Origin of the sequence: Streptomyces lasiicapitis (assembly GCF_014646335.1) — a bacterium.
Lineage (GTDB): Bacteria > Actinomycetota > Actinomycetes > Streptomycetales > Streptomycetaceae > Streptomyces > Streptomyces lasiicapitis.
The window spans coordinates 1-40,925 of record NZ_BMNG01000023.1 but is presented as its reverse complement, the minus strand read 5'-3'; the positions used below and the strand labels follow the sequence as shown (position 1 = coordinate 40,925).

The following is a 40,925-nucleotide window of genomic DNA, read 5'->3' as shown; positions in this document are numbered from 1 at the left end:
CTCGGCGGGCACAATGGACCGGTGAACGACGAGCCCGCCGACCGAGCCACCCCCGACGCCGAGCCGATACCCGTCACCCGGACCGTCGACCACGGCACCGCCAAGCTGCTCCCCGACGTGGACCGGCCGCGGGCCTGGCTGCTCACGGTCGACGGGGCGCCGCAGTCGTACGTCGATCTGGACGCGCCCACGCACCTGGAGTTCGAGTACGCCCGCAGGCTCGCGCACGTACTGGACACCGCCGCCGCACCGGACCGGCCGCTGGACATCGTCCACCTCGGCGGCGGCGCGCTCACGCTGCCCCGCTATGTCACCGCGACGCGGCCCGGCTCCCGGCAGGACGTGGTGGAGGCCGACCGGGGCCTGCTCGAACTCGTCCTGGAGCACCTGCCGCTGCCCTCCGGCTCCGGGATCACCACGCACGGCGCCGACGCCCGGACCTGGGTGGAGGCGGCGCCCGAGGCGAGCGCCGACGTGCTCGTGGGCGATGTGTTCGGCGGCTCGCGGGTGCCCGCGCACCTGACGTCGGACGCGTACGCCCGCGCGGTGCGCCGCGTACTGCGCGCAGACGGCTGCTACGCCGCGAACCTCGCCGACGGCGCCGGCAGCGGGTCCGGCGCGCGCTTCGCCTTCCTCCGCTCCCAACTGGCCACCTTCGCCGAGGTCTTCGACGAGCTGGCGCTCATCGCCGAGCCCGCCGTCCTGCGCGGCCGCCGCTTCGGCAACGCCGTGCTGCTCGCCTCGCACGCCCCGCTCGACGTGGCCGCGCTCGCCCGCCGCACGGCCGCGGACGCGTTTCCCGCGCGAGTGGTGCACGGGGACGCGCTGCGGAGCTTCATCGGTGACGCCCGTGCCGTACGGGACGCGGACGCGGTGGCGTCGCCGGAGCCGCCGGACGGGGCGTTCAGCGTCGGCTGAGCGGCCGGACGGGGCGTTCAGCGTCGGCTGAGCGGCCGGACGGGGCGTTCAGCGTCGGCTGAGCGGCCGGACGGGGCGTTCAGCGTCGGCTGAGCGGCCACCGCCTCAGGCGGAGGGCTTCTCCAGGGACACCGTCTCCTGGACACTCGCAGCTTGCGGCCCCGGCGAGGTCGGCCCCTGGGCGGTCGGCCCTTGCGACGCCGCGACCTCCTTCGTACGCCGAGTGAGATTCCGTACGTCCGGAACGAACAGCACCGCCGCCGTCACCACGACCACCAGCACGGCGCAGCCCCACAGCGAGGGCGACCGGCCGAAGGCCTGCTCGGCGGGGCCCGCGAGCGCCGTCGCGAGCGGCACCATCGCGATGGACCCGAACCAGTCGTACGCCGCGACGCGCGACAGCTTCTCCTCCGGGATCTCCTGATGCATCGCCGTCATCCAGGAGACGCCGAACACCTCGATCGCGACGCCGCTGACGAACATCACCGCGGCGAGCCCGGCCACCGGCAGCGGCACCGCCAGGGCCGCGGACGGCGCGGCGAGCGGGAAGACGCACAACGTACCGGCGAACAGGAGCCGCCGCGGCTTCCAGCGCGTCATCAGCAGCGCCCCGCAGACCGTGCCCGCGCCGAACGCCCCGAGCGCGAGGCCCCACGGCCCCGCGCCGCCCAGCTCGTCCTCGGCGACCAGCGGCCCGAACACGGACTCGGCCGCGCCGACGACCGCCACCACCACCGAGAACTGCGCCACGATCGACCACAGCCAGGGCCGTCCGGTGAACTCCCGCCAGCCGTCCCGCAGATCGGCGAGGAGGCCCCCGCCGGGCGCGCGCGGCGGTATGTGGCTGACGTCGAGGAAGGCGCGCAGCGCGCCCGCGGCGGCGAACGCGACCGCGTCCACGGCGAGGACCCAGCCGGGCCCGATCATCGCGACCATCAGGCCGCCGAGCGCAGCGCCGCCGAGGCCCGCGCCCTGCATGGCCATGCGGTACAGCGCGAAGGCGCGGCCCGCCTGCTCGCCGCTGACGGACGAGAGCAGCATGCCTTCGGAGGCGGGACCGAAGAACGCCTGGCCGGTGCCGCCGAGCGCGGCGAGCAGCAGCATCTGCCACAGCTGCGGATCCCCGGCGAGGACGACGACCGCGAAAGCGGCCTGGGACACGCAGTTCAGGGAGTTGGCGGCGACCATGACGCGGTGGCGCGGCAGCCGGTCGGCCACCGCGCCGCCGATGAGCAGGAACAGTACGAGCGGCAGCGTGCGGGCCGCCGCGACGAGCCCCACGTCACCGCCGTCCCCGCCCGCGTCGAGCACCGCGAACGCCGCCGCGATCAGCGCACCGTGGCCGCCCAGGTTCGTGATGATCGCGGCGGCGGTGAGCAGCGTGTAGTTGCGGCCGGCCCAGGAGGAGCGGCGGGAGGCGGCGGGAGAGGTCACCACGGGACTATCCCCGTGGGAGAACGACCTTGCCAAATGGTTTCCCCGGCCGCCGCGGGGCGACCGGGGGGACTGGAGAGACCGGGGACCAGGGGGCGCCCGGGTGGCGGCTCAGGACTCCTCGGGGTCCCCGTTGAGCCGCACCGTCGCGAGGATCTTCTTCATCTGGGCGTCGGAGACCTCTTCCTTCACGCCCTTGGCGCCGTACAGCGTCCACGCCACGTAGTCGCCCGCCGCGTTCTTGAACGCGAACGTCGTCGCCTTGCCCTCGGAGTCGCACTTGTCCGAACCGGCGGCACCGGACGTCGTGGACGTCGTGACGCTGCCCTTGATGCCGGACTTGGTGGTGTACGACTCGGTCTTGCCGATCTTGATCTTCTTCTTGTCGGCCTTCTTCTGGCCGGTGTAGCCGCCGAAGACCCACCACGCCGAGTCGTTGCGGGAGACGTCCTTGGTGTTCTTGGCGCCGTTCTGGCCCTTGGTGCCGACGGCGGCGAGCGAGGTGTCGTCCATCCGCCCGTCCTTGTCGTCGTCGGACGTGCACCACTTCTCTTTGAGGATGGCGGGCGCGGACATGACGATGAGCGGTTTGGTGCCGTCGCCCTTGTTGTCCTCGAAGCCCATGATCGTGTCCGGGGACTTCACGACCCAGTCCGCCGGTACGTCGAAGGCCGTGCCCCACTTGGGGTTCACGACGACCTGCCAGCCGGGGACGGTCGGCTTGGGGTCGCCGCCGGTGCCGCGCGGGTTGTCGTCGTCGGGCTTCGCCGTGGGGCTCGGCTTCTTGGAGACGGACTTGGACGGCTTGGAGCCGGCCTGGTCGGACTTGCCGTCCTTGTCGTCGCCGTCACCGCCGAGGACCAGGAAGCCGGTGACGCCCGCGGCCACGACGACCGCGGCCGCCGCGATGATGGCCGTGAGCTTCGTCCTGTTGCCGCCGCCGTCGCCGCCGCCGCTCGGGCCGGGCCCGGCGGCCTGGGGCGTACCCATCGGGAACGTGGGCGCGCCCCACTGCGGCTGCCCGCCCGTCGGCTGCCCCGGCTGGCCCACGGGGGGCTGCCCGGCGGGCGGCTGCTGGTAGGGGTTGGGCTGCTGGTATCCCGGCTGCTGCTGGTACCCGGGCTGCTGATACGGATTCGGCTGCTGGTACCCGGGCTGCTGGTACGGGTTCGCACCCTGGTCCTGCGGGTTCTGCTCGCCCCCGGGCGGCTGCTGTTCTGGCCACATGGCCAGTAACCATAGATGGGCGGGGGCCCCGGTGCCACGCCCGGCCACCTGCCGGACCGGGTCCGGGGCAGGGGGCGGACGCAGCGGTGACGAAGTGGTGAAGAAGTGGGGTGGGTGGTGGGTGGGATGCCCGTTTTGGTGAGGGGTGCCGACCTCGCAGCCCGGCGGCGCCACCCCCGTCGGCCGGGGAGCGCCGCCTCCGTCAGCCCGTGGGCTCGCCGTACAGCCGCACCGTGGCGAGGATCTTCATGATCGTCGCGTCCGGGACCTCTTCCTTGACGCCCCTCGCGCCGTACAGGCTCCAGGACACGAAGTCGCCCTCGGAGTTCTTGAAGCCGAAGGAGATGGCCTTGCCGTCCGAGGCGCACTTGCCCTTCTGCGGCGTGTTCGTCGAACGGCCCCAGGCGATGCTGCCCTTGATGCCCGACTTGGTGGTGTAGGGCTTCGCCTTCTCGTCGTACGTCATCGTCTTCTTGTCCGGCTGTGTGTAGGCGCCGTAGATCCACCAGCCGACGGTGTTCACCGCGACCTCGTCGGTGTTCTTGCCGCCCCGGCCGCCCTTGGTGCCCGCCGCGCTCAGCTCGACGTCCTCGGACCGGCCGTCCTTGTCCTCGTCGGAGGTGCACCACTTCGGCTTGAGGACCGCGGGGGAGCCCATCGTCGCGATCGGCTTGCCCGTCTTGTGTTCCTCGAAGTTGATGGCCCTGTTCGGCCCCTCCACCTGCCAGTCGGGCGGTACGTCGAAGGCGGTGCCCCACTTGGGGTTCACGACGGCCTGCCAGCCCGGGACGGTCGCCTTCGGCCCGCCGTCCGTGCCCCGCTCGTCGTCGTCACCGTCCGCCGGGGCCGAGGGCTTCTCGGACGCCTGCTCCGAGGAACCCTGCTTGTCGCCGTTGCCCGCCTTGCCCGCCTCGTCGTCCTTGTCGCCGCCGAGCAGCAGGAAGCCGGTGACGCCCGCGGCCACGACCACGGCGGCCGCGGCGACGATGGCTATGACCTTGGTCCTGTTCCCTCCGCCACCGCCGCTACCCGTCGGCGGCTGCGGCGCGCCCAAGGGCGTCGGGGCGCCACTCCACTGCCCGTGCTGCCCGACGGGCTGCTGGTAGGGACCGGGCTGCGGGTGCCCGGGCTGCTGCGGGTGCCCGGCCTGCTGATACCCCGGCTGCTGATACGGATTCGGCTGCTGATAGCCGGGCTGCTGGTACGGGTTGGCGCCCTGGTCCTGCGGGTTCTGCTCGCCCCCGGGCTGCTGCTGTCCTGGCCACATGGCGGACAACCATACGGGTGTTGCCTTTGGGTGATCGCAACGCCCCTCTGGGGGCGCTCAGTTCTCGTCCGACGCCTTGTACGCGCGCACTGTGCTGAGGATTTTCCGGACCGTTGTGTCCGGGATTTCCTCCTTCACGTCCTTGGCGCCGTGAAAGGCCCACGAGACGAATTCGCCCCCGGCGTCCTTGAATGCGAAGACCGTCGCTTTGCCGTCCGTGTCGCACTTCTCCCGCTTGGTGACACCGGACGACTCGGCCGTCGCGAGGCTGCCCTTGATGCCGGACTTGGTGGTGTAGGACTCCACCGCGCCGGCCTTGATCTTTCTTCTTTCCGGTTGTGCATACGCGCCGTACACCCACGCGGTCGAATTGTCCCGCGCGACGTCCTCGGTGGTTTTGGAGCCCCTGTTGATCCTGGTGCCCGCGCCCGCGAGGGCCATGTATTCGTTGGTGCCGTCCTTGTTCTCGTCGAAGGCGCACCACTGCTCCTTGAGATAGGCGGGCGCGGCCATCGCGGCGAGTCGGTTGTCCTCGGGACCGGCGTCGTCCGAGACCCAGGAGATCCAGTCGACGGACTTCAGCGACCACTGTGCGGGGACGTCGAAAGCGATGCCTCTCTTGGGATTCACCACGGTCTTCCAACCCGGGACCGTGGGCTTCGGACCGCCGTCCTTGCCGCGCCGGTCCGCGTCGGTCGGGGCCGGTGACGAGCTCGACCGCGCCGGATCGGGCTTCGCGGAGTCGTCCTTGTCGCCGCCCAGCAGCAGGAAGCCGGTGACGCCCGCGGCCACGACGACCGCGGCCGCCGTGATCACGGCGATGAGCGCGGTCCTGTTGCCACCGCTTCCATCCCCGTCGGGCGGCTGCGGTGCGCCCGCGGGTGCCGTCCCGGCTGCCCACTGCCCCTGCTGGCCGGCCACCGGCTGCTGCTGGTATCCCGGCTGCTGATAGGGGTTGGGCTGCTGGTATCCCGGCTGCTGGTAAGGATTCCGATCCTGCGGGTTCATGGCGGACCACAGTACGGCTGGGGTGTACGGGCATTCGAAAGTGCCCCGGGCCGGGGCTGGCAGCGGAGGCTACTCGCGGGTAACCTCCTGCTATGAGCGCAGACCAGATGTCGATCGGCGAGATGCTCGCCGCCACCGTTCCGATGGCCCGGACCCTGAATCTTGAGTTCGTGGAGACCACGCCCGAGCGGGCCGTGGTCGTGCTGCCCGATCAGGGGGACTACCACAATCACGTGGGCGGGCCGCATGCCGGAGCCATGTTCACGTTGGGGGAGTCCGCGAGTGGCGCCATCGTGCTCGCGGCCTTCGGGGCGGAGCTCTCGCGGGCCGTGCCGCTCGCGGTGCGTGCCGACATCGCGTACAAGAAGCTCGCGATGGGGACGGTGAAGGCCACCGCCACGATCGGCCGGCCCGTCGCCGATGTCGTCGCCGAGCTCGACGCGGGGCAGCGTCCGGAGTTCCCCGTCGCCATCGCCATCACGCGTGAGGACGGCGCCGTGACCGGTGAGATGACCGTCGTGTGGACCCTGCGGCCCAACGACCCGAAGTAGTCCGACGGTTCACCGGGGTCCGGCGGCCCGCCGGGGTGCTGCGGGCGAATGAGTAGGCGTACTCAGGTGGCGTGACGCCGCCGTGGTGAGTATGGCGGCATGAGTGGTCTGCCGTCCGCGCCTCCCGCCTTCGACGCCTCCGCCGACTCCCGGGCCGACCTCGGCCCGGACGTCGCCACGGCCGTCGGGCTCTTCCTGCTCGAAGGGGTCTTCCTCTTCGTCGTGTTCGCGAAGTGGTTCCTGTCGGGCGTCTCCTTCGACCCGGCCGAGGATCCTGAGCCCGATCGACTCGGTGGCTATCTCGTAGTCACCGGAGCGGTCGGGCTCTTCGCTGTTCTCGCCGGCGTCGCCGCCGGCCGCATGCGTGCCGTCGTGACCCTCTGGACCCAGGTGCTGATGGCGATTCTTGTCGTCGTCGCCGTGTTGGGCGGTCTGGAGTACGAGGAGCGGGAGGACCGGCGGTCGCAGCCGACTCCTGCTCCCGCTTGGACGGGCCCGGCCGGATGCCGCAGCGGCGGCGACAGCCATGAGTGCGCCTCCACCGGGGGCTGACTTCGTCCACTCGGTTCCTTTTCCTTTCGGGGCCGCGCGCCGACCATCTTTGTTCACGTCATTGACACGCGTCACCACCGGTCATAGTTTTCCCGCCGCACCGGTGGTGTCCCACGGTGCGTCAAGTCCACTTCGTCGCAGAGTCCGTTCAAGGCCCGAAGGCCTGCCAGCTATTGGCACGTGTACATCATTCGCGCATCGAAGGAAGTGACGGCCCATGTCCGACACCGTGTCCCGGCGCACCACCCTGCGGCTGATGGGAGGGGCGGTCGCGGTGGCCGCCGCGGCGACCGCGGGGCTGCCGGTCCCCGCGCACTCCGCCGCGTACCGCAGACGGGGCCCGGGTGCCGGGCCCCGCGTCGAGTCGCTGGTCCGCAGGCTCACGCTCGACGAGAAGGTCTCCCTGCTGCACGGTGGGAGCGACCCGAAGGGGCTCGGGCAGGCGGGATACGTCCCCGGCGTGCCGCGGCTCGGCATCCCGGAGCTGCGGCTCGCCGACGGCCCCGCGGGCGTACGTGTCACGGCGCACGCCACCGCCCTGCCCGCTCCCGTACTCCTCGCCGCCGCCTTCGACCCCGAACTGGCCCGCCGCTACGGGCAGGTGATCGGGCGTGAGGGGCGGGCCCTCGGCCAGGACGTGCTGCTCTCGCCGATGGTCAACCTCATCCGCACCCCGTACGCGGGCCGCAACTTCGAGACGTTCGGCGAGGACCCGCTGCTCTCCGCCGACCTGGTCGCCCAGGAGATCAAGGGCATCCAGGAGGAAGGGCTGATCGCGACGGTCAAGCACTTCGCGATGAACAACCAGGAGAAGGACCGCATGTCCATCGACGTGCGCGTCGACGAGCGGACCATGCACGAGACGGAGCTGCGCGGCTTCGAGGCCGCGGTCGCCGTCGGCGTGGGCTCGGTCATGGGGGCGTACAACAAGGTCAACGGCACCTTCGCCTGCGAGAACGAAGAACTGCTCGACGAGGTGCTGCGCGAACGGTGGGGGTTCGGCGGGTGGGTGATGACCGACTGGTTCGCGGCGCATTCGACCGCCGCCGCGATCGGCGCGGGCCTGGACATGGAGATGCCGGACGGCACGTACTTCGGCGCGGCCCTGAAGCGGGCCGTGGAGAGCGGCGGTGTGCCCGAGGCGCACGTGGACCGGTCGGTGCGGCGGCTGCTCGGTGTGCTCGACCGGTTCGGGCTGCTCGACGGGAGCGCGCCGCCGCGCCCGGACCGGGACCCCGAGGCGGGCGCGGCGGTCGCGCTGGAGGTCGCCGAGGCCGGGGCCACCCTGCTGCGCAACCGGCACGGCGCGCTGCCGCTCACCGGCCGCGCCGCCCGCTCCCTCGCCGTGATCGGCCCGACCGGTTCGCTGCCGTTCGTGAGCGGGGGCGGCAGCGCGCATGTGATTCCTGACCGTGCGGTGAGCCCTCTCGATGCCGTCAAGTCCCGTGCGGGGCACGGTGCGCAGGTCCGTTATGCCCTCGGTGAGGATCTGTTCGGGAAGGCGATTCCGCGCGAGGCGCTCTCGCCCGGTGGCTTCGACCCGGAGGGGCAACGCGTCCGCGCGGGCGAGGAGTGGACGTACGAAGGGACGCTCACCGCCGACGCCGGAGACGAGTGGACGTTCGTCGTCCACTACTCCGGCGCGCGGCCGACGGTGCGGCTCGACGGCGTGGAGTTGTTCCCGCCCGCGCCGGGCTTCGGCGAGTACTTCACGGGTGGGCTCGTGTCGAGCGCGCCCGACGGTCTCTCCGTACGGCGGAAGGCCGTGCCGTTGGCGCGTGGTGGGCATCGGGTCGAGATCCTCGCGAAGGGCGGGGCGAAGGGGCAGACGTTCCGGCTTCGCCGGGTCACCTCCGCGACCCGCGCGCGGGATGTCGCGGAGGCGGTGCGTGCCGCCCGGTCCGCGCACAGCGTCGTGCTCTTCGCGTACGAGGACGCCACCGAGGGCCAGGACCGTACGACCGTCGCCCTGCCCGGCCATCAGGAAGCCCTTATCGAGGCGGTGACAGCCTCTAACCCCCGTACCACCGTCGTCCTCAACACCTCGTCGGCCACCTCCATGCCCTGGCTGGAGCGCACCGCCGCCGTGCTGCAGATGTACTACCCGGGGCAGGAGGGCGCGGCCGCCACCGCCGCCGTCCTGTTCGGCGACTGCGATCCGGGCGGCCGGCTCACGCAGACCTTCCCCGTCGACGACGACCGGCATCCGACGGCCGGTGATCCGCGCCGGTATCCGGGGGTGGACGGCGTGGAGGAGTACTCGGAGGGCGTGCACGTCGGCCATCGCTGGTACGACGCCGAGGGCGTGCGGCCGTTGTTCCCCTTCGGGCACGGACTGTCGTACACCACCTTTGCCTACGAGGATCTGACGGCGCGTCCGGCGGGGCGAGGGGGTGGGTTCGACGTGAGCTTCCGGGTGCGCAACACCGGGCGGCGCGACGGGATCACCGTGGCGCAGGTGTACGTCGGGGCCTCGCCGGACGTGCGGCTCGATCAGGCGGTGCGGGTGCTCGGCGGCTATCGGAGGGTCGCCCTGCGGGCGGGGGAGGCGCGGCGGGTCACCGTGCGGGTCGCGGCGCGGACGTTGTCGCTGTGGGACTCGGGGCGGCGTGACTGGGTGCTCGGGACGGGGCGGCGGACGGTTCAAGTGGGCAGGTCCTCAAGGGAGTTGCTGCTGTCCGGGGTCGTTCATGTGAAGGGGGCCCGCGGATGAAGGGCTTGTGCGGGTGGCGTGGGCGGGCGCGGGTGCGGCGGTTCGTGGCGGTCGGGGGTGTGCTGGCCGCGGCCGGGGTGGTGGGGCTCGCGCCCCAGGCGGCGCAGGCGGGGCCCGGAGGGCGGGACGGCCTCGCGGGAGAGCAGCGGGGTGCCGCGGTCGTGCGTACTGACGCGGGCTGGGTGCGTGGCCAAGTCACCGGTGAGGGGCGGCAGTTCCTCGGGATCCCGTACGCGCGTCAGCCCGTCGGCGGGCTCCGCTGGACCGAACCGCGCGCCGTCGAGCCGTGGCGCGGTGTCCGCGAGGCCACCGCGTTCGGCAACCGCTGTGTGCAGGGCCCGAGTTGGGACCCGGGGTACGAGAAGCCGACGTACACCGAGGACTGTCTCGATCTCAATGTGTACGTCCCCGAAGGGCGCGCCGGGGACGGCGCGACACGAGTCGAGGAGCGTGCCGGGGCGGGCGCGGATCTGCGGCGGCCCGTCATGGTGTGGCTGCACGGCGGCGGGCTCACCGCAGGCGCGGGCGAGGACATCGTGCCGGACCGCTTCGCCCGCACCACCGGCACCGTCGTCGTCACCGTCAACTACCGCCTGGGCGCCATGGGTTTCCTCGCGGGGCCGGGACTCGACGGCGAGGCCTCCGACCGCGTGTCCGGCAACTACGGGCTGCTCGACCAGCGGGCCGCGCTGCGCTGGGTGCGCGCCAACGTCGGCCGGTTCGGCGGCGACCCGCGCCGGGTGACCCTCGCGGGCGAGTCCGCGGGCGGCCGCTCCGTGTGCACCCACCTCGCCTCGCCCGGCAGCCGCGGCCTGTTCCGCTCGGCCGTGGTCGAGAGCGGCGCGTACGACGACTGCGCGGGCCGTGAGCGGCGGCGGGCGGCCGAGGACGGCGCCGCGTTCGCGCGGAAGGCGGGCTGCCCGGACCCGGCGACCGCGCTCGCGTGCCTGCGCGCCAAGCCCGCGAAGGACATCCTGGCCGCGCAGGCCGGGTTCGACTGGGGGCCGGTCGTCGGTGGCGGCTTCCTGCCGGTCCAGCCGGAGGAGGCCTTCGCGCGGGGGAGTTCGGCGGGCGTGCCCGTCCTGAACGGCGCCAACTCCGACGAAGGCACACTCTTCGCTTTCGCACAGTTCGACGGCCAGGGCAAGCCGCTCACCGCCGCGCAGTACCCGGCCGCGCTGGAGCGTACGTTCGGCGCGGAGCTCGGCGAGCGGGCGCTGCGGCGTTATCCGCCCGACCGGTACGCCACGCCCACGCACGCCTTCGCCGCGGCCCTCGGCGACCGGATGTTCGTGTGCTCGGCGCTGCGCCTCGGCGACTCCCTCGCCCGGCGCGGGCCCGTCTACGGCTACGAGTTCGCGGACCGTACGTCGCCGCCGTTCGCCAGTCTGCGCGGCCTCGGCACCGACTTCGCCTTCGGTGCGACACACGTAAACGAAGTGCAATATCTGTTCAAACACTTCGGCCTCGAAACGCCGCTGAACGCCGAACAGCGCGCCCTCGCCCGCCAGATGGCGCGCTACTGGGGCTCCTTCATCCACTCCGGAGTGCCCCGCTCGGACGGCTCGCCGACCGCTCCCGACCAGCGCACCCGACCCGGCGACGTGCTCGCGCTGCGCACCGCGTCCGCCGGTGGGAACGCGGTCGTCGACACGGCCCGCAGCGCGCACCACTGCGCACTGTGGGACGCGGTCCCACCCCGCTGAACAGGTAGTCTTCCCGGCGTGCGCGATCGACCAGGACGCGCGCGCCGGGGGATTCGCCAGTACAGCGGAAGGAAACGGGCTTGCACGTCCAGGAGTGGCTGGAGAACGTACCGGCCGTCAGTGTCTACGCGCTCGTCGGACTCGTCATCGGCCTGGAGTCACTGGGCATCCCGCTGCCCGGCGAGATCGTCCTCGTGTCGGCGGCGCTGCTCTCCTCGCAGCACGGTGACGTGAACCCGGTGATCCTCGGCGCGTGCGCCACCGCGGGCGCGGTGATCGGCGACTCCATCGGGTACGCGATCGGGCGCAAGGGAGGACGGCCGCTCCTCGCCTGGCTCGGGCGGAAATTCCCCAAGCACTTCAGCGAGGCGAACGTCGGCAGCGCCGAGCGCTCGTTCCAGAAGTGGGGCATGTGGGCGGTCTTCTTCGGCCGCTTCGTCGCGCTGCTCCGCATCTTCGCCGGGCCGCTCGCAGGCGTCCTGCGCATGCCGTACTGGAAGTTCGCGATCGCCAATGTCCTCGGCGGAATCGTGTGGGCGGGCGGCACGACCGCCGTCATCTACTACATCGGCGTGGTCGCGGAGGACTGGCTCAAGCGCTTCTCGTACGTCGGTCTCGGCATCGCCGTCCTGATCGGCGTCGGCTCGATGATGCTGGTCAAGCGGCGGGCGAAGAAGGCGGCGGAGGAGCATGCCGCGCGGGCGGAGGCCGGGGCGGGGACCGGGTCGGAGGCCGCAGCGGGCACGGAGGCCGCCGCCGTGCGCTGAGCGTGGGGATGGTGGGGTTTTGCGGTAGGGCGATCCGGGTGCGTGCTCCAGTGAGTGCGGGGCCTTGTGTCTCTAGCGTCGTACGACATGACCTATGTACGACGCATCGACGACAGATTCCCCTTATCCCTCCTGGCGAGGCCCCTCCCGGCAAGGCCCCGACGGGCACGCCGCGCGGCCGTCCTTGCCGTGGCGTCGGCGGCGGCGCTGACGTGCCTCGCCCCCGTGGCGGCAGCGGCGGACACGGCGTCCCGGCCGGGCACACCGCCCCGCCCCGTCGCCCCCGCCGCCTGCGACGCGGCGCGCGGCGCGGTGACCGACTCCCTCGACGTCCTCGTCCGCCGCCACGGCATCCCCGGTGCCGCCGCCGAAGTGGCCGACGCCCGCTGCGGCCGCTGGTCCGCCGCACGCGGAGTCGCCGACCTGGACACCGGCCGCCCCATGGCCGCGAAGGACCGGCTGCGCATCGGCAGCGTCAGCAAGACCTTCACCGCCACCGTCGTCCTGCAGCTCGCCGCGCAGGGCAGGATCGGGCTCGACGACCCGGTGGAGCACCACCTGCCGGGGCTGATCCGGGGCAACGGCTACGACGGCCGCACCATCACCGTGCGGGAACTGCTCCAGCACACCAGCGGACTTCCCGACTACGTCGAAGGCATCGCCGACCGGCCCGTGAACGAGTGGCGCTTCCGCCACTTCGAGCCCCGCGAACTGATCGCCGCCGCGCTCAAGATGCCGCACCCGGAGAAGAAGTGGCACTACGCCACCACCAACACGGCCGTCGCCGGGCTCATCGTCGAGAAGGTCACCGGACGCGGCGTCGAGGCCGAGGTGAACCGACGGATCCTCGAGCCGCTCGGCCTGCGCGACACCTATTGGCCCGGCGACCGCACCCGCATCAAGGGCCCGCACTCACGCAGCTACTTCATCGAGTCCGAGAAGCCCGACGGCACGCCGGGGCCGAGGGTCGACGGCACCGAGTGGAACGTGACGTTCGGGGGCGCGGGCGGCGCGCTGATCTCGACGCCCGCCGACGTCAACCGGTTCCTCGGCGCGCTGTTCGGCGGGAAGCTGCTGCCCGCGCGCTGGCTCGCGGAGATGAAGCGCACCGTCCCCGCCGACCCGGACCGGCTCTGGCCCGGCGCGCGGTACGGGCTCGGTCTGATCGCCTCGCCGCTGGAGTGCGGCGGCATGTGGTGGGGGCACGGCGGGACCGTGCCGGGCGGGCACCGGGCGCTCGGCGCCATCGGCCCCGGCGGCCGCACCGTCTCCCTCGCCCTCAACCAGGTGCCCGACACCGACCGGGCCGAACAGGACTTCCGTGCCGTCGTGGACAGCGCCCTCTGCGCACCCGGCCGCACCCAGCACCTCAAGGAGACCCCATGACCACTCCCAGCGCCGCCGTGCGCCGCACCTCGGCGGCGGGCCTCGCCCTCGCCGCCTGCTTCACCGCCGTGCCCGCCATGGCCTCGGCGAACCCGAGCCCGAACCCGTCGAGCCCGACGGGGAGCCTCGACCGCTACTACAACCAGCGCCTGGACTGGGGCAGTTGTGTCCTCGGCCCGGACGACGAAACGGGCAAGGCGCTTCAGAAGGCGGGCGCGCGCTGCGCCGGCGTGACCGCGCCGCTCGACTACTCCGACCCCGGCGGCCGTACGATCACCGTCGCCATATCCCGGATCAAGGCCACAGACACCCGCCACCGCGTCGGCCCGCTGCTGCTCAACGGCGGTGGCCCCGGCGGGACTTCACTCGGTGACGGCCCCGACATCCGCAAGGCGATGAAGGGCGTCGGCGCGCGCTACGACATCGTCGGCGTCGACCCGCGCTTCGTGGGGCGCAGCACCCCGCTGGACTGCAAGTGGCCCGTGAGCTCGTCCATCTTCTCCTCCGGGACGAGTCGCGCGGGCTTCGACCGGCAGGTGGCCCTGCACAAGGACCTCGCCGCCAAGTGCCGTGCCACCAACGGCCCCGTGCTGCCGCACGTCACCACACGCAACACGGCCCGCGACATGGACGTCATCAGGGGCGCGCTGCGCGAGAAGAAGATCTCGTACCTGGGCTACTCGTACGGCAGCTACCTGGGCACCGTCTACACCCAGATGTTCCCCGGCCGCCACGACCGGGTGGTCCTCGACGGCGTACTCGACCCGCGCCGCTACTCGCCCCGCCTGCTGCGCGGCACCGAGGCCGAGAACGAGCACGCTCTCGCCGGGTTCGCCACCTGGGCGGCGAAGCGGCACGACACGTACGGCCTCGGCCGCACCCGCGCCCAGGTGCTCGCCACCCTCGACCACGCCATCGACGTGTCGGCGCGGCGCGGGCTGACCCTGGGCACCACCCCGGACGTCTTCCGGCTCGACGACACCCACGTACCGACCCTGCTGGTCATCGGGATCTCCGACGACACCGACGAGGCGAGGACGGCCTTCGGCGAGCAGATGTCCGTCCTGGCCAAGGCGGCGGACGGTCGGCCGACGCGCGTTTCGGCGGAGTTCAAGTCGGTCCTGGAGAGCATGACGACCGGCAAGGACTCGCACTACGGCAGCGTGCAGACGGCCATCCTGTGCGGCGACAAGGCGGCCCCGCGCGACCCCGAGCGGTACTGGCGCGACATCCAGCGCAGCCGCGCCGCCCACCCCGTCACCGGACCGCTGAGCAACAACATCGGCCCGTGCGCCTTCTGGGACCGGCCGCGCGAGAAGCCCACCCAGGTGCGGCACGACACCCCGGCGCTGCTCGTGTCCGCGACCGGTGACCCGCGCTCGGACCACCAGGGCGCCATGGCACTGCACGGCATGCTGCCCAGCTCCAAGCTGATCACGCTGAAGGGCGCCGACCGGCACGGGATCTACGGCTACTACGGCAACGCCTGCGTGGACGCGAAGGTCAACTCCTACCTGGCCACCGGCAAGCTGCCGGGCAGGGACCAGACCTGCGTGAAACGGGACGGCTGACGGGTCAGGCGGAGGCCCCCGCCTCGCGGTGGGCCTTCGCCAGTTCCACGTACAGCGTGCCGTTGAGGGAGATGCCCGCGCGCTCCTCCTCGGTGAGCTCCCGCTTGACCTTCGCGGGCACGCCCGCGACCAGGGAGCCCGGCGGCACCACCATGCCCTGCGGCACAAGGGCCTGCGCGGCGACGAGCGAACCGGCGCCGATCACCGCGCCGTTGAGCACCGTGGCACCCATCCCGACCAGGCAGTCGTCCTCGACCGTGCAGCCGTGCAGGACCGCGTTGTGGCCGACCGAGACGCGCTCGCCGATGGAGATCGGGAAGCCCGGGTCGACGTGCAGGGTGCAGTTGTCCTGGATGTTGCTGTCGGCGCCGACCTCGATCGGCCCGCAGTCGGCCCGGAGCACCGCGCCGTACCAGGTGCTCGCGCCCGCGCTCAGCGTCACCTCGCCGATCACCACCGACGTCGGCGCCGTGAAGGCCCCCTGGCCGATCTTCGGTTCCTTGCCGCCGAAGCCCATGACGAGTGCCTGCTGACCCATCGGCTCTCTCCCCTTGATGAGTGCGTACGCCTTGTGGGATGCGTACGTCGTCGCGCCTGAGCGAACCGTACGGGACACCGGGACGGCCGCCGCCGCGTGGGGTGAAGATCACAGCCGGTGGGTGTGCTCGGCGCGGGCCCGGCTGAGTAACGTGAGCGGGTGCCCCGAAACAAGAACGTGTTCTCATCGCTGGCCGCCTGGCGGCGCGGCGCGGCGCAGCGCGCCGTCCATGCCGGATGGGACTGGGTGCAGCGCACGGGCGCGGTGACCGCGGGGCGGCCCGGACGGCTGCGGTTCGGCGCCATCGGCGAGGGCACGAAGCTGGCGTTCCCGCAGGGCACGATCTTCGGGGCGCCCTGGATCCGGCTCGGCGCGCACTGCATCGTGGGTGAACAGGTCACGCTGACGGCCGGGTTGATGCCCGACCTCGACCTCGGCCCCGACCCGATCCTGAGCATCGGCGACGGCGTCGTCCTCGGCCGCGGCAGTCATGTCATCGCGGACACGACGGTGACCATCGGCGACGACTGCTACTTCGGTCCGTATGTGTACGTGACCTCGACGAACCATTCGTACGACGACCCCGAGACCCCGATCGGCAAGCAGTGGCCGCGGATGGAGCCGGTGCGGATCGGGTCCGGCTGCTGGATCGGCACCGGGGCCGTGATCCTGCCGGGCGCGCGGCTCGGCCGCAATGTGGTGGTGGCGGCCGGGGCGGTGGTGCGGGGCGAGGTGCCCGACCACGCGGTGGTGGCCGGGGCGCCCGCGCGGGTCGTGCGGACGTGGTGCGCGGAGAAGGGCTGGGAGCCGCCTTTGCGGACGCCCGCGCCGGTGCCGATCCCTGAAGGCATCACGCCGGAACAATTGCTCGCGTTGGGCGAGTTGACCGACCGGGAGGTCGCGCGATTGGCCGATGTTGAGGGGAACGTCTGATTGCTTCGCTGGTTGCGCGGTGCGAGACCCGCGGGCCGGTGGGGGCTTGTCGCGCCCCGCGGCGGAGCCGCATGTCGATACAGGCCCGCGCCCCTATCGGGGCGCTTCGTGCCGCAGCGGACTTCGTCGCGCCCGCGACAGGACGTCGCTCACCCCGTCGCCAGCAGTACCGTGCCCACCAGCGCGAGCCCCGCCCCCGCCGCCTGCACTCCGCGCAGCCGCTCCTTCAACACGCCGCGTGCCGCGAGTGCCGTCACGACCGGGTAGAGCGAGGCGAGCACCGCGGCGACGGCGACGGGGCCGCGCTGGGCCGCGATCGCGTACGTGCCGTTGGCGGCGACGTCCGCGAGGCCCACGAAGGCGAGGGCGGGGAGCGCGGACCAGATCACACCCATACCCGCGCCCTCGGGGAGCGCCTTGCCGCCGCGCCGCACGGACACGTACAACGCCGTGCCGCCCGCGGCCACATTCGTCACGCGCTGCACGAACAGCGCGAGGAACAGGCCGGTGACGCTGCTCGACGCCTCCGCGATCAGGGCCATGACCGCGCCGAAGCCGAAGGCCGCGAGCAGCGTGAGCAGCACCGCCTGCCGCTGCACCGGGGCGCCGCGCAGCTCGGGACCGCCCGCCAGGACGATGCCCGCGACGGCCACCGCGATGCCCGCGAACTGCGCGAGCCCCGGTCGCTCGCCGAGGAAGAGGCCGACGCCCACCGGCACGGCGACACCCAGCGACCCGAGCGGGGAGACCACGCCCATCGGGCCGAGCGCGAGGGCCTTGTAGAAGGACAGCATCGCGACCGGCCCGACCAGCCCCGCGCCGACCGCGAACCACAGCTGTGGCCCCCACTCGCTCCACGCGCCCGTCGCCACCACGACCGCGCCGAGCACGACGACGGCGACGCACTGCGAGGCGACGACCACCGTCAGTGCCGGGATGCGTCGGGTCAGCAGTCCGCCGCCGAAGTCGGCGAGGCCCCACATCAGGCTGGTGGCCAGGGCGAACAACGCTGTCAGTCCTGACATGGAGTGCCTCGCAGTACAGTGTGGTGAACCTTCGGGAACCCTCGGGTGCACCACACCGTAGTTCAGTACAATGAACTCTGTCATCCAATATATTGGACGGAATGTGTCGGACCTCGACCAGCTGACCCAGTCGCTCGCGCGCAACCTCAAGCGCTGGCGCACCGAACGGAACTTCACGCTCGACGCGCTCGCGGCCCGCGCGGGCGTCAGCCGGGGCATGATCATCCAGATCGAACAGGCCCGCACGAACCCCAGCGTGGGCATCACGGTCAAGCTCGCGGACGCGCTCGGCGTCAGCATCACCACCCTGCTCGACTACGAACAGGGGCCGCATGTGCGGCTCGTGCCGCCCGAGCAGGCCGTGCGGATGTGGTCCACGGACGCGGGCAGCAGCACGACCCTCCTCGTCGGCACGGAGTCGCGGGGGCCCTTCGAGCTGTGGACGTGGCACCTGATGCCGGGCGACGGCAGCGACTCCGACGCGCACCCGCCGGGGACGCTTGAGCTGCTGCACGTCAGGACGGGCGAGCTGACGCTGGTCGTGGACGGCGAGGAGCACGTCGTCGCGGCCGGGTCGGCGGCGACGTTCGAGGCCAATGTGGCGCACGGGTACCACAACAAGGGTGCGGAGCCGGTCGAGATGACGATGGCGGTGTCGGTCCCGCCCGCCCACGCGGGGGCGTACTGAGGGCCCACCTCGTGGCCCGCGCGCCCGCGGCCTGAGTTACCGTGCGGGCATGCGCGCTCCCCTCGGTGATTTCGACGTCGTCCGCCCCGCCCCGGAAGCCCTCGATCTGCTCGTCGCCCCCGTGGCCGACGCCGTGCGCGGCTGGAGCGGGGCCGTGCCCGCCGACGAGTTGATCCATGTCGACACCGACCCCCAGTGGGCCGACACCGCCACGTTCGTGGAGCACTACGGCCCCGAACTGCTCGCGCAGTCCGCGAACTGCGTCGTCGTCGCCGGGAAGCGGGCGGGCGAGACGACGCTCGCCGCGTGCGTCGTCCTGTCCGCGACCCGCGTCGACGTCAACGGCGTCGTACGCCGCCAACTCGGCGCCCGCAAGGCGTCGTTCGCGTCCATGGACACCGCGGTCGGTGAGACCGGCATGGAGTACGGCGGCATCACCCCCATCGGCCTGCCCGGCAGTTGGCCGATCCTCGTGGACGCCGCCGTGGCCGACCTGCCGTACGTCCTCATCGGCAGCGGCAGCCGCCGCGGCAAGCTGATCGTGCCGGGCAAGGCGTTCGCGGGGCTGCCGAACGCGGTGGTGATCGAGGGGCTCGGCGCGTGACCGAGGCGCTCGGCGCCTGATCGGGAGGCGCGGCGCCCGGCCGAGCGCGCTCTCAGTCGCCGGGCCCCTCGGCCACGCGCTCGCCGATCACGCCCTCCGCCCGCAGCCGTTCGATCTCCGCCGCCTTCCGGCCCAGCTCCGCCAGGATCTTCTCCGTGTGCTCGCCCGCGCCCGGCACCGGGTCCATGCGCGGGAGCACGCCCGACAGTTGGGCAGGCGGAAGCAGTGCCTGGACGTCGGGCGCCGACCCCGGCAGGCCCACGTCGTGCCAGCGGTCGCGTGCGGTGAGGACGGGGTGCGTGAGGAAGTCGGTGACGGTGTTGACGCCCGCGTTGGCGATGTTCGCGGCGTCGAGCAGCGCCGTCGCCTCGTCCCCGTCGAGCCGCGCGAACCGGTCCGCGACGACCGCGTCCAGCTCCTCGCGGTGCGCGACCCGCGCGGACCCGGTGGCGAAGCGCGGGTCGGCCACCAGCTCCGGACGCCCCAGGAACGTCCCGCACAGCGCCGCCCACTCCGGCTCGTTCTGCACGGAGAGCAGCACCTCCTTGCCGTCGGCCGCGGTGAACACGCCGTAGGGCGCGACCGTGGCGTGCCGGGCGCCGACGCGCGGCGGCTGCGTACCGCCGTACCGCGTGTAATAGGCGGGCTGGCCCATCCACTCCGCGAGCGCGTCGAAGAGGGACACCTCCACGGCGGGCGCGCGGCCGGTGGTGGCGCGCGTGAACAGCGCCGACAGGATGCCGCTGTAGGCGTACATCCCCGCCGCGATGTCGGCGACCGAGATCCCCACGCGCACGGACTCCTCGGGCGTGCCGGTCAGCGAGAGCAGACCCGTCTGGCACTGCACGAGCATGTCGTACGCCTTGCGGTCCGCCCACGGCCCCGTGCCGCCGTAGCCGCTGATCGCGCAGGTGATCAGGGAGGGGTGGCGGGCCTGGAGGTCCGCTGCCGCGAGGCCGAGGCGGTCGGCCGCGCCCGGCGCGAGGTTCTGTACGAACACGTCGGCGCCGGCGACGAGTTCGCGCAGGATCTCCTGGCCCGCCGGTGACTTCACGTCCAGGGACAAGGACTCCTTGGAGCGGTTCAGCCAGACGAAATAGCTGGACTCGCCGTGCACGGTGGTGTCGTAGCGGCGCGCGAAGTCACCGCCGCCGGGACGCTCCACCTTGATCACCCGGGCGCCCAGGTCCGCGAGCTGACGGGTGGCGAAGGGGGCGGCGACCGCCTGTTCCAGGCTGAGTACGGTGATGCCGGTCAGCGGCAGCGCGTGCGGCATGTCAGCCCCGCCCGCCCCGGTACTCCTCGTGGAACTGCTCGAACGACACCTCGTAGCCGTCCGGGTCCAGGCCCACGAAGACCCGCGCCCAGTCCGTGTCCTCGGGCTCCGAGACGACGGGCAGGCCCTCGGCGCGCCACAGGGCGTGGGCGGCGTCGAGGTCGGGCACCGGCACGGCCAGGGTGAAGCCGAGGCCGAGCGGGCCCCGGCGTGCCGCCTCGCCGCGCTCCTCGTCGTAGAACCCGTGCGCGTCCATGGCGGACAGGATCAGCCAGGTGTGGCCGAACGTGAGATAGCGCAGGTGCGGCTGCTCGTCGTTCGGCAGCTCGCGGAAGCCGAGCTTCAGGTAGAGGTCGCCGGAAGCCTTGAGGTCCGTGACCCGCAGGCCGATCTTGAGCTGCTTGCTGCCCATCATGCGGTGCGCTCCCTCCCGTGGCGCCGCCGCCGGGGGCGGCGGCGGGCGTGGGACGACCGTATCCGGCGGGCCGGGACGGGGTGCGTGGCGCCCGTGTCGGGTGGGGGCGGGCGGGGTGTGCGGCGCCCGCGCCGGGAGGGGCGCGCGGCCTGGTTCCGTCCACCGCCGTTCACCTGATGCTCACGAGGGTCGGCACGATCGGTCTCGCGAACCTTGTGCGCAGTTCAGCCGGGGCGGTCACCGTGCTGAACAGGCGCCCTTCCCTGTCGGCCGCAGTCTCCCCGTACGTCCGCGCTTCCGCACCCGGCTCCGCGGCACCACTCGTCCCACCGGCTCCCCGCTCCATGTTGTTCCCCCGCCGGTCCCTCCCCCCACTCCTGCCCGTCGGTTTCAGCGGACTCCCCGTCCGTCCCCATCGAACGGAGAACATGTCATGCCCGCGACACCCGTCACTCCCGCCCCCGCGGCCGCTCCCGCCACCCCGGCGGCCGTCCCCGTCCCCGCCGTCGGTGCGCCTGCCGTTGGAGCGCCGGCCGCGCCCGACGCCCCCGCCTACGTACCCTCCATCGCCCACTCCGAGGAGCAGATCCGGGCCGCCCAGCGCCTGCGCTTCCAGGTGTTCGGCGAGGAGATGGGCGCCCGCCTCGACACGCCGCTTGCCGGGCACGACATCGACGCGTTCGACGAGCTCGCGGACCACCTGATCATCACCGACACCACGAGCGGCGACATCGTCGGCACCTACCGGCTCATCCCGCCCGGCCGCACCGAGACGGCGTACTCCGACGGCGAGTTCGACCTCTCCGCGCTGCGGCCGCTGCGCTCCGCCACCATCGAGGCCGGACGCTCCTGCGTGCACCCCGACCACCGCTCCGGCGCCGTGATCAACCTGATGTGGTCGGCCATGGCCCGCTACGTCCTGCTCTCCGGCCACCGCTACCTCGCCGGCTGCGCCTCCGTGCCGCTCGGCGACGGCGGTACCGCGGCCGCCAGCGCCTGGCTGCTCGGCGACGCCAAGCACGCATCGCCGCCCGAACTGCGCGTGCACCCGCACCGCCCGTGGACGCCCGGCGACCGCTCGGGCCACCGGCCCGCCTACGCCGACCTGCCGCCCCTGCTGCGCGGCTACCTCCGCCTCGGCGCCTGGATGTGCGGGGCGCCCGCACACGACCCGGAGTTCGACTCCGCCGACTTCTTCGTGCTGCTCGACACCGAGCGGCTGAGCGAGCGGCACCGCCGGTTCTTCCTTGGGAATCCGGAGCACGGGGAACCTGCGCGCGGGGAAGCTGCGCGCGGCAGCGCCGTGCCCGGGAGGAGCGCGTGAACCCCTGGGCCGTGGACGCGGGCTGTCCACGGTCCTGCGCGGTGCGGCCGCCGTCCAGGGTGGGGCCCGCCGAGACCGCGGGGCGGTACGCGGCCCTCGCCCGCGAGCTGACCCGGAGCCTGCTCCTGGGCGAACGCCTCGCCGGGGACGTCGCGCCCCGCGTGCAGGCGCGGCGCGTGCTGCGGGCGCTGGGCGTCGAACTGGAGGCGGCCCACGCGCCGTTGAGCGTGCCCGGTGCCGACGCCGGCACGCTGATCGTCGCCAATCACATCTCGTGGCTGGACGTCGTCGCGCTGCTCGCCGTCGAGCCGGTGTCCTTCGTCGCCAAGAAGGAGGTGGGCCGCTGGCCCGTCGTCGGCACGCTCGCCCGGCGCCTGGGCACGCAGTTCATCGACCGCGAGGGCGGACGGCGTGAACTGCCGCTGATGGTCGGCGAGTTGGCCAAGACGCTGGCGTCCGGCCGGTCCGTGCTCGTCTTCCCGCAGGCCACGACGTGGTGCGCGGTCCCCGCCGGACGGTTCCGGCGCGCCGCGTTCCAGGCCGCGGTGGACGCGGGGGTGCCCGTGCGGCCCGTGACGGTGGGGTACCGCCAGGACGGGCGGGCCAGCACATCGGCGGCGTTCCTCGGCGACGAGGGCTTCGGGCGCTCGCTGCGACGGGTGGCCGTCTCCCGGGGCCTCACGGTGCGGGTCACGACCCACACGCCGCTGTACGGCAACGACAGGAAGACGCTGGCGGCGGGGGCTTGGGCGGCGGTGTGCAGGGGGGAGACGCGGACGCACCCTCACCACGGCGTGTGACCGCGCACGTTCAACTCGTGTTCACGGCCCGCTCGCGCACCGCTGGCACGCTCGGTGCGCTTCACCCGACCACCCCCCTGACGAAGAGGACACACCGGTGCCCGTCACCCGTAAGCTCCGTACCTCCCTGCTCTCCGCGAGCGCCCTGGCCGGCGCGGCCGGACTCGTGCTGCAGGCCGCGATACCCGCGCAGGCGGCCGCGGACTTCGACGTCACCGCGACCGTGGAGACGGCGCCCGTCTCGCACAGCGGCGACGCCGCCGACGACCCGGCGATCTGGGTGCACCCGAGCGACCCGGGCAAGTCCGTCGTGGTGGCCACGGACAAGAAGGGCGCGCTCGAGGTGTACGACCTCAAGGGCGCCCGGATCCAGCGGATCAGCGGGGACTACGGCAACAACGTCGACGTACGCGGCAACGTGGTCGTGTCCGCGGACGACGAGGCCGCGGGCGGCGACGGCGCGATGCACGTCTACCGCATCGACCCGGCGACGCGGCAGCTCAAGCACCTCAAGGACGTGCCGACCGAGGTCACCGCGCACGGCATCTGCCTCTACACCTCGCCGCAGTCCGGCAAGCTCTACGCCTACCCGAACTCCACCTCGGGCCGCGTCGAGCAGTGGGAACTGGCCGTCAGCGGCGACACGGTGACCGCCAAGTCCGTGCGGCTGTTCGACGCCGGATCCGCCGTCGAGGGCTGCTACGCCGACGAGACCACCGGCAAGCTGTACCTCGGCGAGGAGGACGTCGGCGTGTGGGTCTACGGCGCCGAGCCGGGCGCGGGAACCACCCGCACCAAGCTCGACTCGACGGGCTCCGGCGGCCACATCACCGCCGACACCGAGGGCATCACCGCCGCGGGGAACCGGCTCTTCGTGTCCTCGCAGGGCAGCAACGACTTCACCGTGTACGACCGCGGCAGCGGCGCCTACCTCGGCCGCTTCGGCGTGGCCTCCGGCACCGCCGCCGACGACTGCGAGGACACCGACGGCATCGACGCCACCGACACGGCCCTCGGCTCCGCCTTCCCCAAGGGCGTGTTCATCTGCCAGGACGGCTCCAACGGCTCGCCCGGCGGCAGCGGCAACCAGAACTTCAAGTACGTACCGCTGGAGCGGATCACCGACAAGGTGTGACCCGCCCCGGCCTCACCAGCCGGTGAACAACAGGTGGTTGACGGCCAGGGCGAGCACTGCCTGCGCCGTCAGCCACGCCCGCGCGGACGGGCGCGGCAGCAGCGCGGCGGCGGGCAGCAGGAGGACGGCGAACGGCAGCCAGATGCGCTCCGTCTCCGCCTTGCTCATGCCGGACAGGTCCGCGGCGGCGACCGCGAGCAGGGCGACGAGCACCAGGCCCACCAGGCGGTCCGCCGCCGTGCTGTCTCCGGCGCGCCACCGGCGTACCGCACCCGGCGCCGCCGCGACCGACCGCCGCAGACCCGCCACCGTCGCGAGCCCGACGATGAAGACGGTGCACGCCGGATTGGCCCAGATCCAGTACCAGTACGGGCGCACCCCGGCCGCCCCCTGGTAGTAGCGGTCCACCAACAGGTGGTACGCCTCCCACCAGTTGAAGCCGAGTGCCGTGAACACCAGCGGCACCACCACCGCGCCCGCCGCGAAGTACGGCAGCGGGCGCGCCGTCCGGGCGATGAGCAGCACACCGGCGGCGACCACCGCGAAGAGCGTCAGGCCGTACGACAGGTAGCAGGTCAGGCCGAACAGGAGGCCCGCGCCGGTCGCGGCCAGGGCGGGGGAGCGGACCGCGCGCGTCGCGGAGAGCGCGAGCAGCGCGATCATCCAGGCCGCGACGGCCGCGAAGTAGCCGTCCGCCGACGCCCCCATCCACACCGCGGCCGGCGCGAGCACCAGGAACGGCGCCGCACGCCGCGCCACCGCCTCGTCCCCGAGGGCCCGCAGCGTGAGGAGCACCGCCACCGCCACCGTGCTGCCCGCCGTGATCACGAACGCGCCCGCCCACCCGCCACCGCCGAGGCCGATCCGGTCCAGGAACACGAACGTCAGCGGCGCGGCGGGCGGATGGCCCGCGGTGTGCGCGGGCCAGTGGTACTCGCCGGGGACCTGCACGATGTGCTGGGTGAAGTCCCGCAGCGTCGCCGGAATGTCGTCGAAGCGGTCGATGACCCGCAGGTACTCGTACTTCGTGGTGAGGCGTTCGGCGACGCCGCGGTGCCAGCCGTCGACGAGCGCGAGCGACCAGATCCAGGCCGTGGACGCCGCCCACGCCGACACGAGGAGCGCCCGCCAGGGCAGGCGCGCGGCGAGCGCGGGCCCGTACGCGACGACCGCGGCGGCCACGGCGAGCGCGGCCGGAGTTCCCGGACCGAGGTGCGGGTCCCACTTGGCGTACAGGGGTGGCCAGTTGACGTGCAGGCTGCCGTCGCGGTCCTCCAGGATCCGGCCGACGACGACGGCCGCGGTGACGAGGAGGACGGCGAGCGCGGCGACGACGAGGTCGCGGCGCGCGCCCGGTGTGCGTGGTTCTTGGCGGTTCACGCTGGCACGGTAGGCCGCCGGAGGGGCTCGGAGGCGGTCGCGCGGCCCCGCGTCACCGAACCGTCAGATCTTGCTGCGGCATCCGGCGGCCGCGGCTGATCCGTCAGCGTTTCGTCATGAGTTGTGGCGGCCGAACCGCAGGTCACGCGCCTTACGGTCGGGGCAAGGCGACGGATCCACGTCGCGCGGACCGTCGAGGACGCACCCAGAGGACGCACCCATGGGCCACGAACCCACCCCTTCCCTCCTGGCCGGGCTCCGGGCCCGCACACCGTCGGGACCGGTGTCGCCGTCGTCCCCGGGCTTCTGGCGCAGCCCGGTGCGCGGCCCCTGGTTCACCGCCGTGCTCGGCACGGTGCTGCTGTTCGGGATGACGCTGCTGTTCGTCACCGGACTGCTGTCGTACGCCGCGTACAACCCGGATCTCGCGTCGGTCAACGACAAGACGCCCGACAAGGGCCTGCTCGGCTTCTACCTCTTCGACTGGCCCACCGACCCGCACTGGCTGTACCGGCTCATCCAGGGCCTGCACGTCACCGTCGGCATCACGCTGATCCCGGTGCTGCTCGCCAAGCTGTGGTCGGTGCTGCCGAAGCTGTTCGCGCTTCCCCCTGCGCGGTCCGTCGGCCACGCGCTGGAGCGGCTCTCGCTGCTGCTCCTGGTGGGCGGCGCGCTCTTCGAGTTCGCGACCGGCGTCCTCAACGTGCAGCTGGAGTACCTCTTCCCCGGCTCCTTCTACCCGCTGCACTTCTACGGCGCGTGGGTGTTCTTCGGGGCCTTCGTCGTCCACGCGGTGCTGAAGCTGCCGACGACGGTGCGGGTGCTGCGTGAGCGCGGGCTGCGGGAGCAGTTGCGCACCCATGACAGGCGCGAGCCGGTGCCGGGCGAGCAGCCCGTGCTGGTCGAGCCCGAACCCGACGAGGGCTCCGGGCTCGTCACGCCCCGGCCCGCCGAGCCCACCGTGTCCCGGCGCGGCGCGCTCGGCCTGGTCGGCGGCGGCTCCCTGCTGCTCTTCGGTACGACCGCGGGGCAGAGCTTCGACGGCTGGCCGCGCGCCACCGCCCTGTTCGCCCCGCACGGCGGTGCCGAGCCGGGGCGGGGGCCCGGCGCCTTCCAGGTCAACAAGACCGCCCGGTCCGTGGGCGTCGGCGCGGACCGCACCGGCGAGGCCTGGCGGCTCGTCGTCACCGGCCCCGGCCGCACCGTGCGCCTCACCCGCGCCGACCTGCTCGACCTCGCCCAGCACTCCGCCGACCTGCCCATCGCCTGCGTCGAGGGCTGGTCGACGTCCGACCAGGCGTGGAGCGGCGTACGGCTGCGGGACCTCGCCGCGCTCGCCGGGTACGCGCACGAGCCGCCCGCCGTCCTCGTGGAGTCCCTCCAACTGCGCGGTGCCTTCCGCAGGGCCGCCCTGCGCGACAACCAGGTGCGCGACGCCCGCTCGCTGCTCGCCCTGCGCGTCAACGGCGCCGACCTCACCCCGGACCACGGCTACCCGGCCCGCGTCATCGTGCCCGCCGCACCGGGCGTACTGAACACCAAATGGGTGTCCCGGCTGACCTTCGGAGAACTGTGATGCGGAGGACTGTGATGCGTTGGACCGCGATGAAGCACGTGTCCGCTTGGCCGCGGCGCTGGTACGGCGCGGGGCCGCTGCATCTCCTGCTGCTGCTCGCCTCGTTCGCGCTCGCGCTCTACGCGGGGGTGCGGCTGCTCGCCGACGACTGGTTCATGGTCGCCGTGTGGTTCGTGGGCGCGGCGCTGCTGCACGACCTGGTGCTCGTGCCGGTGTACGCGGCGGCCGACCGGGCCGTGACGGCGCTGCTCGGCCGCCACGACCGGCGCCGCCGGGCCCTGACGGTGTTCGTCCGGGTCCCGGCGGCGCTCTCGCTGCTGCTCCTGCTGGTCTGGTATCCGCTGATCATGCGTCAGGTCCCGCGCTACGAACGGTCGACGACCCTGCCCGCCGATGTGTTCCTCACGCGCTGGCTGCTTGTGACGGCGGCACTGTTCGCGGGCTCGGCGGTGTGGCTCGCGGTGCAGATGTGGTCGGTTTCGCGTGCGGGGCGGGTTGCGGGTACGGGGCGGTCGTGACGTACGGGGCGCTCGCTGCGTACGGGATGTGTGTCGTGTACGGCGCGTGGGCCCCGTACGTCGCGGGCTTCTCGTACGCCTCCTACGCCCCGTGAGTCCCGGCGGCGCAGCGCCACGAACGAGCGTCCGCCCGCCGACCACTGATCGGCGACCTGCCAGCCCGCCGCGCGGGCGTACCGGAGCAGCGCGGGTGTGCCGAGCCTGGCCCAGGGGAACACCTCGTCCGGCTCGGCGCGCCCGCGGCCGTCGTCGACGTGGACGTGCACCCGCTCGTCGATGTCGACCGGGGCGGTCTCGGCGATCAACAGGCCGCGCGGGGCGAGGAGTTGGGCGACGCGGGCGAGGAGGGCGGCCGGGTCGCCGCCGATGCCGATGTTGCCGTCCATGAGGAGCGCGGTGCCCCAGCGGCCCTCGCCGGGGAGCGGCTCGAACACCGAGCGGCGCAGGGCCGTGCCGCCGAGGCGCAGGGTGTGCCGGACGGCGGCCTCGCTCACGTCGATGCCGAGCGAGCGGTGGCCGAGCGCGGCGAGCGCGGCCACGAGGCGGCCGGGGCCGCAGCCGATGTCGAGGACGGGGCCCGCGCAGCGGCGCAGCGCCGACAGGTCGGCCGGGTCCGGCGCGGCGCACCAGCGCTCCACGTCCAGCGGGAGCAGCCAGCCGTCCGCGCGGCGCAGGAACAGGGGGCCGCGGCCGGTGCGGAGCGCTTCCGCGTACGGTCCCGCGCACCAGGAGGGCGCCGACGGCGCCGCGTCCGGCGGCGGTACGACGGTGCTCATCGGCGTGCGGCCCGGGCCAGGCGGGAGAGTTCCGCGGCGAATCCGGTGTGCGGTGCCTCGGCCGCGACGGCTGCCGCGTCCGCGGCGGTGTCGACGTCCCGCAGTACCGGCAGGTCGCGTACGCGCAGCCCCGCGGCGGTGAGGCGGGCGCGCTGGACGGCGCCCGTCGTGGGCGTGGACATCGGCACGCCCCGCACCAGCCCCGGATCGGGCGCGGCGAGCCCGAGCGCCCAGAACCCGCCGTCGGCCGCGGGGCCGAAGCAGGCGTCGGCGGAGCGCCACGCGTCCGCGGCGAGCACGGGCGCGAGCAGCGCGGGCGAGATCTGCGGGGTGTCCATGCCGACGAGCAGCGCGGGCCCGTCACACCCGCCGAACGCCCCGGCAAGCCGCTCGTCAAGGCCACCCGCACACTGCGGCACCACCTCGACACCGTCCGGCAACCAGGCCCCCGGCACCCCGTCGAGCACCAGCACCCGCCGCCGCGCGGGCACGGCGAGCACGACACGGAGCGTGTCCACGAGCGCGGCCTCGGCGAGACGGGCGGCTTCCTCGGGGGAGTACGGGGGTGTGAGGCGGGTCTTCACGCGGCCGGGGAGGGGGGACTTGGCGATGACGAGGAGGGTGAGGCGGCTGGTGTTCCGGGTGGCGGTGCGGTGTGCGGCGGGAGTGGTGCGGTCGGGGGTCATCGCTGTGCCCCCTCCCGGTCCGCGGGAACCCGCGACACCGGTGGTTCCGTCAGGACCGCCCTCATGTCGCGGACCGCGTGCCACGTGCCGCGCCACGTTCCGGTGACCTTCGACTTGCCTGCCCGGGGCAGGTACGGCACGTCCCGTTCCTCGATGTGCCAGCCCGCGTCGGCGGCGCGTACCACCATCTGCAAGGGGTAGCCGCTGCGGCGGTCCGTGAGGGCGAGGGACAGCAGGTCGGCGCGGCGGGCCGCGCGCAGAGGGCCCAGGTCGTGCAGGCGCAGACCGGTGCGGCGGCGCAGCATGCGGGCAAGCGCGAGGTTCCCGGCGCGCGCGTGCGGCGGCCAGGCGCCGCGTGCCTGGGGGCGCCTGCGGCCGAGGACGAGGTCGGCGCGGCCCGCCGCCACGTCCCGTACGAAGCCTTCGAGGAGGAGGGGATCCAGGGACGCGTCGCAGTCGCAGAAGCACACGACCTCCGCGTCGGCCGCGCCGAGCCCGGCGTGGCAGGCGGCGCCGAAGCCGCGCCGCGGCTCGTGCACCACGGTCGCGCCGAGCGAGCGCGCCAGCTCCGCGGAGCCGTCCGTGGAACCGTTGTCCACGACGATGGCGCGCCAGCCGGCCGGAACACGCGAAAGCACCCACGGCAGCGCCGCCGCCTCGTCGAGGCAGGGAAGGACGACGTCGACGGGGGCGGGGAGGGAACGGGGAGCGTTGGGGGAGGAGTGGGTCACGTCACTCACCCTACGAAGCGAAAACGGACAAAAGGGGCGCAAGGTCCTTACGAAACACGGACGTCGGCGGGCCCCGGCCGCTCCCGGGCCTCGCGCGCGCGAACGCGGTGCGAGGCTTGTCGCATGGACACACCGCCCCCCGCCCCCGGCGCCCGCGTGCTCGTCGTGGACGACGACCGCACCGTCGCCGAGGTCGTCACCGGCTATCTGGACCGCGCGGGCTACGAGGTCGAGCACGCGGAGGACGGCCCCACCGCCCTGGAGCGCGCCGCCGCCCACCGGCCCGACCTCGTCGTGCTCGACCTGATGCTGCCCGGCATGGACGGCCTGGAGGTCTGCCGCAGGCTGCGCGAGCGGGGCCCCGTCCCCGTGATCATGCTGACGGCGCGCGGCGACGAGGACGACCGGATCCTCGGCCTGGAGATAGGGGCCGACGACTACGTGACGAAGCCGTTCAGCCCGCGCGAGCTGGTGCTGCGGGTGGAGTCGGTGCTGCGCCGCAGCCAGGCGTCCGCCCCCGCCCCCCGGCCCGCCCCGCTCCTGCGCGCGGCCGGTCTCACCGTGGACCCCGCCGCCCGCCGCGCCACCAAGAACGGCGCCGAACTCGCCCTGACGGTGCGCGAGTTCGACCTCCTGACGTTCTTCCTGCGGCACCCGGGCCGGGCCTTCGGCCGCGAGGAGCTGATGCGGGAGGTCTGGGGCTGGGACTTCGGCGACCTGTCCACGGTCACGGTCCACGTACGCAGGCTGCGCGGGAAGGTCGAGGACGACCCCGCCGCGCCGCGCCTGGTCCAGACGGTGTGGGGCGTCGGGTACCGGCTCGAAGCGGAACCACAATCGGGAGCGACGCCGAATTCGGCACCGGCACCGGAACCCGTCCCTGACGCCGCCCACGGCGAAAGCAGCCCCCGCCCATGAACGACATCCTCCTCATCGCCCTCTACGCCTTCCTCGGCGCCGTCGCCGCCGGACTCCTCGGCGCCCTCGCCCTGCGCCTCCTGCGCCACCGCTCGCTGGTCGTGTCGATGACCGTGGTCGTGGCCGTCGCCGTGACCGCGATGCTCGCCGGGACGCTGGCCGTGGCCTGGCAGATGTTCCTGTCGCGGCACGACCTGACCGTGGTCACCGTCGTGGTGGCGATGGCCGCCGTGGTGGCGACGGCCACCGCGCTGCTGCTCGGCCGGTGGGTCGTGGCCCGCAGCAACGCGCTGACGCTGGCGGCCCGTTCCTTCGGCACGGGCGGCAGCTTCGCCGCGCCGCACGAGCCCGCAACGGCGGAACTGGCCGCGCTCAGCCGGGAGTTGGAGACCACCAGCGCCCGCCTCGCCGAGTCCCGCGAGCGCGAGCAGGCCCTGGAGAGCTCACGCCGCGAGCTGGTCGCGTGGATCTCGCACGACCTGCGCACGCCCCTCGCGGGCCTGCGGGCGATGGCGGAGGCCCTGGAGGACGGCGTGGCCGCGGACCCCGACCGCTATCTGCGGCAGATCCGCACGGAGGTGGAGCGCCTGAACGGCATGGTCGGCGACCTCTTCGAACTCTCCCGCATCCACGCGGGCGCGCTCGCCCTCTCGCCGTCGCGGATCTCCGTGTACGACCTCGTGGGCGACGCGCTCGCCGGGGCGGACCCGCTGGCGCGGGAGCACGGCGTACGCCTGGTGGGGCAGCGCATCGACGCGGTGCCCGTCGAGGTCGACAGCAAGGAGATGAGCCGGGTCCTGGGGAACCTGCTCGTCAACGCGATCCGGCGGACCCCGGCGGACGGCACGGTCGCGGTCACCGCGGAGCGCTCGGACGACGGGGTCGTGCTGTCCGTGACCGACGGCTGCGGCGGCATCCCCGAGGAGGACCTGGACCGCGTCTTCGACACGGGCTGGCGCGGCACGCACGCCCGCACGCCCCCGGCCGGCGCGGGCCTCGGCCTCGCCATCGTCCGCGGCATCGTCGAGGCCCACCAGGGCCGCGCGGCGGTGCACAACGTCTCCGGGGGCTGCCGCTTCGAGGTGGTGCTGCCGTCGGCGGGGACGGCGTGAGGCAGGGGGGCGGCGTAAGCAAGGGGGTGCGGGGTGCCCCCTACCGCAGCGCCGCCCGCGCGAACTCCCGCATCCCGTCGGCGAAGCCGACCTCCGGCTTCCAGCCGAACGCCGCCCGCAGCCGCGCCGAGTCCGCCGTCACATGGCGCACGTCCCCGAGCCGGTACTCCCCGGTGACCACCGGCGCCGGACCCCCGTACGCGTCGGCCAGCGCCCGCGCCATCTCGCCGACGGTGTGCGGCTCACCGCTGCCCGTGTTGTACGCGGTGAACGTCCCCTCGGACGCGGCGGACATCCCGGCCCCGGAACCCCGCACGGCCTCGAGCGCCGTCGCCACCGCGGCCGCCACGTCCCGTACATGGACGAAGTCCCGCCGCTGACCGCCGTCCTCGAAGACGCGCGGCGCCTCACCGCGGGCGAGGGCCGAGCGGAACAGCGCGGCCACCCCGGCGTACGGGGTGTCGCGCGGCATGCCGGGGCCGTACACGTTGTGGTAGCGCAGCGACACCGCGCGGCCGCCCGTCGCGCGGGCCCACGCCGCGCTCAGGTGCTCCTGCGCGAGCTTCGTCGTGGCGTACACGTTGCGCGGGTCGACGGGCGCGTCCTCGCCCACCAGGCCGGGCGCCAACTCCGCCCCGCAGGACGGACAGCGCGGCTCGAACCGGCCCGCCGCGAGGTCCGCCCCGGCGCGCGGCCCCGGCCGCACCACCCCGTGCGACGCGCACGCGTACCGCCCCTCCCCGTACACGACCATCGACCCGGCGAGCACAAGGTCCCGCACCCCCGCCCGCGCCATCGCGGCAAGCAGCACCGCCGTGCCCAGGTCGTTGCAGCCGACGTACTCGGGCGCGTCCGCGAAGTCCTTGCCGAGCCCCACCATCGCCGCCTGGTGGCACACCGCGTCCACGCCGTGCAGCGCCGCCGCCACCGCGTCGGGGTCGCGCACGTCGCCGACGACGAGCCGTTCCCCGGCGCGCGCCGCGCGCGGCGGCCCGCTGTGCGCCGACGCGAGCACCGCGTCGTACGAGACGACTTCGTGCCCGCGCGCGAGGAGCGCGTCGACGACATGTGTTCCGATGAACCCGGCTCCGCCGGTGACCAGTACCCGCATGCCGTCCACGCTAGGCAGCCCGGCCCCCGTCCGGCGCGCGTCGCGGCCCCGCGTCACCGTTCCGTAAGACCTGGAAGGGGCGGAAGGCCGCTGTCTTCGTGGCCGTACAGCGCGGTCGTACGCACCCCCGCCTGGAACCGCGTCCTGACGCCGAGCGTGGCCATGATCCGGCTCATCCGGCGCTCGACCGTGCGCTGGGCCACGCCGAGACGCCGTGCGATGGCGCTGTCGGTGAGCCCGGCGCGCAGATGGGCGAGCAGCAGTTCGTCGTCGGGGGAGAGGGTGTCGTGGGCGACGGGGCCCGCGGGCCACAGGGGTGTGGCGCGCTGCCAGAGGAGTTCGAAGAGGGCGATCAGGCCGTCGAGCAGCGCGGACTGCTGGAGGACCAGGATCTCCTCCTCGCTGGGCAGCACGAACGGCACGAGCGCGACCCTGCGGTCGGCGACGACCAGCTTCAGCGGTACGTCCGCGAGCACCCGGCTCTCCTCGCCGCGCGCCGCGAGGTCCCGGGTGGCCTCGACCCGGCCGGGGCCGTCGAGGCCCGCCTGGTCGTAGATCGCGCGGTAGCGCAGGCCCTTGTCGAGGCGCTCGCGCTGCACGTTGTCCTGGCGCCGCAGCGGTTCCACGACGTACGGCGGCTTGTCGAGGATCAGGATCTCGCTCTTGGCCATCTGCTGCGTCTGGAAGAACTGCTGGGCGATCGCCTCACGGCCGCGCAGCACCTGTACCGGCGAGCTCCCGCCGCGCAGCCGTCCGGCCCGGAACTCCTCGGTGAGCCCGGCCGCGGCGAGGCGGGCGTGCGCGATCTCCTCCTGGCGGCGCAGCGCGAGGACTTCGAGGGCCACGTCGGGCGGCGCCGGGGTGAGCCGTGCGGCTTCCTCGGTGCCTTCGCTGCCTTCCGTACGTTCGCTGCCTTCCGTACGTTCGGTGTCTTCGGCGTCCCCGGTGACCTCCGTGTGCTCCGAGGCGCCCGTCAGCAGGCCGAGGCGGGACAGCGAGGCGGCATGGCGTCGCACGCGCGCCTCGGTGAGGCCGGTGGCCGCCGCGAGTTCGGCGGGCGTCGAGCCGGGCGCGGCAAGCAGCGCCCGGTACACCCGCTCGTCGCCGGGGCCCACGCCGAGCCCCGAGAGCACCGGGCCGCGCGGCGGGACCGGGGCCGAATGCGGCGTCGCGTCCATGCCACTGCCTTCCCTTCCTTGGCCGGAACGCCGACCCTCCTGAGATCGGAACGCCGACGCCTCCTGGGGTCGGAATGCCGACAGTGGCGGAACTCCGACGTCCCCATGCGCCCGGACCCCGGTACGGTCTTGCCTGTCGTGGACCCCTGTTGTCATGAACGCCGAAGTCGCTTGCCGGAAGCGGCAGTTTGCCGGACAACGTCATCGGCGTCCACGGTGCCTCCCTTCCGGCGGTCCGCGGGCTGCGGAGGCCCGCGGACGGAGCACGACCCCGAGACCGGCACGGGATGCCCCGGCCCAACGCCCCCACGCGGGGCGGCAACCCCCCACCCGGGGCATCCCGTGCCACCTCACGGCCAGGGCCTGCCTGGCGGATCGGGCCCTAGGCGCCGCTGCTGCTCCCGGACGCCCCGCCCGCGAGGCGACGCAGGCGGCGCGCCTCGTCGTCGATGCGGTGCCCGACGCCGTCGGTGCCGAGGGCCCCGTCGAGCCCGGTGGCCTGGAGCTGGGCCGAGAGCGTGGTGAAGTAGCTCGCCACCGTGAGGACATGCTCGACGACGTCCACGTACTCGTTGTGGCGCAGCCGGTCCTGCGCGTCCGTGGCGTCGGCGAGGACCCGGCTCACCTGCTCGGTGATCTCGTCCCGGACGTCGTGCCCGAGGTCGACCGCGCGGCCCACCTGGCGCAGGACGGACCGGCAGGACCGGGTCACGTCGTCCAGGAGGGCGTACTCGCGGTCGCCGAAGGACCGGCTCGGGAAGTGCGCGTAGCCCACGTTGCCGGAGCCGATGCGGGAGGCGACCACCCCGGGCTCGTACCGGCGCAGGTCGATCGGGCTCGTCGCGCCGAGCGCCTCGCGGAAGCAGGGGTGGACGTGGAACTCGCCCTCGTGCGGCTGCACGGGCAGTTCGCCGCCGCCTCCGTAGACCACGTCGTGGCCGCGCCGCACACCGAGGAAGCCGACGGCGAAGAGGGTGTCGACGACTCCGGTGAGGTCGAGGGATTCGGCGTACGCGGGGAACAGGCGCCGCAGCGTGGGCGCCGCCTCCTCCAGGCGGTTGCCGAGGACGCCGCGGGTGACCGTGTAGCCGGTGTTCTGGAACAGCGGGTAGAGCCGCTCCAGGAACGGGTGGGCGATCAGGTACTCCTGGACCAGGTCCTTCAGCTTCCACTCGGAGAACTGCCAGGTGGCCTGGAGGACGTCCGCCTCCTCGATGCGGTCGTGGCACTGGTCGGCCGCCGTGTCCCGGCACAGGTTGAGGAACTGGATGGCGTCGCGCGGGCGCGGCAGCGAGCGCGTGAAGAGGTACGTGGGCGTCGGCTCGCCCGCCACCGTGGGTGGGAAGAGTTCCTGCCACAGCCGGGTGTCGTCCAGGTCCGCGCCGCCGAGGGCGTCGCCCACCGACGCCTGGGCGCGGGTCCGCGCCAGCTCCCGCAGCGCGGGCTCCGTCCAGGCGATGCGCACTTCGTCGCCGCGGAACTTGTCGCCCTCGCCGAACAGCAGCGAGTCGTAGATGTCGGAGCGCAGGAAGAGCAGACAGCGCAGCGCCCGGCCGTAGGCGCCCGCCGCGTGCTTGGCGGCGAGGAGCAGGCCGATGACCATCGAGTTGCTGTCGGCCTCCGCGGACCACACCTGCTCCAGCTGGTCGACCAGGAGCAGCAGGGGCGCGTGCGCGTCCGCGCACCCGAGGTCGGCGAACGCCCTTGCCACGCCGTGCTCGACGAGTTCGAGCTGGCGCGCCGCGCGGGCGCCCTCGGACCCGGCGGGCACCAGGTCCATGGCGGCCCGCACCCCGAACGCCTCCAGGGACAGCGAGGTCTGCAGCCCGCGCGCGCTCTGCGTGAGCCGGTCCCCGAGCCGCCCGCCGGGCAGCACCGCCTCCTCGTCGTTCTGCTTGAGGAACCGGCGCAGCGCCTTGACCGAGTCCGGCTCCTTGCGGCCGTGCGCGTCCTTGGCGTGCGCGGTGAGATGGCGCGCGGCATGCACCGCGAAGACGTACCGCCAGATCAGGGACTTGGCGGTGTCGCCCGCCAGGCCCTGGAGCTCGAAGCGGCGGATCTCGTCGCCCGCGGCGTCGTCCGGGGTGATCAGCAGCGCGCCGCCCGCCTGACTGCCGCCGGCGCGACCGCCGCCCGCCCGACCGCCGGCCGTGTGCGCGCCGCCCTCCATCAGACGCATGCAGATCGCGCTCTTCCCGGACCCCTTTCTGCCGATGATCAGCATCTTGCGTCCCGAGAGCGCCGCGCGGAAGGCGGCCGTGGGCAGGAATCCCTCCCGCAACAGGCCGTCGGTCACGTCGCGTTCCGCGTCCTCGCGCCCGAAGTACAGACGGTCGAGCGCGGCCACGGACAAGTCGCCCCACATCGTCGGCTCCTCGCTGGTCTGCTGTGTCTCGCGGCGTCGTCCTGCGCGGTGCATGGGCTGAAGACGACCGGGCGGCCCGAACAGTTCCGCCGGTTCCCGCGCGGGTGACACGAGCGCGCCGCGCGTACACCGGTGGCACGCTCCCGCTCGGCATCAAGAGCGCGTAAAGATTGCCGGAAAAAGGCAGTGCGCGGAAGGGGCGGACCGCGTCAGGATGAGGAGGCAGGAACGGGGGGCGAGGGCTCGGGTGCCGGATCACGGAAACGTGAGTCGGCACCCGGGTGGGTGATGCTCCCGGGCGTGGCCGGTCAAGGGGGCGGGGGCATGGGGGAGTTGATCGACGCGGCGGTGGGGTTTCCAGGGGTGGTCCTCAGCTCCGCGCTTGCGGTGGTGGTGTGCTTCTGGCTGCTCGTCGCGGTGGGGGCGGGGCGGGTCGACAGCTTCGACGAGGACGCCGACCTGGGCGCCGTCGGGCTCGGCGGGGTGCCGGTGTCCGTGGCCGTGTCGTTGCTGACCTGCACCGGGTGGGCGGTGAGCCTGGCCGGGACCCTCGCCGTCGCGCGCACGGGCTGGACGGGCCTCGCGCACGCGGCGGGCGACATGGGTGTGCTCGTCGTCTCGGTCCTTGTCGCCTGGGGGGTGACGCGCGCGCTCGCGCCCGCGCTGGCGCGAGCCTTCCGGGAGCGGACGCCCGGCCCGGTGCCGCGGGACGGCGGCGGCGCGATTCTGTACGCCTGCGACGACACCGGCGCGTCCTTCACGGACGAGCGTGCCCCCGAGGCCGACGGAATCGGGTCCGTCCCCGAAGCCGACGGACCCCGAGCCGCCCCCGACGCCACCCCGCCCGCCGCCCCCGCGGACGACAACTGGCCGCACGCAGACTGCGCATGACCGGCCGCACGCACCGACCGCGCGCGACCGGCCCGGCCCCGAAACCGCCCGGGGCACCACATCAGCCCCCCTCGCCGCCCCCACCTCCACCCCATGCGTTAAAAAGGCGTAAGGGCTTGATCAGAACGTCGGGGGCGCAGGTGCCGAGTCATGACATACCGAGCGACTACCTGGACGGCTACGCCCGGATACTCGCCGACGCCTCCGCCACCGGCCGCGGACTGACGCGCGCGGAACGGGAGTCGAGGTCCGCGCTCGGCGAGCGCGCCGCCGACGCCGGGTACGGACTGCGCGCGCTGGTGGGCGCGCACCTCGCGGCGAGCCGCGCCTACGGGGCGGATCCCGCCGTCGCGCCGGTGTCCACCGAGGCCCTGCTCGCCGCCGTCGAGCAGGCCGTCGACGCCTTCGCCGAGGGCCACGAACGCGCCCAGCGCCTGGCGATCCGTCAAGAAGAGGCGGCCAGGCGGGAGTTCATCGACGACCTGCTGCACGGCCGCAGCGACCTGGGCCTGCTCGCCGAGCGCGCGGAACGCTTCGGCCTGCACCTGTCCTTCGCGCACACCGTCGCCGTCGCGCAGGGCGACTGCGCGTACGAAGAAGGCGACAAGGAACCGCGCGCCGTGGAACACGCCCTCGCGGCCCGCTTCGGCGACCGCAGCGTGCTGGTGACCACGAAGGACGGCCGGCTCGTGTGCGTGGCGCCGGGCGACCAGGCCGACGTCATCGACTTCTTCGCCGCGCGGGCGCTCGCCGTCGTCGAGGGCGCCCGCGTCGCCGTCGGCCGCCCGCAGCCAGGGCCGGGCGGTGTCGTCCAGTCGTACGAAGAGGCCCTGAACGCCCTCGACCTCGCCGACCGCCTGGAACTGGCCACCCCCGTCCTGCGCGCCGCCGACCTCCTCGTCTACCCGGTCCTGACCCGCGACCGGCAGGCCATGGCCGACCTGGTCCTGAACACCCTCGGCCCGCTGCGCGAGGCGCGCGGCGGCGCCGGACCCCTCATCGGGACGCTGGTGGCCTACTTCGACACGGGCTGCGTCGCGGCGCAGGCGGCCCGCCGCCTGAAGCTCAGCGTGCGCGCCCTGACGTACCGCCTGGAACGCATCCACCGCCTCACCGGCACCAACCCCGCCGACCCGACGCACCGCTACACGCTCCAGACGGCGGTGATCGGCGCGCGCCTCCTGGACTGGCCGGAGCGGCCGTTCTGAGGCGCGCGCGGGCCCGCGTCGAGCGTGCTGTGCCCCCGCCGCCGGGGGCCCTACGCCGCCCCGAGCCGCGGGATCTCGATGGCGGGGCACCGGTCCATGACCATGTCGAGGCCCGCCGCACGCGTGCGGTCGTACGCCGCCTCGTCGATGACGCCGAGCTGGAACCAGACGGCCTTGGCGCCGATGACGACGGCCTCGTCCGCGACGGCGCCCGCCAGCTCACTGTTCACGAAGACGTCCACGACATCGACGTCGAAGGGAATGTCCGCGAGGGAGGCATAACCCCGCTCGCCGTGCACCGTCTCCGCCTTGGGGTGGACCGGTACGACGCGCTTGCCGTACCGCTGGAGCACCTCGGCGACGCCGTACGCGGCGCGCCGGTCGTTGCCGGACAGACCGACGACGGCCCAGGTGTCACCGAGTCCGGTGAGGATCCTGCGAACGGTGGCGGGGTCGCCGTACATGTGGGGCCTCCAGTGGCGTGGACGGTCTGATGACGGCAACGGCGGGGCGGGCCGGGTGATTCCCGGCCCGCCCCGCCGTCGGGCGTCGACGCCGAAGACGCCGGAGACGCCGAGGGCATCTCGGGCACCCCGAGAGACGTCTCAGACGTTCACGCCGAAGTCCGATGCGATGCCGCGCAGGCCGCTCGCGTAACCCTGGCCGACGGCGCGGAACTTCCACTCGGCGCCGTGGCGGTAGAGCTCGCCGAAGACCATCGCGGTCTCCGTCGACGCGTCCTCGGAGAGGTCGTAGCGGGCGATCTCCTTGTTGTCCGCCTGGTTCACCACGCGGATGAACGCGTTGCGCACCTGGCCGAAGCTCTGGCCGCGGGTCTCCGCGTCGTGGATCGACACCGGGAAGACGATCTTCGTGATCTGCGGGGGCACGCCGGCGAGGTTGACCTTCACGGCCTCGTCGTCGCCCTCGCCCTCACCGGTGAGGTTGTCGCCGGTGTGCTCCACCGAGCCGTCGGGGCTCGTCAAGTTGTTGTAGAAGATGAAGTGCTGGTCGGAGACGACCTTGCCGGAGTCGTCGCAGAGCAGCGCGCTGGCATCGAGGTCGTAGTCCGTGCCGGTGGTCGTCCGCACGTCCCAGCCCAGGCCGACCAGTACGGCGGTGAGGCCGGGCGCCTCCTTGCTCAGCGAGACATTGCCGCCCTTGGAGAGGGAAACTCCCACGGTGTCCTCCTGTGGTCCTCTACGGAAAATCGGTCCCGGCCGTGGACGCGGCCGGGACTTAGAATCTACATGAGTGTAGAAGCGTCCGGGGGTGGCACCGCCCCTTCCGGCCGTTACGATGTGGCGCTCCCTTCGCGACGTACGCGACATACGTGATGTGTGCGACATCGGGGAGCGCAAGGTGCGAATCGCGACGGGGCGCGAACCGCGAACGGAGGCGAGGGCACGGCATGACGCGGCAAGACGGCGAAGAGCGGGAGCCGCGCCTGCGCAGGCGCGGGCAGGGCGAGTTGGAGGCCCAGGTGCTCGCGGTGCTGCACAGCGCGCGCGGCCCGGTCGGCGCGGCCTGGGTGCAGGAGCGCATCGGTGGCGACCTCGCGTACACCACCGTCATGACGATCCTCACCCGGCTGCTCGCGAAGAACGTGGTGACACGTGAGCGCGCGGGCCGGTCCTTCGTGTGGCGGTCCACCGGCGACGAGGCGGGGCTCGCCGCGCTGCGCATGCGCAAGGTCCTCGACGGCGAGCGCGACCGCGAGGCCGTCCTCGCCAGCTTCGTCACCACCCTGTCCGCCGACGACGAGCGGCTGCTGCGCGACCTGCTCGGCGAGGCGGGCGGCGGCGACGGCGCGGAGGACTGACCGCACGCATGGGGGTCTTCGTCTTCCTGCCGCTCGTGCTGCCGCTGAGCGCCTGGCCGGTCGCCCGGCTCGCCGCGCAGCATCTGCACCCGCGCGCCGCCACCCGCCTGCTCACCGCGCTCGCCGCCGTGATGGCGCTGTGCAGCACGCTGTGCCTGGCCCTGCTCATGGTCGTCGGCACCGCCCAACTGCCCGGCAACCCGCTGCCCGACGGCTGGTCCGACCCGGAGGTGCGCGCCGCCCTGCCGTTCGACGAGATCGCGGGCACGGCAGCGATTCCGGTGCTCGCGGTGGTGTGCGGGGCGCTGGCGCACACGGTGTGGCGGCATGTGGTGGTACGTCGCCGGGGATGGCGCGCGCTCGCGGGGCTGCCCGGGAAGTCGGTCGCGGTGGTGCCTGACGTGGGGGCGGCGTACGCGTACGCGCTGCCCGGGACGGGGCGTGGGCCTCGCCGAGGGGGGCGCCGTGCTGGCAGCGGGGGCGGTCGCGTCGTCGTCAGCCGCGCGCTGCTCGACCGGCTCCAACCCGCCGAGCGGCGCGCCCTGTTCGCCCACGAGCGGGCCCATCTCGCCGCACGTCACCACCGGTTCCTGCTGGTGACACAGTTGGCGGCGCGGGCCAACCCGTTCCTGCTGCCGCTGCGCACGGCCACCGCGTACACCGCCGAGCGGTGGGCCGACGAGGAGGCCGCCGGGGTGGTGCGGGACCGGCGCGTGGTCGCGCGCGCCATCGGCGAGGCCGCGCTCGCGCCGCGGCCCACGCCCGCGCCGGTGCTCGCGCCCGCCCTGCCCCACTTCCCGGCGACGCGGCGCGCG

The 40,925-nt window shown here is 73.5% G+C and carries 38 protein-coding genes and 1 pseudogene; 22 read left to right on the top strand and 17 right to left on the bottom strand.

Annotated features, from left to right (window positions below):
* The first annotated feature begins 21 nt into the window (after nucleotides 1-21).
* Nucleotides 22-918: a spermidine synthase gene (locus tag IEY91_RS37705; protein ID WP_189177375.1), complete on the top strand. Its 897-nt coding sequence runs from the start codon at nucleotides 22-24 to the stop codon at nucleotides 916-918.
* Nucleotides 919-1,023: 105 nt separating this feature from the next.
* Here IEY91_RS37705 and IEY91_RS37700 read toward each other — a convergent pair whose 3' ends face one another.
* The 4 genes from IEY91_RS37700 to IEY91_RS37685 form a co-directional block, all read right to left on the bottom strand.
* On the bottom strand, nucleotides 1,024-2,355 hold the full coding sequence (locus IEY91_RS37700) for an MFS transporter (protein WP_189177374.1): 1,332 nt from the start codon (nucleotides 2,353-2,355) through the stop codon (nucleotides 1,024-1,026).
* Between the two features lie 108 nt (nucleotides 2,356-2,463).
* Nucleotides 2,464-3,579: a DUF8017 domain-containing protein gene (locus IEY91_RS37695; protein WP_189177373.1), complete on the bottom strand. Its 1,116-nt coding sequence runs from the start codon at nucleotides 3,577-3,579 to the stop codon at nucleotides 2,464-2,466.
* A gap of 202 nt (nucleotides 3,580-3,781) precedes the next feature.
* Nucleotides 3,782-4,846, bottom strand: a complete 1,065-nt coding sequence (locus IEY91_RS37690) for a DUF8017 domain-containing protein (RefSeq protein WP_189177372.1) — start codon at nucleotides 4,844-4,846, stop codon at nucleotides 3,782-3,784.
* Between the two features lie 57 nt (nucleotides 4,847-4,903).
* Nucleotides 4,904-5,854, bottom strand: coding sequence for a DUF8017 domain-containing protein (locus IEY91_RS37685; RefSeq protein WP_189177371.1), 951 nt, complete (start codon nucleotides 5,852-5,854; stop codon nucleotides 4,904-4,906).
* Between the two features lie 92 nt (nucleotides 5,855-5,946).
* Between IEY91_RS37685 and IEY91_RS37680 the strand changes: the two genes are divergently transcribed.
* From IEY91_RS37680 to IEY91_RS37650, 7 genes are all read left to right on the top strand, one after another.
* The gene (locus IEY91_RS37680) at nucleotides 5,947-6,405 is read left to right on the top strand and encodes a DUF4442 domain-containing protein (RefSeq protein ID WP_164326568.1); all 459 of its coding nucleotides are present in this window, start codon (nucleotides 5,947-5,949) and stop codon (nucleotides 6,403-6,405) included.
* Between the two features lie 99 nt (nucleotides 6,406-6,504).
* Nucleotides 6,505-6,957, top strand: coding sequence for a DUF6234 family protein (locus tag IEY91_RS37675; RefSeq protein WP_164326569.1), 453 nt, complete (start codon nucleotides 6,505-6,507; stop codon nucleotides 6,955-6,957).
* Between the two features lie 217 nt (nucleotides 6,958-7,174).
* Nucleotides 7,175-9,670: a beta-glucosidase family protein gene (locus tag IEY91_RS37670; protein WP_189177370.1), complete on the top strand. Its 2,496-nt coding sequence runs from the start codon at nucleotides 7,175-7,177 to the stop codon at nucleotides 9,668-9,670.
* Entirely contained in the window at nucleotides 9,667-11,376 is a 1,710-nt protein-coding gene (locus IEY91_RS37665) for a carboxylesterase/lipase family protein (RefSeq protein ID WP_189177369.1), read from the top strand. Before IEY91_RS37670 ends, IEY91_RS37665 begins: the two co-directional genes overlap by 4 nt.
* 80 nt (nucleotides 11,377-11,456) lie before the next feature.
* On the top strand, nucleotides 11,457-12,143 hold the full coding sequence (locus tag IEY91_RS37660; protein ID WP_189177368.1) for a DedA family protein: 687 nt from the start codon (nucleotides 11,457-11,459) through the stop codon (nucleotides 12,141-12,143).
* Between the two features lie 312 nt (nucleotides 12,144-12,455).
* Complete coding sequence (locus IEY91_RS37655; RefSeq protein WP_189177410.1) at nucleotides 12,456-13,529, top strand: serine hydrolase domain-containing protein; 1,074 nt, start codon at nucleotides 12,456-12,458, stop codon at nucleotides 13,527-13,529.
* Nucleotides 13,526-15,100: an alpha/beta hydrolase gene (locus tag IEY91_RS37650; protein WP_189177367.1), complete on the top strand. Its 1,575-nt coding sequence runs from the start codon at nucleotides 13,526-13,528 to the stop codon at nucleotides 15,098-15,100. The genes IEY91_RS37655 and IEY91_RS37650 overlap by 4 nt, the downstream gene beginning before the upstream one ends.
* Nucleotides 15,101-15,104: 4 nt before the next feature.
* On the opposite strand, the gene IEY91_RS37645 is transcribed toward IEY91_RS37650, so the two are convergent.
* Nucleotides 15,105-15,638, bottom strand: a complete 534-nt coding sequence (locus IEY91_RS37645; RefSeq protein ID WP_189177366.1) for a gamma carbonic anhydrase family protein — start codon at nucleotides 15,636-15,638, stop codon at nucleotides 15,105-15,107.
* Nucleotides 15,639-15,797: 159 nt separating this feature from the next.
* Here IEY91_RS37645 and IEY91_RS37640 point away from each other — a divergent pair, with 159 nt between their 5' ends.
* On the top strand, nucleotides 15,798-16,571 hold the full coding sequence (locus IEY91_RS37640) for an acyltransferase (RefSeq protein ID WP_189177365.1): 774 nt from the start codon (nucleotides 15,798-15,800) through the stop codon (nucleotides 16,569-16,571).
* Nucleotides 16,572-16,720: 149 nt separating this feature from the next.
* On the opposite strand, the gene IEY91_RS37635 is transcribed toward IEY91_RS37640, so the two are convergent.
* Nucleotides 16,721-17,587, bottom strand: a complete 867-nt coding sequence (locus tag IEY91_RS37635) for a DMT family transporter (RefSeq protein WP_189177409.1) — start codon at nucleotides 17,585-17,587, stop codon at nucleotides 16,721-16,723.
* A gap of 112 nt (nucleotides 17,588-17,699) precedes the next feature.
* On the opposite strand from IEY91_RS37635, the gene IEY91_RS37630 reads away from it, so the two are divergent.
* Complete coding sequence (locus IEY91_RS37630; protein ID WP_164326576.1) at nucleotides 17,700-18,284, top strand: helix-turn-helix domain-containing protein; 585 nt, start codon at nucleotides 17,700-17,702, stop codon at nucleotides 18,282-18,284.
* A gap of 49 nt (nucleotides 18,285-18,333) precedes the next feature.
* Nucleotides 18,334-18,888: a YbaK/EbsC family protein gene (locus tag IEY91_RS37625; protein ID WP_164326577.1), complete on the top strand. Its 555-nt coding sequence runs from the start codon at nucleotides 18,334-18,336 to the stop codon at nucleotides 18,886-18,888.
* Nucleotides 18,889-18,940: 52 nt separating this feature from the next.
* Here IEY91_RS37625 and IEY91_RS37620 read toward each other — a convergent pair whose 3' ends face one another.
* Together IEY91_RS37620 and IEY91_RS37615 are read right to left on the bottom strand one after the other, a co-directional pair.
* Nucleotides 18,941-20,164, bottom strand: a complete 1,224-nt coding sequence (locus IEY91_RS37620; protein WP_189177364.1) for a CaiB/BaiF CoA transferase family protein — start codon at nucleotides 20,162-20,164, stop codon at nucleotides 18,941-18,943.
* A gap of 1 nt (nucleotide 20,165) precedes the next feature.
* Nucleotides 20,166-20,579 carry a VOC family protein gene (locus tag IEY91_RS37615; RefSeq protein WP_204328110.1) on the bottom strand — a complete coding sequence of 138 codons (414 nt, stop codon included), beginning with the start codon at nucleotides 20,577-20,579 and terminating at the stop codon, nucleotides 20,166-20,168.
* A 433-nt stretch (nucleotides 20,580-21,012) separates the two neighbouring features.
* On the opposite strand from IEY91_RS37615, the gene IEY91_RS37610 reads away from it, so the two are divergent.
* From IEY91_RS37610 to IEY91_RS37600, 3 genes are all read left to right on the top strand, one after another.
* On the top strand, nucleotides 21,013-21,903 hold the full coding sequence (locus tag IEY91_RS37610; RefSeq protein ID WP_189177363.1) for a GNAT family N-acetyltransferase: 891 nt from the start codon (nucleotides 21,013-21,015) through the stop codon (nucleotides 21,901-21,903).
* Nucleotides 21,900-22,703, top strand: a complete 804-nt coding sequence (locus tag IEY91_RS37605; RefSeq protein ID WP_229697502.1) for a lysophospholipid acyltransferase family protein — start codon at nucleotides 21,900-21,902, stop codon at nucleotides 22,701-22,703. Before IEY91_RS37610 ends, IEY91_RS37605 begins: the two co-directional genes overlap by 4 nt.
* A gap of 97 nt (nucleotides 22,704-22,800) precedes the next feature.
* Nucleotides 22,801-23,838, top strand: coding sequence for a phytase (locus IEY91_RS37600; RefSeq protein WP_189177362.1), 1,038 nt, complete (start codon nucleotides 22,801-22,803; stop codon nucleotides 23,836-23,838).
* A 12-nt stretch (nucleotides 23,839-23,850) separates the two neighbouring features.
* Here the strand turns inward: IEY91_RS37600 and IEY91_RS37595 are convergent, their stop codons facing one another.
* On the bottom strand, nucleotides 23,851-25,218 hold the full coding sequence (locus tag IEY91_RS37595) for a hypothetical protein (protein ID WP_189177361.1): 1,368 nt from the start codon (nucleotides 25,216-25,218) through the stop codon (nucleotides 23,851-23,853).
* A gap of 220 nt (nucleotides 25,219-25,438) precedes the next feature.
* Between IEY91_RS37595 and IEY91_RS37590 the strand changes: the two genes are divergently transcribed.
* Together IEY91_RS37590 and IEY91_RS37585 are read left to right on the top strand one after the other, a co-directional pair.
* The gene (locus IEY91_RS37590; RefSeq protein WP_229697501.1) at nucleotides 25,439-26,794 is read left to right on the top strand and encodes a molybdopterin-dependent oxidoreductase; all 1,356 of its coding nucleotides are present in this window, start codon (nucleotides 25,439-25,441) and stop codon (nucleotides 26,792-26,794) included.
* A 14-nt stretch (nucleotides 26,795-26,808) separates the two neighbouring features.
* Nucleotides 26,809-27,312 carry a hypothetical protein gene (locus IEY91_RS37585; RefSeq protein WP_229697500.1) on the top strand — a complete coding sequence of 168 codons (504 nt, stop codon included), beginning with the start codon at nucleotides 26,809-26,811 and terminating at the stop codon, nucleotides 27,310-27,312.
* A 101-nt stretch (nucleotides 27,313-27,413) separates the two neighbouring features.
* On the opposite strand, the pseudogene IEY91_RS37580 reads toward IEY91_RS37585, so the two are convergent.
* The 3 genes and pseudogenes from IEY91_RS37580 to IEY91_RS37570 all read right to left on the bottom strand — a co-directional run.
* A pseudogene (locus IEY91_RS37580) lies at nucleotides 27,414-28,088 on the bottom strand (class I SAM-dependent methyltransferase); the annotation flags it as partial.
* Complete coding sequence (locus tag IEY91_RS37575) at nucleotides 28,085-28,774, bottom strand: TIGR04282 family arsenosugar biosynthesis glycosyltransferase (RefSeq protein ID WP_189177359.1); 690 nt, start codon at nucleotides 28,772-28,774, stop codon at nucleotides 28,085-28,087. The gene IEY91_RS37575 and the pseudogene IEY91_RS37580, both read right to left, overlap by 4 nt.
* A complete protein-coding gene (locus IEY91_RS37570) occupies nucleotides 28,771-29,505 on the bottom strand; it encodes a glycosyltransferase family 2 protein (RefSeq protein WP_189177358.1) in 735 nt (244 codons plus the stop codon). The genes IEY91_RS37575 and IEY91_RS37570 overlap by 4 nt, the downstream gene beginning before the upstream one ends.
* 123 nt (nucleotides 29,506-29,628) lie before the next feature.
* On the opposite strand from IEY91_RS37570, the gene IEY91_RS37565 reads away from it, so the two are divergent.
* Nucleotides 29,629-30,423 carry a response regulator transcription factor gene (locus tag IEY91_RS37565; RefSeq protein ID WP_189177357.1) on the top strand — a complete coding sequence of 265 codons (795 nt, stop codon included), beginning with the start codon at nucleotides 29,629-29,631 and terminating at the stop codon, nucleotides 30,421-30,423.
* On the top strand, nucleotides 30,420-31,535 hold the full coding sequence (locus IEY91_RS37560) for a sensor histidine kinase (protein WP_164326586.1): 1,116 nt from the start codon (nucleotides 30,420-30,422) through the stop codon (nucleotides 31,533-31,535). The genes IEY91_RS37565 and IEY91_RS37560 overlap by 4 nt, the downstream gene beginning before the upstream one ends.
* Nucleotides 31,536-31,575: 40 nt before the next feature.
* Here IEY91_RS37560 and IEY91_RS37555 read toward each other — a convergent pair whose 3' ends face one another.
* The 3 genes from IEY91_RS37555 to IEY91_RS37545 form a co-directional block, all read right to left on the bottom strand.
* Nucleotides 31,576-32,646: an NAD-dependent epimerase/dehydratase family protein gene (locus IEY91_RS37555; RefSeq protein ID WP_189177356.1), complete on the bottom strand. Its 1,071-nt coding sequence runs from the start codon at nucleotides 32,644-32,646 to the stop codon at nucleotides 31,576-31,578.
* A gap of 53 nt (nucleotides 32,647-32,699) precedes the next feature.
* The gene (locus tag IEY91_RS37550; protein WP_189177355.1) at nucleotides 32,700-33,824 is read right to left on the bottom strand and encodes a winged helix-turn-helix transcriptional regulator; all 1,125 of its coding nucleotides are present in this window, start codon (nucleotides 33,822-33,824) and stop codon (nucleotides 32,700-32,702) included.
* A gap of 382 nt (nucleotides 33,825-34,206) precedes the next feature.
* Complete coding sequence (locus IEY91_RS37545) at nucleotides 34,207-36,243, bottom strand: P-loop ATPase, Sll1717 family (RefSeq protein ID WP_306309952.1); 2,037 nt, start codon at nucleotides 36,241-36,243, stop codon at nucleotides 34,207-34,209.
* A 270-nt stretch (nucleotides 36,244-36,513) separates the two neighbouring features.
* On the opposite strand from IEY91_RS37545, the gene IEY91_RS37540 reads away from it, so the two are divergent.
* Nucleotides 36,514-37,080, top strand: a complete 567-nt coding sequence (locus tag IEY91_RS37540) for a hypothetical protein (protein ID WP_189177354.1) — start codon at nucleotides 36,514-36,516, stop codon at nucleotides 37,078-37,080.
* A gap of 140 nt (nucleotides 37,081-37,220) precedes the next feature.
* Nucleotides 37,221-38,288: a PucR family transcriptional regulator gene (locus IEY91_RS37535; protein ID WP_164328721.1), complete on the top strand. Its 1,068-nt coding sequence runs from the start codon at nucleotides 37,221-37,223 to the stop codon at nucleotides 38,286-38,288.
* A gap of 50 nt (nucleotides 38,289-38,338) precedes the next feature.
* Here IEY91_RS37535 and IEY91_RS37530 read toward each other — a convergent pair whose 3' ends face one another.
* Complete coding sequence (locus tag IEY91_RS37530; RefSeq protein WP_164326590.1) at nucleotides 38,339-38,752, bottom strand: CoA-binding protein; 414 nt, start codon at nucleotides 38,750-38,752, stop codon at nucleotides 38,339-38,341.
* A 141-nt stretch (nucleotides 38,753-38,893) separates the two neighbouring features.
* The gene (locus IEY91_RS37525; RefSeq protein ID WP_164326591.1) at nucleotides 38,894-39,469 is read right to left on the bottom strand and encodes a TerD family protein; all 576 of its coding nucleotides are present in this window, start codon (nucleotides 39,467-39,469) and stop codon (nucleotides 38,894-38,896) included.
* 230 nt (nucleotides 39,470-39,699) lie between these two features.
* On the opposite strand from IEY91_RS37525, the gene IEY91_RS37520 reads away from it, so the two are divergent.
* Both IEY91_RS37520 and IEY91_RS37515 read left to right on the top strand, forming a co-directional pair.
* Nucleotides 39,700-40,110, top strand: coding sequence for a BlaI/MecI/CopY family transcriptional regulator (locus IEY91_RS37520; RefSeq protein ID WP_164326592.1), 411 nt, complete (start codon nucleotides 39,700-39,702; stop codon nucleotides 40,108-40,110).
* Nucleotides 40,111-40,118: 8 nt separating this feature from the next.
* The coding region (locus IEY91_RS37515; RefSeq protein ID WP_189177353.1) for a M48 family metalloprotease at nucleotides 40,119-40,925 on the top strand (807 nt) is incomplete at its 3' end.

What these genes read in the sequence shown, in the direction of transcription:
- IEY91_RS37695 (WP_189177373.1), bottom strand. Translation starts at nt 3,579, where the DNA reads ATGTGGCCAGAACAGCAGCCGCCCGGGGGCGAGCAGAACCCGCAGGAC.
- IEY91_RS37690 (WP_189177372.1), bottom strand. Translation starts at nt 4,846, where the DNA reads ATGTGGCCAGGACAGCAGCAGCCCGGGGGCGAGCAGAACCCGCAGGAC.
- IEY91_RS37685 (WP_189177371.1), bottom strand. Translation starts at nt 5,854, where the DNA reads ATGAACCCGCAGGATCGGAATCCTTACCAGCAGCCGGGATACCAGCAG.
- IEY91_RS37680 (WP_164326568.1), top strand. Translation starts at nt 5,947, where the DNA reads ATGAGCGCAGACCAGATGTCGATCGGCGAGATGCTCGCCGCCACCGTT.
- IEY91_RS37675 (WP_164326569.1), top strand. Translation starts at nt 6,505, where the DNA reads ATGAGTGGTCTGCCGTCCGCGCCTCCCGCCTTCGACGCCTCCGCCGAC.
- IEY91_RS37670 (WP_189177370.1), top strand. Translation starts at nt 7,175, where the DNA reads ATGTCCGACACCGTGTCCCGGCGCACCACCCTGCGGCTGATGGGAGGG.
- IEY91_RS37665 (WP_189177369.1), top strand. Translation starts at nt 9,667, where the DNA reads ATGAAGGGCTTGTGCGGGTGGCGTGGGCGGGCGCGGGTGCGGCGGTTC.
- IEY91_RS37650 (WP_189177367.1), top strand. Translation starts at nt 13,526, where the DNA reads ATGACCACTCCCAGCGCCGCCGTGCGCCGCACCTCGGCGGCGGGCCTC.
- IEY91_RS37645 (WP_189177366.1), bottom strand. Translation starts at nt 15,638, where the DNA reads ATGGGTCAGCAGGCACTCGTCATGGGCTTCGGCGGCAAGGAACCGAAG.
- IEY91_RS37625 (WP_164326577.1), top strand. Translation starts at nt 18,334, where the DNA reads ATGCGCGCTCCCCTCGGTGATTTCGACGTCGTCCGCCCCGCCCCGGAA.
- IEY91_RS37620 (WP_189177364.1), bottom strand. Translation starts at nt 20,164, where the DNA reads ATGCCGCACGCGCTGCCGCTGACCGGCATCACCGTACTCAGCCTGGAA.
- IEY91_RS37615 (WP_204328110.1), bottom strand. Translation starts at nt 20,579, where the DNA reads ATGATGGGCAGCAAGCAGCTCAAGATCGGCCTGCGGGTCACGGACCTC.
- IEY91_RS37610 (WP_189177363.1), top strand. Translation starts at nt 21,013, where the DNA reads ATGCCCGCGACACCCGTCACTCCCGCCCCCGCGGCCGCTCCCGCCACC.
- IEY91_RS37590 (WP_229697501.1), top strand. Translation starts at nt 25,439, where the DNA reads ATGGGCCACGAACCCACCCCTTCCCTCCTGGCCGGGCTCCGGGCCCGC.
- IEY91_RS37585 (WP_229697500.1), top strand. Translation starts at nt 26,809, where the DNA reads ATGCGTTGGACCGCGATGAAGCACGTGTCCGCTTGGCCGCGGCGCTGG.
- IEY91_RS37575 (WP_189177359.1), bottom strand. Translation starts at nt 28,774, where the DNA reads ATGACCCCCGACCGCACCACTCCCGCCGCACACCGCACCGCCACCCGG.
- IEY91_RS37565 (WP_189177357.1), top strand. Translation starts at nt 29,629, where the DNA reads ATGGACACACCGCCCCCCGCCCCCGGCGCCCGCGTGCTCGTCGTGGAC.
- IEY91_RS37560 (WP_164326586.1), top strand. Translation starts at nt 30,420, where the DNA reads ATGAACGACATCCTCCTCATCGCCCTCTACGCCTTCCTCGGCGCCGTC.
- IEY91_RS37555 (WP_189177356.1), bottom strand. Translation starts at nt 32,646, where the DNA reads ATGCGGGTACTGGTCACCGGCGGAGCCGGGTTCATCGGAACACATGTC.
- IEY91_RS37550 (WP_189177355.1), bottom strand. Translation starts at nt 33,824, where the DNA reads ATGGACGCGACGCCGCATTCGGCCCCGGTCCCGCCGCGCGGCCCGGTG.
- IEY91_RS37545 (WP_306309952.1), bottom strand. Translation starts at nt 36,243, where the DNA reads ATGCACCGCGCAGGACGACGCCGCGAGACACAGCAGACCAGCGAGGAG.
- IEY91_RS37540 (WP_189177354.1), top strand. Translation starts at nt 36,514, where the DNA reads ATGGGGGAGTTGATCGACGCGGCGGTGGGGTTTCCAGGGGTGGTCCTC.
- IEY91_RS37530 (WP_164326590.1), bottom strand. Translation starts at nt 38,752, where the DNA reads ATGTACGGCGACCCCGCCACCGTTCGCAGGATCCTCACCGGACTCGGT.
- IEY91_RS37520 (WP_164326592.1), top strand. Translation starts at nt 39,700, where the DNA reads ATGACGCGGCAAGACGGCGAAGAGCGGGAGCCGCGCCTGCGCAGGCGC.